Below are 56,026 nucleotides of genomic sequence, written 5' to 3' on the forward strand. Positions count from 1 at the left end.
GCGCGGCTTCGTCCGCGTGCGCCGTCGAGCAGGGCCGCACCACGCAGGCCGCGCAGCATCTCCTCCGCGCGCCCCGCGGACACCGGCAGCGGCGCCAGCGCGGAATCCTTCAGCACCTCGACGAAAATCCCGCCCAGCGCGACCGCCAGCATCGGACCCCACTGGGGATCGGCGACCACGCCGACCAGCAGCTCGAGAGCGTTCCCGCGCATCGGGGACACCAGCGCGCCCTCTACCCGGGCGCCAGGCACGGACTTCGCCGCGGACGTCACGGCCTCGTAGGCCTCACGAACCGCCGCCTCACCGGCCACCCCGAGGCGGACCCCGCCGATGTCGCTCTTGTGCAGGACTTCCGGCGAGACGAGCTTCACCGCCACCGGCTCGCCGAACTCCGCCGCCGCACGGGCTGCCTCGTCCGCCGAGCGCGCCAAGGCCGCGGGTACGACCGGGATCCCGGCGTCGCTCAGCAGCTTCCGCGCGGCGTCTTCCGACCAAGCTCCCTGGCGATCTCCGGCAGGCGGCACCGTGACCGGGGACGGTTCGGCGCCCGCACCCGTGGTGGCCTGCGACCACCAGGCCAGCTTGCTCAGCGCGGACACCGCCTGCCGCAAACCGGTGATGGCGAAAGGAATCCGGCCCTCGGCCAGGACCTCGCGGGTGTACTCGGTGATGGGCTGCATGACCTGGTTGACGTAGACGACCGGGACGGCGGCCTGCTCGATTCCCGCACCGATCGCGTTGACGTACGCCTGCGCCCGGTAAGGGCCTTCCTCACGCTCCCAGGGCAGACCGCTGACCGCCATGACCACCCCGATCGAGGGATCCGAGGACAAGGCCGCGATCGTCTTGGGCCACAGGCCCGGGTCGATGATGGCCGCGCCGGTGATGTCGAGCGGGTTCTGCACGGTCCCGTAGCTCGGCATCGCCTCCGCGACCGCGGTGCGCGTCCGCTCCGCCAGCTCGGGCAGCCGCATGGCGTGGTCTTCGGCGCGGTCGGCGATGATGTCGCAGGCGCCGCCGGAGATCGACACGACGCCGACCCCGGGCCTGGCCAGCCGGCCCAGCCGCGCCGCGGCGCCCGCGGTGATGAGCATGTCCTCGATCGAATCCACGCGGATGACCCCGAGATCCGCGAACACCGCGTCGATCGTGCGATCGTCACCGACCAGAGCGCCGGTGTGCGCGGCCGCTGTCCGCGCGGACAACTCGCTACTGCCGGCCTTGAGCACCACCACCGCCTTGCCCGCGGCAGCCGCGCGACGGGCGGCACGCCGGAACGTCCCCGGATCCCGGATCGTCTCCATGAAGATCGCGACCGCGCGGGTGGCCTCGTCGTCGACGAGATAGTCCAGCACGTGCCCGGCCGTGATCATCGCTTCGTTGCCGAGTGTGACCAAATAGGACAGTTCCGACCCGGACATCTTCGCGAAGTCCAGCATCGCCGCGCTGCTCGCCCCGCTCTGCGACAGCAACGCCACCGACCCCGCCCGCTGGGGCAGGCCCGGCACCGAAACGACCGGCTTCCGGTCGGCGAAGTTGGCGAAACCGAGGTGGTTCGGCCCCAGCAGGACCATGTCGAGCGCCTCGGCGTGCGCCACCAGTTCCGCCTCCGCGCGCCGCCCCACCTCACCGGCTTCGCCGTAGCCGGACGAAAGGATGACGGCGTTGCGGATCCCCGCGGCCGCCGCGTCGGACAGCGCGCCGAGCGTCCCCGCCTGTGGCACCATCAGGTAGGCCACGTCCACCGGCTGCCCGATGTCCCGGCACGAGGTGAAGGTCTGCCTGCCATGGGTTTCCGCACCACGGCGGTTGACGAGGTACGTCTGCTCCGCCATCCCGAACTCGACCAGATTGCGGTAGGCGATCTGGGAGAACATCGACTTGTTCGCCGCGCCCACCAGTGCGACGCTGCGCGGCCGGAACAACGAATCCAGTCGCTCCGGGGTGATCGTCCTCGGCACACCCGCTCCTTCCCGTTCCTGCTGGACTTCCTGATGCGGCCACTGCTTCAACGGGGCAGTCCGAGCGCACGCGCGACCAGGTTGCGCTGGATGTCGATGGTGCCCCCGCCGACGACGTGCATGATCGACAGCCGCAGGTTGTACTCGAACGCGCCGCGGCCCGGTACCCCGGGCACGGTCTCCCCCAGCGCGGCGGCCGGGCCGAAGATCCGCAGCGCGGCCTCGCCGAAGTCCTCGTAGAGCACACTCGCGATGATCTTCGCCATCGGCGCTTCCAGCCGGGCCCCGTCACCGGCCGAGGTGGCCCGGATGCCGGCGTTGACCAGGACCCTGGCGGCTTGCAGGCGCGCGGCCAGCTGCGTGATCAGCGCTCGTTTCGCCGAACCACGGGCGCCGACGGTACCGCCGGGGTCCTTGCGGATCTCGGCGAGCATGTCGTCGAGCAGGCGCAGGATCTCGGCTGCGATGTTGGCCATCAGGACACGTTCCTGCGCCAGCGCGGTCGTGATGACCTTCCAGCCCCCGTTGACCTCGCCGACCCGGTCGCTGTCCGGCACGCGGAAGTCGTCGAAGAACGTCGAGCACGACGTCTCCCCGGACAGCGCGCGATGCCGCTGCAACTCGAAACCCGGCCGATCGACCCGGGTGAGGAACACGGTGATCCCGGCATGGGGTGGGGTCGCGTCCGGATCGGTGCGCGCGGCCAGCCAGACCCATTCCGCGTTGTGCGCGTTCGTTCCCCACATCTTGCGGCCGTCGACCACCCACTCGTCGCCGTCGCGCACCGCCCGCGTGCGCAGCGCGGCCAGGTCGGACCCGGTCTCCGGCTCCGAATAGCCGAGGTAGAACGGGAAATCACCGCGGCCGATGAGCGGCAGCAGCCGCTCCTTCTGCTCCTCGGTGCCGTGGCGGAGGACCGCGGTGCCCAGCAGGTCGACGGCCGCCTTGCCGGACAACGGGAAACGGGCGTAGGAGAACTCCTCCCCGAGCACCGTCTGCTTCTCGACGGACGCCGCCATGCCGCCGGCCTCGAGCGGCCACGCCATCGTCAGATACCCGCGTTCCCTGACCGCGGCGGCTTCCTCCTCGGTGAGCCGGTCGTCGGCGTGCCGGACAGCGACATCGCGACCACGGCGGCCGAGGAACTCCCGCACCTCCCGGCGGAACTCTTCCGCTTCGGCGCCGAGCTGGAGAGCCGGCATTCGCACCGCCGTCTCGACGAGCACATCCGCGACTTCACCCGCGGCCAGCGGAATCTCGTCCAGGCTCGCGACGTCGGCGTTGACCCGCCGGAACAGCCAAGGCGCCTCGTGTTCCTCGAAATAGCCTTGCGCGGCAAGGGTGTGCTGCGCGTCGAACTGCACCCGCACCGCGGCGGGGCCGGCGAACGCCACCGCCAGTTCGGCGGCGAGATCCGAGTCGGCCCGGCCGGCGATGCGCGCGGAAACGGCTTCACTGATCAACTGCTGGGACGCCGCGATGGCAGTCGCCCCGTCGGCGGCCCGGTGCGACACGGCTTGGAAGCTGCCGATGGGCTTGCCGAACGCGACGCGATCCTTGGCGTGCGCGATGGACAATTCGAGAGTTCGCTCTGCCGCGCCGACAGCTCGCGCCACCAAGCCCAGCCGTAGCAACGCTTTGGCCCGTTCGATCGCCGCCGAGCCCGGAGAGACGTCCGCTGTCACCTCAGCCGCGGGCGTGACCTCGGACCAGTCCGGTTTGGCCAGTCCCGCGGTCACGGTTCGCTCGGCGATGGGCCGGAGCACGGCCCTGTCCGTCCCGAGCAGCAGCAGGTGGGTAGCGACCGAAGCGGCCTCGACATGGTGCACTACAAGGACATCCGCGTCGGCGACGGCCGCTACGGGCCGGATCGCCCCCGTGGTGATCTGCTCGGCCACGCTGTGGTCGTCCGAGAACAGTTCCCCGGCCACGAAGACGTCGACCAGCGGCACGGGGCAGGCGACCCGGCCCGCACGGCCTGCCGCGCCGACGACGGCATCGACAGCACCGTCTTCGGCCAGCCCGGTCCACCCTTGCGCGGCCGCGACCGACCACACCGGCGCCAGCGCGTTTTCCGGCGCTTCGCCGGCCGCCGTCGCCGATCCCCAGGCACGCTCCAACTCACCATCGACCGACTCGAGGAACGCCTCGAGTTCCACCCTCGTCAACGCGGACACCGCAGAACCTCCGGGAAAAGCAAGGCGCACGTCGCGTGCACCCCACCCAAGCTATTACGTACGCACACCGTACGCAAGTGTGCCGGGTGGCTCCCCGTATCGTGGTCGCCGTGGAGGACACCGAGATCGGAGCCGCCCCGGGCCGCCGCGGCCGCCCCCGCGATCCCGGGGTGGAGGACAAGGTCTACGACGCGGCCATCCGGCTGTACGCGCAAACGGGCTGGGCGGGTTTCACCTTCGAAGCGGTAGCCCGGGAAAGCGGGATCGGCAAGCCCTCGCTCTACCGGCGCTGGGGCTCACGGGGCGAGCTGCTCGCCCAGACTTTCCAGGCGCGCTGGTTCGATGTGGAACGGATCGACACCGGCAACCTCCGCGACGACCTGCTCGCGCTCGCGCACACGACGCTGGACCACCTGCTCAGTTCGCACGGCCGCGTGGTGCTCCGCATGCTCCTCGACACGCCGGACCACCCGGAGGTCGCGGCCTCGACCGCGTCCTACCGCGAAGGGGTGACCGCGGCGGCCCGCGGAATCGTGCGGGCAGGCATCCGCCGCGGCGAACTCCCGCCGGGCACGTCGCCGACGCTGGTCCTCGACATGGTCGTCGGTGCCGTCACGAACCGCGTCCACAGCACCCCGCCGGACCTCCTCGACCGGGTGGTGGCCGGCTCGGAGGAGTTCGTGGGCGCGCTGGTGGACGCGGTTCTGCGCGGGCTGAGCACCCCAGGCGCCGGGAAATGACGGCAGTCCGCCGTCACGCACCCAGCGAAGCGAGCCAGCCGAGCAGCAGCCGGTCGAACTCCTCGGGCCGCTCCTGGTGCAGGAAATGCCCGACACCGGCAGGACGTGCGCCTCATCCTGATCCCCCACCCGATAGGGAGCGTTCCACGGTGGATGTTCGCCCGGTGGCGTGAAACGCCGGCCGGACGCCATGGATCCGACGGGCGAGTCGAGGCAACCGGTCGCCGCCGAGCATTTCCTACGATTTCACCTGGGTGAAGCGAGCTTCGGCGCGGTCGATTTCCTTGAGCTGACTCACGATCTCGGCCGGCGAGGACTCACCGACCACCTTCTGCAGCAACGGGGTATGGTCCAGGATCAGATCCCGCAGATACCGCACTGGCCGCGGCGCGTGATGGAACAGCTGCCCGAGGAACCAGGCCTGCTGGGACTGGCGGGCTGTGTGTGGCTTACGCGGCGCCTCGAACTCCTCGAGGGCGCGCCGCACCGCGGCATAGTCGGACAGGTCCACACCGGCCAGCCTGCGGCCGAGGAAATAACCGTCCTCTGTGGCCATTCCGGCGCCATAGGCAGCGTAGGGGGACGTGGGGTGGGCGGCGTCGCCGACGATCGTGGCGCGGCCCTTCGACCATTGTCTGAGCGGTTTGCGGTCACGCAGCACCCAGCGCTGCACGTCCTCCGGCCGGGTCGCGGCGACCAGCCGTGGCAGCGGGGCGGCGAACCCGGCCGCCATCGCGGCCGCGGTGGCGTGCAGGTCGCCGCTGAAGTCGGTGCTCGCCTCGTGCGGGCCGAGTACCCACCATTGGAACCCGTCGCGGCCCTTGTGCCGGATCGCGGTCCAGCTGCCCTGGACGGTGCGGTCGTGGGAGAGCACGCACAAGCCCCGCTCCGCCCCGACGTCGTCGAAGGTGAATCCGCCGAAGATGTGCAAGTTGTGCTCCCGCTTCGGCGAATCACCCCACAACGTGCGCCGCACCAGCGAATCGATGCCGTCCGCTCCGACCACGACGTCGGCCTCGATCACCTCACCGTCCGTCATGGACAGACGAACACCGGTCTCGTCCTGCTCGACCTTCTCCACGCGACTGTTCACGCGCAGCACACCCGGTGGCAGCGTCGCGAGCAGCCGCTCGTACAACTCGGGCCGCAGCAAGCCGATGAACCCGCCCCGGTACTCGCGAACCACCTCCTCGGGCAGCTTGACCGAAACCCGGCGCCGCCCGGCGGCATTCCGGAACTCGCTGTGGCACGGCGCTCCCAGATCCTCGGTGTCCACACCCATCAGACCGAGCGCCTTGATCGGCGGGGGCCACAGATTCAGGATGTTGCCCGCCGGCCTCGCCTGCGGATACCGCTCCAGCAGCACCACGTCGTGACCTGCCTGCCCGACCGAGATCGCGGTCGCCATGCCGGCCGGACCCGCACCGATCACGGCCACGCGGCCTCGCTTCGTCGCGGACGCGTTCATCGATTTCTCCTCGTTGAGAATTCCCACGCCCACACGTCGAGTGGGCACCCCTTCGCCAAACCGTAGTGAATACTACGATTTGATCGAGGCGAACTGTAGTCCCCGTTACGGTCTTGTCAACCCTGGATGCGACAATCACGATCAGCCAGTCACGGAAGGGCGGGAACATGGGCACACCGGCAGCCGACATGGGCGGCGTCGCGGACCTCCCAGTCCGTCCCCCGCTGCAGCGCCGCACGCGCGAGGCCTGGCACCGCGTCCTCGACGCCGGTGTGACGCTGCTGGAACAAGGCGGCTACCAGGCGTTCACCATCGCCGCCGTCTGCGAACGCGCCAACGTCGCGCCCCGCGCCATCTACGACCGGGTCGACGACAAGGAATCGCTGTTCCTCGCGGTCTACGAACACGGCATCGCCCGGCTGCGCGCGGAATACGACGTACTCGACGACAAGCGCTGGCGCCACCAGCCCACCCACGAACTCGTCGCCGGCGCCGTGCGGGAGGTCGCCGGTTTCTTCACCCGTCACGCCGCGTTTCTGCGCGCCGTGGTCCTGATCTCCAGCGTTCACCCCGAGGTCTACCGCCGAGGGGCGCGCCACAGCCAGGACCTCGGTGACCTGTTCACCGGACTACTGCTCCGCGCCCGCGACGACATCGCTCACCCGGACGCCGAAATCGCGATCCGGCACACGTTCACCACGATCTTCTCGACACTCGTCCTGCGCACCGCCTACGGCCCGGCCTTCACCAGTGCCGCGACCGACGACGAGACCTTCCTCGAAATGCTCGTCGAGATGGCGCAGCGATACCTGCTGTAGGGAGAACCCGGCGGATCCGGACCACGCTGTCGGGCTGGATGAGCAGCTGGTCAGCCAGTTGGTGGACCGCGCGGGCGTCACCACCCGGGAACGCTTCCCGCCTTCGGGCTCGGTCACGGCCTACCGAGGAGGTCGAGGCAGGCGTCGACCCGGCTCCGGAGGAACCGGGCGGTCGCCGGAGCGTCGGACATCGCCGCTTCGGCCTGCAGCCGCACGACTTCGATGATGCCGCCCAGGACGAACTCGGCCAGTGTCTCGGTGGTGGCGGGGTCGGGCGGGGACGCGAGTTCCTCGACGAGGCGGACGCACGCGGGGTGCAGCAGCACCCGGTAGGCGTTGGCGGTCTGCTGCGACGCCGAACTCGGATAAAGGTTGCGGTAGAGCTCCGCGTGCTGGGCCGTGAAGTCGCACAGGCGGTGGATCACCGCGCGCGGGTCGTCCGCCCCGGTGTCCGCGGCGAGCTCGAGGAACGTAGCCGCCACAGCCTGGGCAACGGCGTCGTCCCGGTCGCGGAAGTGCTGGTAGAAGACCTGCCTGCTGACCCCGGCGCGCTGGGCGATGTCGCTGACCGAGATCCGCTCCACCCGGCGTTCCCCGATCAGCTCGAACGCGGCCTGCCGGAGCTGATCGCGCACCCGCGCGGCACGGGGGTCGGCACTGGCGGTGCGAGCGGGTGATCGCAGAGGCTCTTTTGTTGACACCTGTCCACGATAGCACTAGCGTGGGTTTCGACGACAGGTGTCAACGAAACTAGTGGAGGTGGTCGCCATGGCGCGTCCGGTCCGGATCGCGAACTTCTCCGGCGCGATGGGTGACAGGTTTTCCGCGTTCGAGGAAGCCGTGCAGGGCGACCCAGTCGATGTGGTGATCGGCGACTCGATGGCCGAGATCACCATGTCGATGGTCGTCGCCGGCTTCCACGACAACCCCGAGGGCCGTCGCCGGTTCTTCTCGGAGTTCTTCCTTCGCCAGCTGCGTCCCCAGCTACCCGCGATCGCCGAGAAGGGGATCAAGGTCGTGACCAACGCCGGGATCTACAACCCGGCAGGTCTCGCCGAGGCGATCCGCACCGAAATCGCGGCTCTCGGCCTGCCGCTCAAGGTCGCGTACGTGACCGGTGACGACCTCACCGACGCCGCGAAGGACCTGATCGCCGACGGCCAGCTCAAGAACATGGACACCGGCGCCACCCTGGACGTCGACCCCGCCGAGCTGCTGGCGGTCAACGCCTACCTCGGCGGCTGGGGCATCAAGACCGCCCTCGACGAAGGCGCCGACATCGTCGTGACCGGCCGCGTCGCCGACGCCTCCCTCGTCACTGGCCCCGCCGCGTGGTGGCACGGCTGGCAGCGAACCGACCTGGACCGCATCGCCGGTGCGACCGCCGCCGCGCACATCATCGAATGCGGGCCGCAGGCCACCGGCGGCAACTTCGCCGGGTTCACCGGCATCGACGACAACACCCTGCCCGGCTTCCCCATCGCCGAGGTCGCCGGGGACGGCAGCTTCGTGATCACCAAACGAGCCGGTGACGGTGGCGCGGTCACCGTCGACACCGTCACCGCGCAGCTGATGTACGAGGTCCAGGGCCCGCGCTACCTCAACCCGGACGTCACCTGGCACACCGACTCCATCGAGCTGGCCCAGGACGGCCCGGACCGGGTACGCGTCACCGGCGCCCGTGGCAGCGCCGCGTCCGAGACGACCAAGGCCGGCGTCAACTTCCAGCGCGGCTACCGCGGTGCGGTCTGGCTCTTCCCGACCGGCCTGGACATCGACGCCAAGATCGACGTGCTCAAGGCCCAGGCCGAGCGGGCGCGCCAGGACAACCCGGTCGACGAGCTGCGCTTCTTCGTCTGCGGGCAGCCGGTCCCCGACCCGAAGGACCAGTGGCAGGCTACCGTCGCGGTCCAGGTCGCCGTCGCGGCAGCGGAGCAGAAGACGGTGTCCGGGTTCCTGAACCAGTTGAACTCCTACGGCCTCGGCAGCATCCCCGGCTTCTACGTCGACATCACGCAGATCTACGCGGCCACCGGCCAGCCGCGGATCGACTACTGGCCCGGGCTCGTGCGCCAGGCCGACCTGCACCACCAGGTCCACCTGCCCGACGGCCGGGTCCTGGACATCGCTCCGCCACCGGAGCTGACCCACTTCACCGGCCAGCCCGAAACTCCTTCCAGCACGACGGATCCGGCCTCGTTCGGTCCCACCGAGACGGTGCCGTTCGGACGGATCGTCTACGCGCGCACCGGCGACAAGGGCGCCAACGCCAACCTCGGCGTGTGGTCCCGGAACGAAGCCGCGTGGCCGTGGCTCGCGGCGTTCCTCACCGCCGACCGGCTCCGCGAACTGCTCGGCTGCCCGGACGACGTGGTGATCGAACGCTACGAACAACCGAACCTGCACGGCATCTCGTTCGTGCTGCGCGGCTACTTCCCGCCCAGCGGCTCGGCCAACCTCGCCCTCGACCAGATCGGCAAGTCCCTCGGCGAGTTCCTCCGCGCCCGCCACGTCGACGTCCCGACCGCCCTGCTGTCCTGACCGGAGAGTCCACCATGGAAAGCACCAACCCGCAGGCTTTGCGCGACGCCATGCTCAAAGCCGTGTACAACCGCGCCACCGACGACGAGTTCGACCCGCACGCCGAACTCCGTGCCCTCCTCGCCCCGCTGGGCTTCACCCCCGAAGACAGCGGCGGAACGATCACCTTCCTCAAGCGCGACCCGCTGATGCCCAGCGCCCTGCGCATCGGCGGCGCAGCCGCGGTCGCGCTGGCCCAGCAGTCGGTGATCGCCGCGAAGCTGTGGCGGATGCGCACCGGCCTCGGCCAGGACATCACCGTCGATCTCGGCCAGGCCATCCGCCGCCTCGCCCCCGCGTCGGAGCAGAAGTGGGAAACCCTCAACGGCTACCCCGCTCCGATGACCGACCGCTCGGTCGGCGCCTACTTGAGCTTCTACCCCACCCGCGACGGCCGGCACGTCATCCCCGCGAACATCTACCCCGGCCTGAAGTCGAAGATGCTCGCCGTCCTCGACTGCGCCGACAACCCCGAGGCCCTCGGCCGCGCCATCGCCCGCCACAGCGCCGACGAGCTCGAAGCGCTCGGCGAGCAGCACGGCATCGTGTTCGCGAAGGTCCGCAGCGTCGAGGAGTTCGTCGAGGAGCCGGTGTTCGAGCACCTCGCGTCCCGGCCGCTGATCGAGATCGAAAAGGTCGCCGACACCCCGCCCGAGCCGCTGCCCGAGTGGGGCACCCACCCGCTGTCCGGCATCCGCGCGCTTGGGATGGGCCACGTCATCGCCGGCGCGGGCATCGGCCGCTCCCTGGCCTCGCTCGGCGCGGACGTACTCAACGTCTGGCGGGTCATGGAGTTCGAAGAGGACCCGCTGATCGCCACGGCCAACGTCGGTGTCCGCTCGACCCGCCTGGACGTGCGCAACCCGGACGGGCAGGCGACGCTGCGCGCGCTGCTGCGCGACGCCGACATCTTCTACGCCAACCGCCGCCCCGGCCTGCTCACCGAACTCGGCGTCGACGCCGAGCAGGCGTTCGCCGTCCGGCCGGGCCTGATCCACGTCACCGCCAGATGCTACGGCGAAACCGGCCCCTGGGCCCGCCGCGCCGGCTTCGACCAGGTCGCGGGCGCCGTCACCGGCATGGTGGCCGCCGAAGGCAGCCTCAAGGAACCGAAACTGCCCCCGACGTCGATCATCAACGACTACCTCGTCGCCTGGCTCGGCGCGACCGGCGCGATGGCCGCGCTCGTCCGCCGCGCGACCGAAGGCGGCAGCTACCGCGTCCACGTGTCGCTGACGCGCGCGGCGATGTGGGCGGTCACCCTCGGCTTCTTCGACTGGGACTACGTCCACCGGGCCGTCGGCAGCGGCGGCGAACACGAGCTGCTCGACCCGCAGCTGTTCACCTCGCTCACCCCGCTCGGGATCTACCAGGGCGTCACGGAAAACGTCACCTTGTCCCGGACCCCGCACCACTACCTCAACGTGCTGTCCCCGCGCGGCGCCGACCAGCCGGTGTGGCTGCCCCGCCCACGGCAGGTCCACGTGGCCGCGATCGCCCGGGCGCTCAGGCCCTGATCCGTCACCGCACGGGTGGCCCGGGGTTCCGCAACCCGCGATCACCTGTCCGTCGGTGATCGTCGGACACGGCGTAGGTCGCGGCTTGCGGACCGGCGTCCTCACGAAGAGTTCGTTGCCAGGGCACCGTCCGGCTGAGCCGTTCGCCGGAGTCGAAGACCCGGCCCATGCGCTTGCGTACCGACAGCACGAGGCTGCGGTCGATCACGTGCAGCATCGGGAGCCGTTGCTCGATGACCGCTTCGAACTGTTCCACCTCACCGAGTTCGCGCAGCCACAGGTTGATCATGACGTTCGCCGGCCCGGCGACGGAGAACACGGCCCGCACGGCGCGCAGCGCCCGCAGTCTGTCCCCCACTTCGCTCAGCCGCGCGCTGGGCACCTGCGCGAAGTACCACGCCGAGACCGGCCAGCCGGTGGCCCAGCGCGGCATGTCCAGCCGCAGGGCGAGCCGGCCCGAGGCCAGGGTGGCGGCCAGGGCCCGCCGCGCCACCCGCACGGGAACGCCCAGGTCGTCCGCGATCGGCTGGGCGGTGACGCGGCCGTCACGGGCGAGGACGCGGGCGACCTCCGGATCGACCTCGCCTCGCCCCCGGCAGGCCGCGCGGCGGCGGGCGAGGTCCTGCTCGCGTGCGGCGGCCACCTGGTCGGACTCCGTTTTGTCCAGCGCGTGCAGCCGCCACTGGTCGCCACCCGCGATCACCCGCACCACCGGGTTCGCCCGCACCGCACGGACTCCGGGCCGAGCCCCGATCCGTTCGGCCAGGTACCGGCTGAACGCGCCGGCCGAGGCGCAGCCGACGGTGAGCAACAGGTTCCGGGCACCCGACGTGACGTCGAGGGACAGGCACTCCGGGTCGTCACTCACCTGCTCCAGGAAGGCTTCGGTGGCTCCGGGGGCACAGTCCACTTCGATGAGCCCGCCGTGGGACTCCCGCAGGGCGGGCGGCTGCGCGGTGATCCACGCCAGCCCCCGCGCGCTGATCCGTTCCCAGCGCCGGGAGACGGTCACCGGGTCGGCCCCCAGCACACCGCCGAGGACGGACCAGGGCGCGCGCGGCCACACCTGCAAGGCGTCGAGAAGCCGAAATTCCTCGTCGGTGAGTGGCCGATCCTGCATGAGGTCCTCGAATTCGTGCCGCATCCTGCGCTGGGAATCCATCGCGTCCATTCTCTCCCGACACTCGACCGCGTCAACATCAACGGACCGCAGGAAAGGGCTGCGATGAGCGAGACGGTCCCGGCGGGCAAACTGCACGCCGCTGTCGAAAAAACGGTCGCCCAGTGGCGGGATCGCCTGGTCGCGGCCAGCCACGACCTGCACGACCATCCCGAAACGGCCTTCGCCGAGCACCGGTCCGCGGGCGTCGTCGCGGGCGTGCTCCGCGACGCCGGCTTCCGCACGGAGGTCGGCGTCTACGGGCTGGACACCGCGATCGAAGCCGTGCGGGGCGAGGGGTCGATGACGGTGGTGGTGTGCGCGGAGTACGACGCACTCCCGAACATCGGCCACGCCTGCGGCCACAACATCATCGCGACCGCCGGCGTCGGCGCCGCGATCGCGCTGGCCGAACTCGCCGGCGAGCTCGACCTGACCGTGAAGCTGCTCGGCACGCCCGCCGAGGAACGCGGCGGGGGCAAAGCACTCCTGCTCGAAGCCGGAGCCTGGGAGGACGCGACGATCTCGGTGATGGTGCATCCGGGCCCGGGCGGGGCGTTCCGCAGCCGGGGCCTCACCTCGCAGGGGCGGGACGGCTTCCGGATCGAATACACCGGCAAGGCGTCGCACGCCGCGGTCGCGCCGCACCTCGGGGTCAACGCCGGCAACGCCGCGACACTGCTGCACGTCGCACTCGGCCTGCTGCGCCAGCAGGTGCCCGACGGCGTGCGGATGGGCGCGGTCACCCTCAACGCCGGTGACGTCGCCAACGTCATTCCGGCCACCGCCGCACTCGAAGGCGAGGTCCGCTCGACCGACGCCGACGTCCTGCGCGACGTCAAGGACCGCTATCTCGCCTGCGTGCACGCCGCCGCGATGGCCACCGGCTGCGGCGTGCGGGTCACGCCCATCGATCCGGTTTACCAGCCGCTGGTGCAACACCCGTTCCTGGCCGATCGCTACGACGAAGCTCTCGAACGCCGCGGCCGCACCATCCTCGAGAGGCCAGGGGCCGTGGGCGGTTCGACCGACATGGGCAACGTCAGCCAGGTCGTGCCGTCGATCCACCCCGGGATCGGGATCCCCGGGTCGAAAGCCATGCCGCACACCACCGAGTTCGCCGCCGCGACCGCCACTCCCGCGGCCGACGACGCGATCGTCGACGCCGCGTACGCACTCGCCTGCGCCGTCGCCGACCTGGCGGCGGATGCCGACGCACGCGGCGAAGTCATCGCCGCCCAGCAAGCGCGCCCGGCCGGCGCCACTCGCGTGCCCGCCTACCCGCCGCAGAACACGCCCGAAGCCCCCTGACCTCTGGAGGTTCCCGATGAGTGCCCAGCCCGCGCGCGGCTCGTTCCGCATGGTGCTGTCCTCGCTGCTGGTCGTGGAGTTGTTCAGCGGCGTCCTGCAGGCGTACTTCGTCCCGCTCTACCCGGCCCTCGCCGAGCGTTTCGGTGTCAGCACCAGCAGCGTGTCCTGGGCGCTGATCATCTTCACCCTGTCCAATGCGGTCTTCACGCCGCTGTTCGCCAAGCTCGGCGACGTCCACGGCCACCACCGCGTCCTGCGCGTCCTCGTCGGGCTCGTCGCCGCCGGCTGCGTCCTGATCGCGGCGGCCCCCGACTTCGGGGTCCTGCTCGCCGGGCGTGCCCTGCAGGGCATGTTCCCCGCCTACCTGCCGCTGATGTTCGGCGTCCTCCGCGGCGGCTTCCCCGGTGACGCGACCCGTCGCGGAATCGCTTACCTGTCCGGAATTCTGCTGTTCGGCACACTCGCCGGAGTGATCGCGTCCGGGTTGCTGGTCCGTGCCACCGGCGGTCCGGCTCTGGCACTGTGGGTCCCCGCGATCGGGACACTGCTCGGGTTCGCGGTGCTCCTGCTCGTTCCCGCCCGCGGGTTCGACCGCCCCGCCGACGCCGGCGTGGACTGGCCCGGCGTCGCCCTGCTCGGCCTCGGACTCGCCTGCCTGTTGCTCGGCCTGAGCCAGGGTTCCACCTGGCACTGGACCAGCACCCGCACCCTCGTGCTGCTCGCCGCCGGGGTCGCCGTGCTCGCCGGGTGGGTCACAGTCGAACTGCGCACCGGCCGGCCGATGGTCGATCTCCGGTTCCTGTTCCGCGGCCGTCTGCTCCCGGTCTACGTCGTGGCCATCGGCGTCTACTCGGCGACCATCGGCACCCAGGTCGCCAACTCCACCTTCATGGCCCTGCCCAGCGGCCGATTCGGCTACGGCCTCGGCCTCAACGCGCTGCACATCGGCCTCGCCCTGCTCCCCGGCATCGCCTGCGCCGCACTCGCGGCGACGCTGACCGCCCGCATCGGCAGGATCCTCGGTTACCCGTGGACCATGGCGACCGGAGCCATCCTGGTCTGCGCCGGCTTCCTGGCGCTGGTCTTCCTCCACACCAGCCTCACCGAGTTCATCCTCTGCACCGCCCTCAGCTCGGCCGGGATGGGATTCATCGAAGGCTCCACCCGCACCATCGTCATCGACAACCTCCACCCCGAAGAAACCTCGACGGGCTCGGGCATCTACGAACTGTCCACCACCGTCGGCGACTCGGTCGGTGCCGCCGTGATCACCGCCGTGCTCACCCTGAACCTGACTCCACGACTCGGCGTCGTCACCGAGGCCGGCTTCCGGTGGGTCTGGGCAGTGGCCGCGTTGTTCGGGCTGATCGCCGCCACCGCCGCGATCGGTTTCGCCCTCCGCGCCGGGCGCCGCCACTACCCCGCGCCTGCGCCAACCGGGGCATCTCCGTTGACAGTCGTTCACGAGGATTCCTAACATCTGTTTGGTAACTTCCCGAACGATTGTTCACCAAGTTGGAGAGGAAGCCCATGACGGAGGTCGCTCCGGCCTTTCCCCTGCCGCGCAACGCCGGCTGCCCGTTCGACCCGCCGCCCGAGCTGGCCCGGCTCCAGCAGGAGGAGCCCGTTTCCAGGGTGCGCCTGTGGGACGGCAGCACACCCTGGCTGATCACCCGCTACGAGGACCTCCGGACGGTGCTGCACGGCAACCGCACGAGCTCGGACACCGGACTACCCGGCTACCCGCACCCCAGTCCGGGCATGGCCGCGCGGCGCAGCAGGTTCAAGCCGTTCATCAACATGGACGACCCGGACCACGCCGCACAGCGCCGGCTGCTCACCGGTGACTTCATGGTCAAGAAGATGCAGGCGTTGCGCCCGCGCATCCAGCAGATCGTGGACGAGCTGATCGACGACCTGCTGGCCGGCCCGAACCCGGCCGACCTCGTGGACGCGTTCGCGTTGCCGCTGCCCTCGCTCGTGATCTGCGAACTGCTCGGCGTGCCCTACGCCGACCGGGCCGTCTTCCACCGCATCAGCAAGACGATGACGTCCCGCCACGCGAGCGCGGAAGAGTCCCTCGCGGCGACCGAGGAACTGCTCTCCTACCTCGGCGGCCTGATCGACCGGAAGAACGAGGAACCGGGCGACGACCTGATCAGCAGGCTCACCGTCGGCCAGCTGCGGACTGGCGCGATGAGCCGCGAAGAGATCGCGGGTACCGTGCAGCTGCTGCTCGTGGCCGGGCACGAGACGACGGCGAACATGATCGCGCTCGGCACCGTGGCCCTGCTGCAGCATCCGGACCAGCTCGCGGAGATCCGGGACCGCGGCACGCCGGAACTGATCGCGAACACCGTCGAAGAACTGCTGCGCTACCTCACGATCACCCACTCCGGCCGCCGCCGTGTCGCGGCCGAGGACATCGAACTGCACGGCCACCACATCCGCGCCGGCGAGGGCATCATCGGCGCCAACGACATCGCCAACCGCGATCCGTCGGCGTTCCCGGACCCGGACCGGCTCGACATCCACCGCAAGGCGCGCCACCACCTCGCCTTCGGTTACGGCGTGCACCAGTGCCTCGGCCAGCCCTTGGCCCGCGTCGAGCTCCAGGTCGTGTACGGCACGCTCTACCGCCGCATTCCCACGCTGGCGCTGGCCGTGCCCGCGGAGAAGCTGCGGTTCAAGCACGACATGGTCGTCTACGGCGTGCACGAGCTCCCCGTGACCTGGTGAGGTGAGCCCGGCGCAGCGGCCATCCCCCAGGGATCGCCGCTGCGCCGAGGCATGACCAGCGCCGTCAGCCGCTTCCGTTGGTGGCGGCGGCCGCCCAGGGAGCGCCGTTCGCGACCAGGGCTCTCGCCTGGCGGGCGGGACGGATCCTGTTGACACCGACCGCCGCGCGCACGGCGCCGTTCTTGCCGTACAGGGCCAGCAGCGAACGGTCGCCGAGACTCCCCTCCGTGATCGCGAACCCGTCCGCCCCACGGGGAAGGCCGTGGATCTGGATCTTCAGGTCGTACTGGTCCGACCAGATGTAGGGGATCGGCGTGAACGGCTTGCGCTCGTCACCGGCGAGGATGTTGCGGGCCACGGCCATGCCCTGTTCCGCCGCGTTGGTCCGGTGTTCGATGCGCAGCCGTTCGCCGAAGCCGACGTGCTCCCAGGAAGCCACGTCCCCCGCGGCCCAGACCCCGGGCGCGGCCTGGCAGTACCGGTCGCACACCACGCCGTTCCCGGTTTCGACACCGCTGCCGGCCAGCCAGTCCACAGTGGGCACCGAGCCGATCGCCACCAGAACCGCGTCCGCGTGGACGCTCCTGCCGTCGGCCAGCCGCACCCCGCGGGCGCGGCCACCGTCCACGAGCACCTCCCGCACGCCCACGCCGGCCAGGATCCGCACCCCGTGCGCGGCGTGCACGTCCACGAGCATCCCGCCGACCTCCGGCCCGAGCACGTCGGCCAGCGGAGCCGGGATGTCCGACACCAGGCTCACTTCCGCTCCGCCGAGCGTGGCCACCGCCGCCACTTCGGCGCCGAGGAAACCCGCGCCGACGATGACCAGCCGGCGGGACACCTCCAGCTCGGCACGCAGAGCCAAGGCGTCATCCAGCGTGCGCAGGACGTGCACCCCGGCGACGCCCTCGGTCCCCGGCAGGCGCCGGGCACGGGCGCCGGTCGCGATCACGAGCTCGTCGTAGTCGACCGTGCTCCCGTCCGACAGCTCGACCCGGCGCGCCTGGTCGTCCAACCCGGTCGCACGCACGCCCAGGCGCAGGTCCAGGCCCAGTGCCTCGATCACGGCCCGCTCGCGCAGCCAGACCCGCTCCTGCGGCCACTTTCCCGACAGGATCTCCTTCGACAGCGGCGGACGGTCGTACGGCAGGTGCTCCTCTTCGCCGATCAGGGTGATCCGCCCCGAAAAGCCTCCGCGGCGCAACGTCTCCGCGACCGACAGCCCGGCGGCCGATGCGCCCGCGATCACGACGCTTTCCGGAGTCTTCACCGCTCGTGCACGGTGATCGCCGCCGCGGGGCACACCATGGCGGCTTCCCGCACCGCGTCCCACTGTTCCTCGGGCGGGTTCTCCTCGAGCAGCTCGACCACCCCGTCACTGTCGCGCTGGTCGAAGACCTCCGCCGCCGCGAACACGCACTGCCCCGCGCCGACGCACTTGTCCTGATCGACCTCGATCTTCATGGTTTTCCTTTCTCTACCAGGTGACGGGCAGTTCGTGGACGCCGTACACCGCCATGTCTCGTTTGAACCTCAGGTCTTCCACCGGTACGGCCAGCGCCAGCGTGGGAACGCGGCGGTAGAGCGTGCCGTACACGACCTGGAGCTCGACGCGGGCCAAGGGCTGCCCGAGGCACTGGTGCACGCCGTAACCGAACGCGAGGTGATGCCGCGCCTTGCGGCGCACGTCGAGCGCGTCGGGCCGGGGGAACGCGGCGCCGTCCCTGTTGGCGATGTCATTGGCCGCGATGATGCCCTCACCCTCGCGGATCACCTCCCCGCCGATCTCGATGTCCTCCAGGGCGACGCGACGCCGTCCGGAATGCGTGATCGTCAGGTACCGCAACAGCTCCTCGACGGCGTTCGCGATCAACTTCGGGTCGTCGCTCTCGCGCACCTGCGCCAGCTGGGCCGGGTTCTCCAGCAGCGCGACCGTGCCCAGCGCGATCATGTTCGCCGTCGTCTCGTGCCCGGCCGACAGCAGCAACCGCCCCATCGACGCGATCTGGTCCCTGGTCATGGCGCCGGTGCGCAACTGCTCGACGGCCAGCCTGCTGAGCAGGTCGTCGCCCGGCTCCTCGTTCTTCCGGTCCACCAGATCGCGCAGGTAGCCGAGCAGCTCGTCGACCGCGGCGAGGGAGTCCTCTTCCGTCGTGTCGTGGGCGATCAGCTTCTTGCTGACCCGCTGGAAGAAGTCGTGATCGGCGTACGGGACGCCGAGGAGCTTGCAGATGACCAGCGACGGCAGCGGGAGCGCCAGCGCTTCGACGAGGTCCGCGGGCTTCGGACCCGCCAGCATCCCGTCGATGAGCTCGTCGACGATCCGCTGGAGCCACGGCCGCAACGCCTCCATCTTCTTGACCATGAAGTCCTGTGTGAGCAGCCGGCGCTGGGCGGCGTGCTGGGGATCGTCCAGGTTGATGAACGACTTGGCGCGCCTGCGGCTGGCGGTCACCGCCGCGTTGATACTGGGGTAGCCGGGCCGTTCGTTGTCGGCGCTGACCCGTGGGCCGGCCAGCACTGTCCGGACGTCGTCGTAGCGGGTCACCAGCCACGGTGTGCTGCCGTCCCACAGTTTCACCCGTGACACCGGAGCTTCGGCCTGCAGGCGCCCGAGCTCGGGCGGTGGATCGAACGGACACCGTCCGCGGGTCATCGGGAAGCTGGGTGTTGTCGTCGCCATCCTGCACCCTTCACGGAAAGTCACTGAACGATTGTTCGGATACTTACCGAACAGATGTTAGGCAATCCGGTGGGAAGTTGTCCACTGTTCTGTGGGACAGCGCATGGCAGCGGCCGGGCCGACGGGGAAGCAAACGGAGATAACGGACTACGCGAGCACGAGTGAGACCAGCTCGTCGACGAACTCCGCGATCGCCTGGGGACTGTGCCGCGCGGTACTGCTGTGCAGCAGCGCCACTCGCCCGTGGACGCTCACCACCACGAGGACCGCGGCACGGTCGCTGGGCAGCCGCAACGCGCGCCCCGCCGCCTCGCACCGCACGAAGCCCTCCGCCACCATCGCGAGCACGTCCGACAGCAGTTCGGTCCGTTCGGTGCCGCTGTTGAGCATCAGGCGGTAGTGGCCCGGGTTCTCGATCGCGAAGGCGCAGTAGGCGCGAAGCTGGGCCCGCACCCGGCCCACGACCTCGCCCTCGCCCAGGCTTTCGTCCGCCTCGCGCATCGCCGTCCGCAACCGCGCGAACTCGAACCGCAGCAGGGCCCGCACGACCTCGGCGCGGTCGGCGAAATGCTGGTAGATGCTGGCCGGTGCGATCCCCGCCGCCCGAGCGATACCGCGGACCGTCAGGGCGTCCTCGCCCTCGATACTCGACAACAACCGGCTGGCAGCCTGCAGGATCTCCGTCCGCAACTGCTCGCCCTCACCCCACCGGTTGCGGACGCGCGCGGGCGTGGCGTTCACGTGATCCTTCACCGGCCCATCTTCGCTTACCGCGCAAACTACCCCGCCCCGGCGCCCGGCCGCCGCGCCCTACCCGACCGAGATCTCCGCGAGTGACCGGTCCTTCGTGCGCGGGCCCAGCGCGACCGACGTGGTCGCGACCACCATCGTCGCGATGATCGTCCACATCGCCCAGTGGGCACCGGCCTGGGAGAGCACCGGCAGGACCACGAACGGCGCCACCGCGCCACCGAGGTGTCCCACTCCGTCGCCGATCGCGGCGGCCGTGCCGCGGGCGTGGGTCGGGAAGATCTCGGCGGTGTAGGTGAACGCCGGGGGCACCATGATGCCGATGGCGAAGGTGAACAGCAGGTTCGCCACGACGAGCACGGCGGGCCCCGAACCGGCGACCAGCAGCAGGTAGCTCACCAGTGTCATGCCCGCGGAGAGCACGATGATCGTGCGCCGTTCGAAACGCTCGATGGCGCCGAAGAGCAGCAGGCAGGACAGGACCCCGGAGATCCGGCCGATGACGGTGAGCCAGATGGCCTCGGCCGGTCGCGCGCCGAGGCCCTCCAGCAGCAGCGGCTGGTAGGAGCTGAACCCGTAGAACCCGACGTAGAAGAAGAACCAGAAGCCGGTGATCAGCGCGACCCGGCCCAGCATCGGGCGGCGCAGCAGCTCGGCGAGCGGCGTGCGGGCGTCCTTGACGGGCTCCGCCACCGTGGCCGGACCCTCGGGTGGCAGCTGCGCGTGCCGGTAGGAGCGCGCGGCCAGCCGCTCGGTGATCCGCTCGGCCCGGTCGAGCTGACCGCGTGCCGCGAGCCAGCGGGGTGACTCCGGGATGACACGGTCGCCCAGCAGGAACAGCACGACCAGGACGAGAGCGCCGAACGCGATGAGGATGCGCCAGCCGGCCGGGCCGAGGTCGAGCACCGGCAGCGACCCGAACCCGATCAGCGTGAGCAGGACCGCCTGCATCAGGTAGATCGTGGTCAGGTACCGGCCACGGCGGTTCTTCGGCGCCAGCTCCCCGACGTAGGCCGAGGCGAGCGCCAGCACCGCGCCCATGCCGCACCCGCACAGGAACCGGAAGAGCGTGAACGACCACAGGTTCCACGACATCGCCGTCAGCAGGCCGCTGGCGCCGAGCACGGCCACCGTGCCCCGCAGGCCGGCCAGCCGTCCGCGCCGGTCGGCGAGGTGGCCCAGCAGGTACGCCCCGATCGCGTACCCGACCAGGTTGGCGGTGACCGGCCAGGACAGGTCGGTGACGTGCAGCCCGAGCGACCGGGAGATCGACGGGAACGTGATCGTGACGACGCTGATGTCGTAGTTGGCGAACAGGTAGGTCAGCAGGAGGCCGAACGTCGCCAGCGCGCTCAGCCCGACGCGGGGTGCGTCGTCGAGCAGCTGGTTGACCCGGGCTCCCCGCCGGAGATCCGCCTCCGGCACGTGGGTGGGAACGGTGGACACAGTGCGCTCCTTACGTCGTTGTAGGGGGTGCAGAAGGGATTAGTCGTTCCAGACGACCAGTGCGTCGAGCGCTTCGATGCCGTCCGCGGCAACGCGCAACGGGTTCACCTCCAGCGCGGCGAGATCCGGGCCGAGGCGCCGGGCGAGGTCGCCGATGCGCCAGACGACGTCCGCGAGCCGGTCGACGTCGATCGGTGCGCTGCCGCGGGCCCCCTGCAGCAGGGGCGCGGCCTTCAACTCCAGGATGGCGTCGCGGACGGTGTCCCGGTCGGCGGGCAGCGCGATCCTGCGCACGTCCCGCAGCGTCTCGGTCCACACCCCGCCCATGCCGACCGCCAGCACCGCACCCCAGTCCGGATCCCGCACCACACCGACGAGGAACTCCAGTCCGCCCTCGCGCATCGGGCTCACCAGCACGCCGTCCACCGACGCGCCGGGCACCGCGGCGGCGATGTGCGTCAGCAGGGCGTCGACGTGCGCGGGCACGTCCGCCGCCGCCACGCCGAGCACGACGCCACCGACGTCGGACTTGTGGGCGATGTCGGGCGAGACGATCTTCAGCGCGTACCGGTCCGCCGAGCCCGCGACCAGTCCCGCCGCGGTCGCGCCGTCGCGAACGACGGTCGCCGGGACCACCGGCACGCCCTCGCGTTCGAGCAGTGCGCGGCTGCGGGACTCCGACCAGGTACCGGTGGCGGGCCCGAGGCCGGTGACGTCGAGCGGCCCGGCGTCGGCCGTGGTGTCCAGCAGGTGCGCACGCGCGTGGCGGGCGAGCAGGGACAAGGCTGTCAGCACGCGGTCCAGTCCCCAGGCGACGGCGGGCATCGGGTGTTCCCGCCTGAGCCGGAGCGTCGTGTCGGAGTAGGTGCGCACCGTCGTGCTCACCAGCAGGGCCGGGACGGGCGAGTTCTCCGCAGCGCTCAGCAGGCCGGCGAGCATGCCGTCCTCGGGGGTGGCCGCCATGTGGTCGGCTTCGGTGATGGCGATGGACACGTCGATGTTCGGGTCGGCGGACATCAGGGCCAGCCCCTTGCCGAACAGCTCCCGGTCGGCGACCGCGGCGCCGGTGACGTCGAGCGGGTTCTGGGCGGTGCCGTAGGAAGGCAGCACCTCGGCGAGCCCGGCGGCCGTCTCGGGGGCGATCTGCGGCAGCTGGAGCCCGAGCGGCTCCGCCAGGTCGCCGGCGATGTCTCCGGCGCCACCCGAGATGGAGGTGACACCGACTCGGTTGCCCCGGATCGGGCCGACCCTCGTGAAGATGTCCGCCGTGGCGAGGAGATCCTCGAGCGTGTCGACGCGGACCACGCCCGCGGCGGTGAGCGCGGCTTCGATCACGGCGTCGTCACCGACGAGCGATCCGGTGTGCGCCATGGCGCTGCGCGCGGCCGCTTCGCTCCGGCCTGCCTTCAGCACCACGACGAGCTTGCCCGCCGCGTGCGCGCGCAGACAGGCCGCGCGGAAGTCGTCGGGACGGCGGATCGTCTCGAGGAACACGCCGATGGCGGTGGTCCCCGGATCGTCGACCAGGTAGTCGATCACGTCGCCCGCCGTGACGCCGACCTCGTTGCCCGTGCTGACCACGACGCTGACCCCGACGTCGAACTGACGGGCCAATGTGGACAGTTGACCGCCCAGGTTTCCGCTCTGCGACACGATTGCCACCGACCCCGGGCGCAGCGGAGCGTCCTGCCCCATCGGGGTGAGCCCGATTCCTGCCCGCACGTTGGCGAAACCGAGGTTGTTCGGCCCCAGCACGGCCATGCCGGTCCTGCTCGCGAGCTCGGCGATCGCGTTCTGCAGCACGAGCCCCTCCGGACCCACCTCGGCGAAACCGGAGCTGAGCACCTCGGCCGCCGGAACGCCCAGGACAGCGGCCTCCTCCAGCACGCCGTACACCCTGGCGGCGGGCACCATCACGTACACGAGATCGGGTACCCGGGGCAGGCTGGACAGGCTGGTGGCCAGCTCGTGCCCGTGGGCCGTGCCGCCGCGGGGGTTGACGTAGTAGACCTCGCCGTCGAAGCCGTAGGCGCGCAAAGCGTGCTCCACCAGACCCGACCACGCGTTCCGGTCGCTCGCCCCCACCAGCGCCACCGACCGCGGCTCGAACAGCGGGCTCAGCCGGTGCCGCCCACCCGGCCTGCCGCCGCTGTCCGCCGGTGCCTGGTCCATCGTCGTGGTCACGCGTTCGCTCCCTTGCGTTCGTGATGTGCGAGGAAAACGCTAGTCAGCGGGAGCCGGGGGAACCACGATCAGCTGGGTCGCGGAGCCGGACCGAAACGGTCCGGCTCGGCAGTCACGCGCTCGCGCACCGCGCGGACGATGTCGTCGAGATCGACGCGGTCACGCCGCCACACCAGGTGGGTGGCGGCGAGGATCGGACGCTCGGTCACGAGCCGCACGAGCGAGGCGCTCGTGGGCCACGGCGATCCCACGAGGTTCAGCATCACCCGCCGGCCGTGCTGCGCCAGCACCGCGAGCGCGTTGGTGTCCGCACGCGGCAGCACGCGGATGTCGGTGAGCCGCTGCTCGGCCAGGAAGCGGTCGAGATCGGCGCTGAAGTTCAACGGATACGAGGTGAGCAGTGTCCAGCCTTCGAGAGCGCCTTCGGTCAGCCGGTGCCCGGGAAGCCGTGCTGCGGCTTGCGCGCCGGCGAGCACCTCGATCTGCTCCACGCCGATCGGCACACGTCCCAGCCGCTCATCGGCCGCCACGACGCGCACGGTGGCGATGTCGAGCTGCTGATCGAGCACCTTCCGGTTTTGCACGGGCGAGCTGGCGGGCAGGAACTCCAGCTCGGCCCCGGGACGCAGCCGCCCGAGGACATCCTCCAAAACCTCGGTGACGGTGGCGCTGATCCCGGGCACGAGCCCCACCCGGAACGGCACTTCCCGGATTCCGATGCGGAGTGCTTCGACGCGGTCGAAGGCGCTCAGCACCTCCTCGGCGAGCGGCAGCAGCCGCCGTCCCGCCTCGGTGAGGTCGAGACGACGGCCGCCCCGCACGAACAGCGGCGCGCCCAGGTGCCGTTCCAGGTCGCGGATGCGCCGCGACAGCGGACTGGCCTCCATCGAGAGGCTGACGCTGGCCGCGGCGACGGTGCCCGCCCTGGCGACCTCGACGAAGTACCGCAGGTGCCGAATGTCCACAAGCGACTCCTCGGGCGGGGACCCGGCTACTCCACCTTGGCGAAGTACGGCACCGTCTCGTCGTGCTCGCCGTCGCCGGACTTCTCGAACCGCACCCGCACCCGCGCCCCGGCGAGGTCCTCGTCCGGGTCGAACCCGCGCAGCTCGGTCCACCACCACGGGCCTTCGGCGAGCTCTACGATGCCCACCACGGAACGACGGGTGCCGCCGTCGGGTGTCCTGGTGTGGGGCACCGACCAGGTCACGACGGTCCCTTCGCCCGAGGCCGGCACGTGCTCGAAACGGGCCCTGTCGAAGGCGGTGTCGGTGCGGGGGTCGAGGATCTCGCCGGTGGTGGTGTCGCGTAGCAGCAGGAACTCACCGCGCGCGGTGCCGTCGAAGAACTCTGCCGTCGCCGCGTCCCGGCGCACTGGGAAAAGTGCCATTCCACTCAGTCCTTTCTAGACAGTGCCCAGCACGAGGGTGGCGTGGTGGTCGAGGGTGCCGCCGTTGCCGGACACCAGCACCCGGTCGTGCTTGGCGACCTGCCGTTCCCCCGCCTGGCCCCGGGTCTGGATGACGGCCTCGGACAGCGGGGTCATCCCCCACAGGTAGTACGAGGACAGCTCACCGCCGCCGGTGTTCACCTTGAGCGTCCCGTCCGGGCCGAGCCTGCCCGGCTCCGCCAGGAAGGGCCCGCCTTCGCCCTTCTCGCAGAACCCGTAGTCCTCCAGCGTGATCAGCGCGGTGAAGGTGTAGCAGTCGTACACCTCGACCACGTCGATCTCGTCCAGCTTCGTGTCGGCCATCCGCAGCGCGGCCGGTCCCGAGCGCGCGGCGCCGCTGACGAGCCCGAAGTCCTCGTTGCGCACGCCGGTGCGGCCGGGGTGGGTCTGGGCCCAGCCGAGCACCTCGACGGGCGGCTGCTTGAGGGTACGGGCGCGGTCCAGCGACGTGATCACGAGCGCGATGCCGCCGTTGGAGACCAGGCAGCAGTCGAGCAGGTGGAACGGTTCGGAGATCCAGCGTGAGGCGTGGTAGTCCGCCAGCGTGATGGGTTTGCGTAGCTGTGCCAGCGGGTTCATCGTCGCCCACTGCCGCTGCGCCACCGCGATCGCGCCCAGGTGGTCGTTGGTGGTGCCGTACTTCCGCATGTGCCGCCGGGCGGCGAGCGCGTAGTAGGTGTTCGCGCTGGACAGCCCGCCCGCCGCCATCATCCCGCGCCAGCCGGTGGGCAGCGACGCCGCGCTCCGGTAGGCCGCGCCCGCGCCGAGGTTCTCCTTGAGCGGGTCGTCGGCCCACACGACGGCGATCGTGTTCGCCATTCCCGACTGGATGGCCATCGAGGCGTACTGCACCATCTGGGCCGCGGTGGACCCGTAGCCCTGCATGGACGTGAGCAGGTTCAGGTCCGTCAGGCCGAGCATGCCCTGCAGGCCCAGGTCGACCCCGCTGCCGAGGCCGCTCGAGACGATGAGGCCGTCGAGGTCGCCCAGTTCCAGCCCGGCGTCGGCGACGGCGTCGCGCACGGCGATCGAGGCGAACTCGCTCGCCGTGTAGCCGTAGACCTTGCCGATCTCGCTCATCCCGAGACCGGCGATCGCGGTCCGCACAGTCATGGTCACTTCCCTTCCCAGCGCGGTTGACGCTTCTCCGCGAAGGCGCGCATGCCTTCCCGGGCGTCCTGTGTCGTCATCAGATGCGCGCCCTCGGCCGCGCTGCGCGCCCAGTCGGCCTCCTCGGCGGCGACGGTCCCGTCGGTGATGCCCTTGGCGATCCGCTTGGTCACCTGGACCGCGACCGGTGCGTTCGCCAGGATCCGGTCGGCCAGCGCGAACGCCGCCGGCAGCAGGTCGTCCAGCGGCACGACCTGGTTGACCAGTCCGAGCTCCTGCGCGCGTCGCGCGGACAGCGGCTCACCGGTGAGCATGACCTCCATCGCGATCTTGTGCGGGATCTGCCGCGGCAGCCGGAAGGCGCCGCCCGCTCCCGCGAAGATGCCGCGCTTCACCTCGGGCAGGCCGAACGCCGCGCTGTCCGCCGCCACGGCGAGGTCGCTGGCGAGGGTGATCTCCGTGCCGCCACCGAGGGCGAACCCGTTCACCGCGGCGATCGTCGGCTTGGAGATGTGGTGCGTCACGTAGCCCGCGAACCCCCAGCGCCGCAGGCGTTCGTCCTCGCCCCCGAGGTCACCGGCCGCCGCGGCTTTCAGGTCCGCGCCCGCGCAGAACGCCCGGTCCCCCGCACCGGTGACGATCACGCACCACACGTCGGTGGTGTCCTCGGCGTAGTCCAGCGCCTCACCGACGCCGACGGTGACGGCCCGGTTGACGGCGTTGCGTGCTTCCGGCCGGTTCAACGTCACCAGCAGCACGTGTCCCCGCTTCTCGGCGAGCACGGCGCCGTCGCCCCCGACCGCGATGGGTTCGGGCTCAGTGTCGAAACTGCCCACAGTCGTTCACTTCCCTTTCTCACACACGGCCGAGCCAGTCGAGCATCAGCCGGTTGAACTCCTCGGGACGCTCCTGGTGCAGGAAGTGGCCCGCGCCTTCCCAGACGTGCAGCTCGTCCCGGTCACCGGCCGGCAGCGAACGCTCCAATGTGGACGCTTCCCCGTTCGCGTAGACCGCCAGCCGCGGCTGGGACCGCCGCCGGAGGTAGTCGGCGGCCACCACCCCACGGCCGATTCCCTCGTCGCCCTCGTAGAGCCCGAGCAGGCACCCCGACACGACGTGCTCCGGCACGCCCAGCAGGCGCCGGAGGTGCCAGGTCTTCAGGAACGGCGGTGTCGTCGCGGTGTAGAACCCCGCCGCGAACATCCCGGCGGCGGTTCCCACCGGGTCCGGACCACGCATCGCCGCGAGCACGGGGGCGAGGTGCTCGTCCGCGGTGTTGTACACGGGGTCGACCAGAACCAGCCCCTGGACCAGGCCGGGGTGGCGGACCGACAACGCCGACGCCACGACCGTGCCCATCGAGTGACCCGCCACCACGGCCTGCTCGACCTCCAGTGCGCGCAGCAGCGCCGCCGCGTCGTCGGCGAGGACCTGTGGGCGGTAGGAGCCTTCCGGGGCGGACGAGCGGCCGTGGCCCCGGTGATCCGGCGCGATCACCCGGTAGCCGGCGGCGAGCAGGGCGGGCACCTGCCACGACCAGTCGTGCGAGTCGCACGACCAGCCGTGCAGCAGCAGCACCGCGGGTCCGCTGCCCTCGTCGGTGTAGAACAGCTCCACGTCGTCCAGTGCGATCCGGGGCATCACCGCACCCCCTTCCGTTCGGCCGACACGGCCGGGTTCTCCTCGAGCGCGCCCGCGTCGAGCAGGCGCTGGATCTCGTCGTCGGGCAGGCCGAGGACGTCGCGCATGACCTGCCGGGTGTGCTCGGCGGCCAGCGGCGCGGGACCCAGCCGCGGCTCGCCCAGTGTCCGGGTCCGCGCCTCGCCCAGGTTCGTGACCAGCGGGTGGGACAGCTGCGGCTGGACCAGCTGGCCGAACACCTTCCGGGAACGCAGGTGCGCGTCCGCCCGCAGGTCGTCGACCCGCAGCATCGCTCCGGCCGGCACACCCAGCGCCTGCAGCTCGGCCGCGGCGTCGCGCGGGTCTCTGGCCCGGCTCCACTGCGCCAGCAGTTCCCGCAGCTCGTGCCTGCGCGCCCAGCGCTGGGCCGCCGTCGCGTACCCCTCGTCGCCGGTGAGGTCCGGCCTGCCGATGGCCTTCGCGACCGCGGCGAACCGCTCGTCCCCCTGGGCGTCGACGACGAGCCACTCGTCGTCACCGGCCGCGGGGAAGATGCCGCGGAACGCGTCGCCGCCCCGGTCGTTGCCCTCGCTGCGCGGCCCGGCCCCGGGTGCGAGCGACTCGGCGAGCAGCAGGTCCGCCATCGCCCCGAAGATCGCGTCGACCTGCGCGGTGCTCACCCGGCCCCCGGCCCCGGTGCGGTCGCGGCGGATCAGCAGCGCCACGATCGCCGCCGCGTTCAGCCGGGCGACCACGTGGTCCGGGAAGATCGTGATCGCGTCGCTGTAGCCGTCGTCCTCGTCCGGGTAGGACCACAGCTTCGACAGCCCCGCACTGGCCCGCACCAGCGGCCCGTAGCCCAGCCGCCTGCTCCACGAGCCGTGGTTCCCGAACGCGCTCGACTCCGACAGGATGATGCCGGGGTTCAGCGAGCGCAGGGTGTCCATGTCGAACCCGAGCGAGGCCAGCGTGCCCGGCTTGAAGTTGGTCAGCACCACGTCGGAGCGGCGGACCAGGTCGGCGAACACCCGCTTGCCGTCCTCGCTGCGCAGGTTGAGGCCCAGGCCGCGCTTGTTGCGCATGCCCCAGCTGGTGCCCTCGGAGATGAGCTCCCCGCCGGGGGTCTGCCGGGCCCCGTCGGGAAACGCCGACGACTCGATCTTGATCACGTCCGCGCCGTAGTCCGCGAACAGCCGCCCCAGCTCGGCGCCGACGACGATGACCCCGAGATCGAGCACGCGCAGGCCCTCGAACGGCAGCCGACCCGGACGCGCGTCCGGCAGCGCCGGAACCCCGGTGTGCGCGGACGGGCCGTCACCGGTCTGGGCCGGGAGCCGGGAGTCGTCGAGCTCGAACCAGCCCGAGTGCATCACGGCGGGCGCACCGTCCACGGTGGTCTCGACGAAGGAACCGTTCTCGCGGAACGCTTTCTCCGCGAGAACCTCCTGCGCACTGGCGAGCGCCGCGGTCGGCACCCCGTGCTGCTGCCCCTGTTCCACCGCCTCTTCCATGGTGAGCCCGGCGAACAGCTGCCCGATCAGCGGGTACAGCCGGGGCGCGGCACCGAACCGCGTCATCGTGTTGTCGTACTTCGGGTCGTCGAACTCCGCCGGCCTGCCGAGCCACTCGAACATCCCGCGCCACTGGCGCTTCGACAGGACGCAGATGCGCACCATCCCGTCCCGCGCGGCGAAGATCGGGTACAGGTGGCGCGCGTCGGGACGTCCCCGGGGCAGCTCGCTCAACGGCACCCCGGCGCGGGCGCTGCCGCCCACGCCGAACACCGGATCCAGGATCTGGATCAGCGCCTCCTGCACCGAGAAGTCCGCGATGTCCCCCTCGCCGGTGGCCCGCACGTGCGCCAGCTCCAGCAGCACGACCCACACCGCCTGGACCGCCGCAGACTCGTACAGCAGGAACTCCGGTGGCAGCAGCGGCTCGGTGACGTCTGGCAGTCCGGACCGGGCCAGCACGGTGCTCAGTGCCGCGTGCACGTCCGGCGTCGCGACCCAGCCCGCGCGTTCACCGGAGGTGCCGAAGTCGGTCATCTCGACCACGACCAGCCGGGAGTTGCGCTCGCGGAGCCGTTCCGCGGCCAGGTCACCGGTCCGCGGCTCGTCCCGCAGGACGACGTCCGCCGAGGCCGCCAGCTCGGCGAACTCCGCACGTCCCTCGGCGGTGTCCAGGTCCAGGGTGACGTAGTGCTTGCCGGCGTTGCGCATCAGGAACGTCAGGCTCTGTCCGTTGTGGACCACTCCGGAGCGGCGAGCGGGTGAGCCGCCCGGTGGTTCGACCCGCAGGACCTCGGCACCGAGGTCGGCCAGGACGCGGCCGACCGTCTGCAGCGGTCCGTCCACCGCGTCCACGACGCGGACGCCGCTCAGCGGCCGGCCGGTCATGACGTCGTTGTCCCGAGACATGGTTCACTCCTTCGTGTGCCGCTGTCACCGCTGGTTCCCGCCAGCGTTCACCTTCCACTGTGGTCACGTGTTCCCGCCCTGCACAGCGCAAAGATGGCCGCGCGGACGCTGCGCGCGACGACGGGGACACCGGCCAATTTCCGCAATGTGCTCCGGACGCGATCGGCGCGGGCCGACGGGTGCCCAGCCGCCTAGAGTGGCACCGTGGAGCTGTCACAGCTGAGGGCCTTCGTCACGGTTTCGCGCACCGGCACCATCGCCGCGGCGGCCGAGTGCCTGAACGTCACCTCCTCCCCACTAAGCCGTACCATTCGCGAGCTGGAACGGCATCTGGGCCGAGAGCTGTTTCTCCGCAGGTATCACCGGTTCGAGCGCACCCCGTTCGCCGAGGAGTTCCTGCCGCTGGCGGTGGAAATCCTCGCCCAGGCGGACGAAGCCGAACGGGTCGCGGCGGGTGAGGAAGCGCCGCTGCGGATCGGTGCCACACCGTGGACGTCGAAAAGGCTCACCCGCCAGCTCATGGAGTCCGCGGCGGAGCGGTCGGCGGCCACCCCCGAGTTCAGTTCGGACGTCTCGTCGGTGCTCATCGAGTCCCTGCGGCACGGCGAGCTGGACCTGGCGCTCGTGCACCTCCCGGTCACCGTCCCCGGCGTCGCCACGGCGGCCCTGGCCCGCTACCGCTACTCGGTCGCCGCCGTGGGCGATCCGAATCTGCCCACGGGCCGTCCCCTCCGGCTGCCGGACCTGCGCGGCCGCAAGCTGCTGTCGTTCCCGCTGGCGATGCAACCCGCGCCGATGAAGGCCATGCTCGACGCCCTGACCGGGGCCGGCGTCGAGTCCATCGTGGAGATCGACCTGCGCGACGTCATCGGTCTCGAAGGACGGATGGCGCGCACGGGTGAGCTGATGCTCGCCACGCTCAGCGACGACCTCCCGGCGGCCCGGTTCCTCGACCTGGACCGGCTGCGCACCTATCCGGTCGCGGACGGCGAGATCCGGTTCGAGATCGGCATCGCCTGGCGCGCCCGCGACTGCGTGCACCACGCCGCCATCGACGCGGTCGTCGCCGCACTGAGCCCGGGCGGCGACGACCTGCCGTTGCTCGGCTGACCCGGACGTCAGCCCTCGTCCGCGCGCCGGGGCAGCCGCACGACCATCGCGCCGGGTCCCACCGTCACACCGTCGTCGTCCTCGCACGCCATGCGGACGGTGACCTCCCCGGTGGCCGGGTCGGCCCCGGTCACCGTGCCGGTGACCCGCGTGGTCGTCCCCACGAGGTTGAACCGGCCCATGCGGAACCCCTTCAGCGCCAGGATGCGCGCCCGCGGCCCGGCCCAGTCACGCAGGCAGCGTTCCCACATCCCCATCAGGAACAGGGTGTTCGCGTAGGCGTCCGGCGCGCCCGTGGCCCGGGCGTAGTCGCGGTTGTGGTGGATGGAGTTGAAGTCCCGGTTGGCGCCGGACTCCATGACGAGGCGGTAGAGCGGGAGCGGGAACGTGACCTGGGGCAGCTCCTCCCCCACCCGCACGTCCTCGGCGTACCGGGTGTCCGGATCCGACGGTGTGGTCACGACTGCTCCTTCCCCGCCGGGTGCGGGTCGTAGGCGTAGGTGCCGGTGCGCATCCGTGCCACCACGTCACCGGCGTCGGACACGATCTCCGACTCGAACGTGCTGAACGCGCCCCGCCCGACCCGGGTCTCCTTGGGCACGCACGACAGCAGCCGCCGGCCCCGGGTGCCGAGGCGCTCACCGACCAGTACCGGCCGGAGGAAGTCGATTTCGATGTCCGTGGCGAAGAAGCCCGTGGTGCGTGGCGCGGGTCCCGGGTCGTCGTTGTTGATCGGCGAGCGGGCGGGCTGTGCGTCCGGTTCCGCCGAGTCGAACAGCGTCGGGCTGCCCGGCGACCACATCGCCGGGATCGTGTACATCAGGGCGGCGCTGCTCGGCGCGATCACCCCGTCGTACCCGGCGGCGCGCGCCGCCTCCTCGTCGTAGTGAATCGGGCTGCCCAGCTCGATGGGTTCGCAGTAGCGGCGGATCGTCCCGGGCTCGACGGCGTCGGCTCCCCAGGTGATGCTGCCGTCGGACAGGTCGGTCCCGACCAGGGCGACCATGCCGTCCCAGGCGGCGACCCAGCCGGGCCGCTCGTCGTCGGCGCTCATTTCATGACTCCTTGTTCCACGAGTGCCTTGATCCTTTCGTCGTCGTAGCCGAGCAGCTCTCCGAGCACCTTCTCGTTGTCCTGTCCGAAGGTCGGGGCGGCGCGCCGCACCACACCGGGTGTGTCGGACAACAGGTAGCGCGGCCCTTCCACGGTCGTCTCGCCGTGCAGCGGATGGGGCAGCCGCACGAGGTGACCGCGGTGTGCCAGCTGGGGATCGGAGCAGAAGTCCGCGCTGGACGCGGACACGTGGGCGGGTACGCCTGCCGCCTGCAGGGCCGCTTCGACGTCGGCGGCGTGCCGCGTGCTCGTCCACTCGGCGACCGCCTCTTCCAGTTCCCCGGCGCGGGCGAGCCGCCCGGCGGCGGAACCGAGCGCGGGATCGCCGAGGAGGTCCTGCCTGCCGATCGCCGCGGCGAGTGCCCGCCACTGCGCGTCGGTCGTCACCGCGATCGCCACGTACCGGCGTCCCTGGTAGGCGTGCTCGTCGGGCAGGACCGGGAACACCCCGTGCGGCGCGTGCTCCCGGTCGGCGTTCCCCATCCGGGTCACGACGGTGCCGTTGTCGGCGTTGTCCGCGATCTCCGGGGCCTGGAACCACACCCCGGCCTCGACCTGGGACACGTCGAGGTAGCAGCCTTCTCCGGTGGCGTCCCGGCGGCGCAGGGCCGCGAGCAGGGCGGCGAGGGAGAACCGCGGGCCGACGTAGTCGGTGTAGGGGCCGTAGGGCCCGAACGCGGGCCGGTCGGGCCACCCCACGATCGACTGGTACCCCGACAGCGAAGCGCCGATGTTGCCGTAACCCGCCAGCGCCGACCACGGTCCGGTCTGCCCGTTTATCGAGGTGCTGAGCACGATCAGGCCCGGCTGCTCCGCACGCAGGGTTTCGTGGTCCAGCCCCCAGCGGCGCATCAGGCCGGGCGAGAAGGACTCGATCACCACGTCGGCCCAGCGGGCCAGGTCGCGGGCGACCGCACGCCCGGCGTCCGACCGCAGATCCAGGGTCACCCCGAGCTTCCCGGCGTTCCAGGTGCCGTAGAGGGCCGAGCTCTCGGGCCCGAAGACGCCGCCGTGGAAGGGCGGCATCAGCCGGGCGGTCTCGATCCTGGTCGAGGACTCGACGCGGACGACGGTGGCCCCGAAGTCGGCCAGTGCGCGGCCGATGACGGGACCGGCGACCACCCAGCTGAAATCGAGGACCTTGAGCCCCTCCAGGGGAAGACGCCGGGTCTCTGCGACGGCCCTGAGCGCCGGGCACGGCGGCGCGGACAGCCACTCGTCCAGGACTTCGCGCGTGTGCTCCCCCAGCAACGGAGCCGGGCGCGTCAGCGTGTAGCCGTCGGCGTCGATGCGGGCGAACGGACCCGGCAGCGTGCGGGCGCGCTCCCCCTCGCCGACGGTGCGGAAGAACTCGCGCGCCGCCAGCTGCGGACTGGTGCGCACGTCCGTCGCGTCGAAGATCGGGACGCACAACAGCTTGTACGCCATGGCCGCCTCGATGATCTCGGCCTTCGTCTTCGTGGCCAGGTGCTTCGCCACGGCCGCGCGCAACTCCGCCGTGTCGGCCTCGGTGAACTCGCCGGACTCGATGAGCCCGGGCACCGTCCGGAAGTCCAGCTTCGCGAAGCGTTCCACCGGTGCGCCTTCGGCGACCATCCAGCGCAGGAAGTTGTTCGTGAACCCACCCGAGGCCGGGCCGACCCCGATGTGGAACTCGACCAGACCGTCCCGGCACTCCCACTTCTTCAACGCGGCTTCGGTGCCGCTGCCGCTGCCCGACTGGTCGACGCGGGGCGCACCGAGCGCCTGCCCGGCCGCCATGTCCTTGTTGACGTCACCCACCGCGTCGGCGAGGACGCGGCCGAGCGTCGCCGCGCCGAGCGACGCCTGCGCGGACACGTCGACGAGCTGCCCGGCGCCGCTGGTGTCCCGCTCCCGGAGGGCGAGCAGGATCCCCGCCGCCGCGTCGGCCGCGGCGTGCAGGAACGCCTGCGGCAGCGAGATCCGCACGGGCGGCCGGTCACCGTCGCGGTGTTCGTCCAGCGGGCCGCCGGCCGCCCAGACCACGAGGTCGGCGGCGTGGTAACCGGCTTTCGGCCCGGTGCGCCCGAACGCCGTCACCGACGCGTAGACCAGCCCCGGGTTGAGCGCACGCAGCTCGTCCGCGTCGAGACCGCGCGGGCCCTGCACGGCGGGGCCGTCGGTCTCGATCACCACGTCCGCGACCGCGGCGAGCCCGCGGATCAGCTCCTGCCCGTCCCGGGTGTCGGGGTCGGCCACGATGCCCCGCTTGTTCGCGGCGTACGCCTCCCACAGGTAGGAGGCGTCGGGGCGCGGCGAACCGTCCGGAGCCCGCAGGTGCGGCGCCCGCAGCCGGGCACTGCTGCCCGACGGCGGTTCGACCTGGACCACGTCCGCGCCGAGGTCGGCGAGGATCCGGCCCGCGAGCAAACCTCGTTCGTCGCTGAGATCGAGCACGCGCACGCCGTCCACGAAAGCCATGGCCTCTCCTGGGGTACCCCGACCATTACTGAACGAAAATGGTCGGTATTGTGCGCCCGAGGCTATACCGACGAAGTTCGTTCAGCAATAGCCCGGGCGCTCAGCCGGCGGTCACGCCGCCGAGGACGAAGTCGACCAGCTGGACCGCGTAGTCGGTCAGCCCCTCCCCGACCCGCCCGCGCAGATCGTCCGGGGTCGCGAGCGCGTGGTTGAGGCAGCCGCCCACGATGGCGTCGAGCAGCAGGGTGACGCTCGTGCCGGGTTTCAGCTCACCGCGGGCGATCGCGCGGCGCACGATCGCGCGGGCGGCGAGGACCTGCGACTGCCGGAGTTCCTTCACCCGTTCGGCTACTTCGGGGATGCGATCGGCTTCCATCAGGAGCCTGGTGGTAGCCCGGCCCGAGGCACCGAAGAACGAGGTCAGCATCTGCCCGGCGAGCTGGACGAGGTCCTCGCGCACGGAGCCGGTGTCGATGTCGGCGACCGGGGTGACGCGGGCCTCCAGGCAGCTGGCCAGCAGTTCCTTCTTGTTCGGCCACCGCAGGTAGATCGATGCCTTGCCCACGCCCGCACGCCGTGCCACGGCGTCGACGGTGAACCTGCCCCAGCCGTCCTCGCCGAACACCTCCGCCGCCGCGCGCAGGACGCGGCGGTCGACCTCGGGATCCCGCGGCCGCCCGGCCACGGAATTCACCTCACCCGGGCCGTGAGGGGGGTCATTGGTGAACGACATCCGGTCAGCATATAGTCGTTCTATTGCTGGACGTAACCTGTTCAGTATCTTCGGAAGGGGACGCCATGCCGGCCGACCAGGCCATCGAAGTCCTCGGTGTGGAGCAGCAGGCAGCCTGGCGAGCCAAGCGGCTGCCCCCGGCCGAGAAGCTGCCGGGCGGGCTGTGGTCGGTTCCGGTGCCCATCCCGGACAACCCGCTGCGCTACACGCTGTCCTATCTTGTGCCCACCGACGACGAGCTGGTGGTCGTCGACCCGGGCTGGGACACCGATGAGGGCTGGCGGGCGCTGCTCGACGGTCTCGCCACGGCCGGTGCCTCCCCCGCCGACGTGACCGGGATCGTGGCCACCCACGTGCACCCCGACCACCACGGGCTGTCCGGCCGCCTGCGGGCCGAATCGGGCGCGTGGATCGGCATGCACCCGGCCGAACGGGACACGCTGCCCCACCGGCACCGCGGTGAGCACGGCGACCCGCGGGCCGAGATCACGGCGTGGCTGCGCACCTGCGGTGCGGTGGAGGCGGACGTCACGGGCCTGTTCGGTGCCCTCGCGGCCGCCCCGCGTCCGGCCGAAGACATGGCCGAACCCGACGTGCTGCTGCACGACGGCGACCTCGTTCCGCTGCGCGGCAGGCGGTTGCGCGCGATCTGGACCCCCGGGCACACCCCCGGGCACCTGTGCCTGCAGGAGCCGGACGCCCGGGTGCTGCTCACCGGTGACCACGTCCTCCCGCGGATCACCCCGGCCATCGGCACCCGCCTCGACGCCGCCGAACCACCACTCGGGCAGTTCCTCGGCTCCCTGGAACGGACCGCGACGTTCGACGATCACGACGCGCTTCCCGCGCACGAGTACCGCTTTCGCGGGCTCGCGCGGCGCAGCGAGCAGCTGCGTGCGCACCACGACCAGCGGTGCCGCGAGATCCTCGCGGTCGTCGCGGAACTCGGGCGGCCCACCGTGTGGGAGGTGGCCACCCACCTGACGTGGTCGCGGCCGTGGCCGGAGATCGGCTTCATGCGGGTGAGCGCCGTGGCTGAGACCGCCGCGCACCTCGAACACCTAGCGGGTCAGGACCGCATCCACTGGCACAAACCCGAATCGGGCACGGCCGGCGCACTACGGGTCAGTACGAACAGGAGCATCCTTTGAGCGACAACGACATCGACCCGCGTACCCCGGTCGTGGTGGGCGTCGGGCAGTTCGCCGAACGCCTGGAAGACCCCGGGTACCAGCGGCTGTCCGCAGTGGACCTCGCGGCCAACGCCGCCCGCGCGGCGCTGGCGGACACCGGCGCCGACCCCGCGGCCGTCGCGGCGGCCATCGACACTGTCGGCGGCATCCGCCAGTTCGAGATCTCCACCCCCGGGGCGCCCGCACCGCTGGGCAAGTCGGACAACTACCCCCGATCGGTGGCGAACCGGGTCGGCGCGGCGCCGGCCCGCGCGATCCTGGACGTCGCGGGCGGACAGGGCCCGCAGCACCTCGTCACCGAGTTCGCGGCGACCATCGCCGCCGGGGACTCGCAGGTCGCGCTCGCCTTCGGGTCCGAAGCGATCTCCACCGTGCAGCACCTGGCCAAGGCCGAGGACAAACCCGACTTCACCGAGCACGCCGAAGGCAGCCTCGAAGACCGCGGCTTCGGCCTGAAGGGCCTGATGTCCCGGCACCAGGCGATGCACGGGCTCACCGACGCGCCGAGCCAGTACGCCCTGTTCGACAACGCCCGGCGCGCCCGCCTCAAGCTGTCGCGAGAGGACTACGCCACGGCGATGGGCGAGCTGTTCGCGCCGTTCACCAAGGTCGCCGCCGCCAACCCCTACGCCGCCGCTCCGGTGGAGCGCAGCGCCGAGGAACTTGTCACGCCCACCGAGACCAACCGGATGATCGCCGATCCGTATCCGCGCTACATCGTGGCCCGGGACAAGGTCAACCAGGGCGCGGCGGTGCTGGTCATGTCCATCGCGGCCGCCGAACGGCTCGGCGTGCCCCGCGAGAAGTGGGTCTTCCTGCACGGGCACGCCGACCTGCGTGAGCGCACGCTGATGGAGCGCGCGGACCTGAGCGCGAGCCCGGCGTCCGTCATGGCGTCCCGCCACGCCCTCGAACTGGCCGGCATCGACGCGGCCGAACTGTCCACACTGGATCTCTACAGCTGCTTTCCCGCGCCGGTCTTCAACATCTGCGACGGGCTCGGCCTGAAGGCCGACGATTCGCGCGGACTGACCCTCACCGGCGGGCTGCCCTTCTTCGGTGGTGCGGGGAACAACTACTCCATGCACGCCATCGCCGAGACCGTCCAGCGGATGCGCGCCGAGCCGGGCACCTTCGGGTTCGTCGGTGCCAACGGCGGGCTGATGAGCAAGTACTCCGTCGGCGTCTACTCGACCACCCCGGCCGAATGGCGCGCGGACGACAGCGCCGCGCTGCAACGGGAGATCGACTCCTGGCCGGCGCCGGAAGAAGCACTGCAGGCCGACGGCTGGGCCGCCATCGAGACCTACACGGTCAAACACAGCCGCGGCGGCAAGCGCACCGGCGTCGTCATCGGCAGGCTCGAAGCCGACGACCGCCGCTTCGTCGCCATGACCCAGGACGGCGACGAGGAGATCCTCGCGCACCTGTCCACCGGTGAACCGATCGGCACCCGCGTGTTCGTGCGTTCCTTCGGGTTCGGCAACCGGGTCACCACCAGCGAAGCCCGGATGGACGAACTGTTCCCGCCGCGGCCGAAGGTGCTGCGCGAGAACTACGAGCACGTCCTGGTGCGCCGCGACGGGCACCTGCTGGAGATCACGATCAACCGTCCCGACGTCCGCAACAGCCTGCACCCGCAGGCCAACGAGGAGCTCGACGAGATCTTCGACGCCTACTTCGCCGACCCCGGGCTGTGGGTCGCGATCCTCACCGGCGCCGGGGACAAGGCCTTCTCCGCGGGCAACGACCTCGGCTACTCCGCCTCGGGCAAACCCGTGTGGGTGCCCAAGAACGGGTTCGCGGGCCTGACCAGCCGCCGGGACCTGCCCAAGCCGGTCATCGCCGCGGTCAACGGGTTCGCCATGGGCGGCGGCTGCGAGATCGCACTGGCCTGCCACCTCGTGGTCGCGGACGCGACGGCGAAGTTCGCCCTGTCCGAGGTCAAGGTCGGACTCGTCGCGGGGGCAGGCGGGCTGGTCCGGCTGCCGCGCACGGTCCCGGCCAAGGTGGCCACCGACATGATCCTCACCGGACGGCGCCTGGGCGCCGAGGAGGCCCAGTCCTACGGTCTGGTCAACCGGGTGACCGAGGCGGGCAAGGCACTCGAAGGCGCCCGGGCACTGGCGGCCGAGATCCTCGACGGCTCCCCCACGTCGGTCCGCGTGTCGCTGCAGGTCATGGCGGAGACTCAGGGCATCGCCGACACCGTCGACGCGGTCACCCATCCCTCCTCCGCCCTCGAGGACCTCATGCTCAGCGAGGACATGGTGGAGGGCATCACCGCCTTCGCCCAGAAGCGGCGCCCGGTGTGGCACAACCGCTGACCCCGCGAGGTCAGTGTTCCGGGGCGGGGATGCCGAGCAGTCCGGTAATCTCGCTGGCCAAGCCTGGATCACCAGCAGTTCACACACGCCCAGATGATCCTCAAGGACACCCACCTCCGCCTCGCTGAAACAGCAATACCGCCGCGTATGCGACGTTATACACACCTGAGTCCTGCTTACCTTGGCGGTCTGAACGACCGAGAGCGGACGGCGTGCTGGAAGTGCGGGGTGAACCCGCCCAGGACGTCGAGTTCGGAGAGCAATCGGGTGCCGTGCTGGCCGAGACAGGCGCCACCGTGAACGCCCCATGCGCACAGCGCTGCGGAGGACCTGCGGCCGTAAAGTACGGCGGCCACCGCCAGGGCTGCCGCATCCACACCATCCACGCCTCGCCCTACCTTCAGCGGCCTCGGCGGCCCTACCGGTCGTGCTCTTGAGCGACGAGGCGACACGCAGCGCAGCGCGACTGACATAGGTTGCGAGGACGGGGCAGGGGTGATCAATGACCGCGTGCCCGCACTCCGGTCCGGCGAAAAACCGACCGGGGGCCAGCAGCATTCGGGGCAGGGTCGTTCACCATCGGTGCTCGCTGGCAGCCCCAGTAGGAGACGAGGGCCATCTTGATCACCGTTTGGCCCCCTCACGCAGCACCTCTACCGGTCCTGGGCGAAGGTCCCTGCCTCGTCGACGAACCGGGCTCGAGCGCCAACCCTCGTTCGCCCGGCGCCGCAAGCGGAAACCATCGTGCCGGTCGCGCGGGTGTTGAGGCTGCCGCGGGCGGTGTAGGTGTAGCTGGTGTTGCCCTTGGTCTGGAGTTGGTTGCGTTCGTTGAAGGTGGCGGTGCCGGGGCCGTCGCGGGTGAGGTTGCCGGCGCCGTCCCAGCCGTAGTCGGTGGTGGTGCCACCGACCGTCCAGGGGCCCGTCGTAGCGCGGGTCAGACCCGAACACCGGGCAGCACCAGATCATCCTCACAGTCGTAGCGAGCAGTCACGGAGCACCGTATCCGCGCCAACGCGGATGCTCGTCATCCTGCTAGGTACACGCAATCGTTTACAAGACGTCCGATGCCTACTACAGTCGCCAAAGTAAACGTTCACGTATACTTGAGGAGAGCTGTGACAGCAGGCACGAACGAACTCCCCGCGACGGCGGAGGGGCTCATCCGGGGGCGGCGAGCGACCAGAGCATTCCTCCCCGACCCCGTCCCCGACGACACGATCATGGCGATCTTCGACTTGGCTCGCTCGGCGCCGTCGAATTCCAACACGCAACCCTGGCAGGTCGAGGTGGCGAGCGGACCCGCGCGGGTCAAGCTCGCCCAAGCGATTCTGGCCGCCGACAGGGCCGGCGAGCGGACCGTCGATTTCCCACCGAGCGAGAACAACTACACACCTGTGCACGCCAGCCGCCGCAAGGCCTGGGGGGCTTCCTTCTACGCCGCCCTGGGCATCGGCCCCGATGACCAGGATTTGCTCGCCGAATACAACGCCAAGAGCCTCAACTTCTACGGCGCACCCCGCGTCGCTCTCCTATACGCACCTGATTCCGGCGACCCCCGGCTAACCGCGGACGTCGGCATGTACGCACAGACCCTCTTGTTGGCCATGAGCGCCTACGGGGTGTCCAGCTGCCCCCAGGGGATACTCAGCTTCTACGCCGACACCATCCGGCGAACACTTGGGGTGACCGGCGGGAAACTCTTGGTCGGGATTTCCTTCGGCTACGCCGACCCTACCGCGGCCATCAACAGGATCGACGTTGGTCGAGAGCCGCTCACGGAGACGACACGTTTCCACTACTGAGTGAAATTCCTAGAAAAATCAAAACAGCGGAAGGCGCCCCATGGCCCTGCGTAAAATCGGCCACTTTAACATCGACATCGCAAATATCGACGAGAGCAAGAAATTCTACTGCGACATCCTGGGCCTGGTCGACGGAAAAAGGTCGCCACCGCCGTTCCCCGGCGCGTGGCTTTACGGTGAGGACGGCTCGCCGATGGTTCACCTGTCGGATGTATTGCCGACGGACCAGCGCCACTCCGCCCCCACCGGACTGCTCAACCCCGCTTCGGAAACTCGCCAGTCGGACCGCGATGCTCTGGCGGCAAAACTCGACGTCGTCGGTTGACTGCCTCGTCGCGGCAGACGATCGATCTTCCCGGAAGGCAGCAATGAGGACGGACAGCACCGTATTCATCGTGGGGGCCGGGCCAATCGGAATGAGCTTGGCTTTACTTCTCGACCGGCTCGGGATCGATTCGATCGTCGTCGAGCGCAGTCCCGGCATCACGACTCATCCCAAGGCTCGTGATCTCAACGCGCGAACCATGGAGTTGTTCCGGATGTGGGGCCTCGAGGAACCGATTCGAGCCTGAAGCTTTTCACGGAGGGCACCTGTCATCCGCTGGTGCGAAAAGCTTTCCGGGCCGTTCGTCGCGGATAAATGTTAACTATTGGCGAATGAGCGCCCAGGTGACGGAAAGGTTCCGCAGCGGTAACGTCTTCCTGGCGGGTGACGCGGCACACCGGTTCCCTCCGACCGGTGGTATGGGCCTCAACTCAGGAGTGCAGGACGTCCACAACCTGGCTTGGAATATGGCGTTCGTGGTTTCCGGAGCCGCCTCTCCTCGCCTACTTGATACCTATGAGTGGAGCGGCGCCCAGTCGCCGAATCCAACACCGCGTGGTCGACGGACAACTTCCGCCGCATGAACGACATCCGTGACGCCCACCTGAGACGCACGGAAGATCCGCTCGCCTGGCAGGAAGCCATGATCGACATGGACAACCAGCTGCATGCGGACGGTCAAGCGGCTGATTACACCTACGAACAGGGCGCACTGATCAGAGGCGACGAGCTGTCGCGCTGGGTCTCCGGCCGAATTTGACGGTGCCGACGGGTGCCGACTGGCAGTTCACCGTCCTCGAGCCTCGTTGAGTAAGGGCCATCGTTTACCTAAGGGTGACCAGTAGAGCCTGTCAACAGGTAAACGCTGCCGTACACTTCGAGCATGAGCGACAGGACGGCACGCCGGGCCGGCAGAGGCGCGCGGGAACGCGTCATCACTGCCGCCATCACCCTGTTCGCCACGCGCGGCATCGCCGCAACCTCGATGGAGGACATCGCGACTCAGGCTCCGGTCTCCAAACGCACCCTGTACGCGCACTTCCCGACCAAGGAAGACCTGGTCCTCGCCCAGCTGGACTTCCTGCTGCGCGCCGGGTTCTCGCTGCTCGCAGTCCTGAGCCGCACCGACGTTCCGCCACGGGAACGGCTGCTCGCGATGTTCTCCGCGCAGCCATGGCCGGATGGGATCGCCCGGGGGTGCCCGTTCATCCAAGCCGCGACCGAGTACCCGGACCCCGCCAACCAGGTCCACGCCTTCGCCCGCCAACAGAAACTGCTCATGTTCGAGCTGGTGACCAAGCTCGTGGCAGAGCTCGGGATCGCCGATCCGGCGCCGCTCGCGGAACAGCTCGTGACCCTCGCCGACGGCGCCGCAAGCCGCGCGGCAGTGCTCGACGAATCCGACTACGGCCGCCACGCCCGCGCCGCGGCCGAAACACTACTCGACCTCGCGACCACCGCTTCCGCCGGACGCTAGGCGTGCGCTGATCGTCCGTCGATCGCTGCGAAGAGGCCCGAAAGCCCGGTCCAGCGCCGGCGGTTGCAGGTCCTACTCCGCCCCGCGGTGCGTGGTGGCCGTATCGATCACCACGACATCCCGTGGTCCTGATGTACAACTGGTTCAGGTGATGCAGCACCTCATCGTCGGCGTGGCCCGGCCGTGCACGGATGGGCGCACCCGGAGGCGCCGGAGCGGGGCCTTGCAAGTCGTCGGTCCAGGCACACCGGCGCGATAATGATCGAAGTGAAACTCTTGCCCGTCACTGCATCCGGGGCACATGCCGCCCACCTCGACGTCGGCGCCGCCGACGGAACCACGAGTGTCTACATCGGCGGCCTTGGGCTGGCGAGCACGGTCTCGTTTGCACCGGTCATTGGCCATCCCGCCATAGCGGGCCGGGGGCGGCACGTGCTGGTTGACCTGGTCGGTAGTGGCTGGAGCGACCACGACGACTCGTTCGCTTACCCCATCGAGGAGCACGCTGCCGTGGTCGCCACGGTGATCGATGCACTCGAGATCCGTTGGTCACGCTCGTCGGGCACTCACTCGGTGGATCAATCGTGATCAGTCTGGCGACACAGCAGCCCGATCTTGTCGATGAGCTGGTCGTGGCAGAACCGAATTTCGATCCCGGCGTCGGAACAAACTTCGGCGCGGATCGCTGGCTCTGACGAAAACGCCTTTGTCACTCGCGGGATGCAGAGCATCGTCGACGCGGAGGACTCGGCGGTGGGTTTACGGACGCTGCGTCGGTGGTCGCCGCGCGGATTGCACCGCACTGCTGTGTCCTTGCTGGCCGAGCGGGCAACCAGCTTCCGGGCGCAGTTGGCCGGGCTGCCCGTACCGAAGCGGTACGCCTCGGGCGAGTTGAGCGGCGAGGACCTCGGCGGTTTGCGCGCTACCGGGTGTGATGTGCGCGTTGCCGTCCGGATTTGAGGGGTGCAAGATGACGACACACCCGCACGGCGGCGGCCAACGACGCGGCGACGAGTTGCGCCGTCACGTCCTCGTCGCAGCCAAGGACGTGTTCCTGGCGGTCGGCTTCGCCCGAGCCTCGATGGACACCGTCGCGACGCAGGCGGGGACATCAAAACAGTCGCTCTACGCCCACTTCGAAACCAAAGACAAGCTGTTCGACGCGGTGCTGGATCTGGTGCGCGAGTTGTACCTGAGCCACCTAGGAACTCCGGAGACTTACGTCGACGACCCCGCCGACACCGCCGAGGCGGTCAGCCGGTTCTGCGGGCCTTTCCTCCAGCTGATGACTTGGCATGCCCAGGTGCCGACCTGTCGGCTCAGCATCGCGGAGGCCGAACGGCTGCCGCGCAGCTCACGGGCGTACTTCGACGCCGTGTTCGCCACGACCTAGGAGCGGCTGCCCCTTATCTCGCCGAGCAATGCGGTCCACTTGGAACGGACCTCGCCGCCAGCGCCGCACTAGCGCGAGACCTGCTCGACCGCACGATGCTCACGCCCCTGATGCGCGCGCTGCTCGGCTCGGAGTAACAGTACGGTCGGGAGTCGCCGTGTTTGCCCTCTGCTTTGGCCTGTTTGCCAAGCACTGTGCTCACCGGATGAGCTGCTCGAGGGTGCTAAACGGCGACGGTCTTACCGTTCTCGTTGTTCGCTGTGCTCGGGGCACCGTCTGGCTGGTGTTCCTAGCCTATCCCCCACCGGACGGTACAGCGAAGGGAGGTGTCGGTGAGCCACGCTCGCGTTCCTACACAGCTTCCGGCTAAGGGCCAAGAGTAGGATCCCCGCAAGGTGAACCGTCACGGGTTGGGGACCAGCTTCGGTGTCAGACCAGCGCCGGTCGGCGTGGCTGGCGTTGAGCGTAGTAGGCGGACTCGTACTCGGCTGGGGTGAGGTAATCCAGGCGGGAGTGCAGGCGGGCGTTGTTGTACCAGTCGACCCATTCCATCACCGCGTACTCGACCTCTGACAGACCCGCAAACGCGCAGTGTCGGTTGACGGCCTCGGTCTTGAACAACCCGATGATGGACTCCGCCGGCGCGTTGTCGTAGGCGTCACCGACCGATCCGATGGAAGCGGATAGTTCTTGCAGTGCAAGGGAATCGGTGAAGGCTACCGACGTGTACTGACCCGGCATCGCTGTGGTGGATCAATCCTGGCTCGACCGGGTGCCCGTGGTGATCCCGCCGCCACAGCGCCATGTTCAGCGCCTTGGACACCAGCGGTCGTCTTCGCACTCGCCGCGGTCCAGCCCACGATCGCGCGAGAGTGGACATCGAACACGAACGCCACGTAGGCCCATCCGGTCTGCGTCGACATGTAGGTGAAATCAGCCACCCACGCCAGGTTCGGGACGCGGGTGGTGAAGTCCCGGTTGAGCCGGTCACCGGCGCGTACTCCGTCTTGGGCGCCGATCGTGGTCCGCGGAGCGCGGCCCCGGGGTCACGCCGGACAGGCCAGCTCGCGCATGATCCGGTCGACGGTGCATAACGCGACCTCGTGGCCCTGGCGGCGCAGCCAGCGGGTCATCTTCCGCCGCCCGTACACAGCTTCGGGCGCATCCTGGGCATCCAGCAACGCGTTGGTCAGGTACGCGTCGGTGATGTCACGCTCGGACGGTGGCCGGCGGCGGGCCTTGCGGTAGGTCCTCGGCGCGATCTGGATCCCGTGCTCGCAGAGCGCGCGGCAGATCGAACCGACACCGCGGACCTGGCGGTATTCGTCGATGAACCCGACGATCAACGGTGTCGCGGGTCGAGTTCCCGCGCGAAAAAGCCGACGCCAACTTCAGGATGTCGTTGGCCTGCTTGCGTTCCCGGTTCTCCTTGCGCAACCGGTCCAGCTCGGCGCGCTCGGTCACGGCCAGCTCACCACTGGCCGCCGCCGCCACGCGCGGGGCGTCCTGTTGGAGGGCCTTGACGATCCACACGCGCAATGTCTCGGGTGCACGTCGACCATCGGGCCGACCGCGTGCGCGGCGGCGTAGGCAAATCCGTAGTCGTCGAGGCGGTCCAGGGCCAGACGGACGGCCTTCTCACGGACCTCGGGCGGGTAACGCTTGGGCATGGTGACCATCATCCTCAAGAAAGGAAGCGGTCCCCGACCCGTGACGGTTCAACCTGCTCGACCAACGCTATCGAGAGCGTCAACGCCCGCATCCGCCGCGCCGTCCCGAGTTACACCGCTCGTTTGGCTCTGGCGCACTTTCGGTGGTGGGATTACCCGAGGAGGATGCGGTGGCGAAGGAGGGCAAAGCCTGCTCGTCCGTACATTTGCCGCTTGATTAGCTTCGTTTTGGTGTTCATCCCTTCGGTGCGCCCGTTGTGGTGCTCGAGGGTGATCGCGGCGGTGACGGCGTCGATGTCCTGGTCGATGCCTCGCGCGAAGGAGTGCACGTGGGGTAGATCCGCCTTGCGTGCGGCGGTGGTCCATGCCGCCGACCGGGCCGGATTGTCTCTGTGAGGCACGAGAAGGGCGGTGAAGGACCGCACAACCTTGGCCAGCGCGGTCATCTCGGGGGCAGGCCGCGGTCAGGGCTTCGAGTCGTTCGCGTTGCGATTCCGTGAGATTCTCGGGCCGGGTCAGCAGCAGCCGGGCGGCCCTGCGTGGCGAGAGGTGTGGATGCTCGTCGAGGTGCCGGCCCTGGTTCAGGTACCGCACGAGGAGGTTGTGGCTGCCGTTGTAGCCCAGAGCCCCGATTTCGCCGAGCAGCGCGGTGGCTCCGACGCCCGGGTCCTGTTCACGGCGGGTGCGTAGGTGGTCCCGGTACGGGTCGACCATGCAGGCCCGGTACTGGGGGACTCGCTGGATGCGCTCCGGTGTGGCCGCGCGGGCGTAGCGCTTGACTGTGTTCAGTGCCAGGCCGAGGCGGCGTGAGCAGTCCAGCAGCCCGACTCCGGCCTCGAGCAGGGCATGGATCTGTTGCCACCGCTGGAGTGTGGTTTCGGCCAGCGTTCCCTCGCGCAGTCTCGTCGCCGAGGCCCAGCACCCACTGTGGGCGGCGACCTCCCTGCCCGCGGCGTCGCACAGGCCGTGCCAGAGATGCCATCGGTCGGCGACCTGGATCGCGTGCGGCAGCGCATCCCGCACGGCTTGCGCAGAGGCTGCAGAACCGTCCCGGCACACGACTTCGACTCCTGGATGGGCCCGCAGCCAACCGGCCACCACCTCGGCGCCGCGCCCGGGCAGTACGTCGATCCGGGCGCCGGTGTCGGCGTCGATCAATACGGTGGCGTAGTCATGAGACCTGCGCAGGGCGAAATCATCGATCCCCAGCACCCGCGGCACGACCTGATCCCGCAAGGGGATGGCCAGCAAGACCCGAACCGCGGTGTCCCGTCCGAGGGCGATCCCGATCGCCGGGAGCAACCGGGCAGAGGCCCTGCCGGCCAGCTCGCGCACGACAGCACGGACCTGCTCACCGAGCCGGACGGTGCGCCGCTGATATCGCTCGATCAAGCCCGGTACTTGCTCCCGGAAGGTCTGGCGCGCGCACTCGGCCACAGGGCACCGCATCCGGCGAATCCGCAACCTCACCAGCACCCGCCGTCCATCAACCGGCACATCCGCGGGAACCCGCTCAGGGAAGGCATGAACTCGGCCCGTCGGCGTCCCACAGCCGGGGCACGCCACCGCATCGTCCCTGGTTGAAGCCCGGACCACGATCACATCGCCGACATCCTCGACACCCTCGATCGACAGCGCCGAAAGCCCCGAGAACATCGCACCGACCAGCTTCGCCATCTCAGCCACAAACGATCATGACAACCTCGCAAATCCGCCCGGCCAGGGACCCACTGCACCACCACCGAAAGTGCGCCGGAGCCGATCACGGGATAGACCCCCACAAGGGTTCTGACCAGTGCTAATAGAGAAACTAGTGCTCAGGATTGGTGCGTTCAGGTCGGTTGGGGTGTGCTTGGTGCACCAGCGGGATGTACGCCGCTCCAGTTTCGCTCCGGCTCCTCCGTGATAGACGTGAGCGGGGCTGGTTCGCCGGAGTTATCCGGCGAACCAGCCCCGCTCATCCGGGGGTTTAGTAGTAGAAGACCTGGGTGGTGTTGTTGGTGCTGGCCCAGGTGATGTAGCCGTGTTGGAAGTCGCTGCGGCGGCCGCCGGTGATGCTGTATTCGTCGCTGGTGGGATAGCCGAGCCGGCCGGCTTCCCAGCCGAGTGAGGCCCATCTGTCGCGGATGGTGCCGGCGACGGAGTGGACTCCGCTGCTGGGGGACCAGTAGATGCTGGTGCTGTTGGTGAAGTGGTTGTAGCGGCCGATGGTGTCGGGGGTGATGGACTCATCGGTGGTGGGGTAGCCGGGTCCGGTTTCCCAGCCCATGGCCGCCCATTTGGTGCGGATGGCGCCTTGGATTTCGTGGGCGCCGGTGGAGGGGGTCCAGTAGACGGAGGCGCCGTCGGGGTGGTTGAAGTGGTTGTAGCGGCCGATTCCATCCGGTGTTATGGATTCGTCGGTGCTGGGGAAGTTGAGTTTGGGGGCGCCGCCGAGCGCGAGCCATTTCTTGCGGATGTCGCCTCGGATTTCGTGCGCGCCGGAGTTGGTGGACCAGTAGATGGAGGCGGTGTCGGCGAGGCTGAAGTCGTTGTAGCGTCCGGCGCTGCCGTCGATCCCGGTGACGGCGGTTTCGTCGGTGGTGGGGTAGCCGAGGCCGGTTTCCCAGCCGAGGGCGGCCCATTTCCCGCGGATGGCACCGTTGATTTCGTGGGCCCCGGTGGTGGGCGTCCAGTAGATGGATGCGTCGCCGGCTGGGTCGGTGAAGCCGAAATGGTTGTAGCGGCCAATGCCGTCAGGGGTCGTGTTCTGATCTGTGACGGGGAAACCGATGGCAGCCGGTCCACCGATCGCCAGGTACTTGGCGAGAATCTGGTCTTGAACTATGTGCGCGCCGGTGGCGGCGGAGTAGTAGATCGCACCGTGTTCGTAGTTCTGGCCTGTGCCGCCCGCAGCGGCGAACTCGCTGCCGATCGCGTTGCCGAGGAACGACGATGGGCCGCCGAGGTCCAGATAGCGCGCCAGGATGGGGCTAGTGGTTTGCTGGGTCAGTGCGTCGTGTAGATCATCGGTTCTGCTTTCGACAGCCCCAGTGCGAGTTTCGGTCTCTCCGAGGCAGCCTCCCTGCCACGAGGCGTGGTTCACGGCGACGAGTTCGCGCTCACCGTCTTCGGTGCGCACGGCGGGACCGCCCGCGTCGCCCTTGCACGTAGTCGGGCCGCTCGTGCTGCTGACAGTGAAGGTGGTCGCTGAGGTCGAATCCACGGTCGCGGTGGCGACGTGCGCTTGGTTCGGTACCCATTCGGTCGCGCTTCGCCCGTACCCCACCACCTGGACGCTGTCACCGGACTGCGGTGCGGTGTCCCCGAGTGGAACGACCGAGACGTTGTCCACCTTAGACGCGAGTCGGGCTAGCACGATGGGACGGTCGCCCTGGGGCACAAGCCAGGCGACAGCGACCTCATGGCCGTCGATCGCGTCGAGCTGTGTCCGGCCGACGATGGCAGTCGTGGCCTGAGGGGGCGCGGTCACCGACGTGACGCTGGGGAAACATGTGGCGGAGGTGAGCACCCACTGGGGAGCGATCAGGGCGCCGCTGCAGGAGCCGGTTGCGTTGCTGAGCTTGACGACGAACGGGTATGCAGTGCCGGATACGGCGCTGCCCCCGGTTACTGCGGTAGCCGACGGAACGCTGAGCACGAAAGTGGCGAATGCCGCGGCGGCCAGTGCAACGAAGGATCGGAGGCGTCTATGGCTTGGTGTGCAGGTGCGCACGAGGATGACTCCCAGACTAGTTCAATGTGGACGGTGGGATCAGCTTTTCGCGTCGAGTTGCAGCAATGTGGCCGGATCCGGTCCGGAGCCGAGACCGATCCCAGTCCAGGTGTTGGTGGCGACAGCCACGGTGCTCGTCGTGTTGGCGACGGTGACCGTGGCCGTGACCGCGTGGTTGTCGCCCTTGACCTGGTAGGCGTTGGGGATCGTGAGGGTCAGGGTTCCCGTGCTGCCGGTGACCTTGAAGCAGTAGTGACCCGGGTCGGGGTCCTTGTCGGCAGTGTTGCCGCTGCTGCGCACCTCGATCAGCCCGGACGCGCCGCAGGACACGAGCATGATGTGCCCGTCGCCACTGATGAGCGTGATGCCGCGTTGGGCGAGAACCTGCGTGGCGCCCGGGTAGCTGAAGTCCTCCATGATGGATGGCGGTTCGGCAGCGGGGTCGTCCTGTTGTGTGGCAAGCGCCAAACCGGTCCCGGAGGCCAGTAGCGCTCCGATCACGGCGGCAGTGAAGACACGGATTGATGCGCGCATGGTTGTTCGGGGCTCCTATTGCTGTCAGTGAGTTCCCAACATGACTTTCGAGAATTTCCACAGTTCTGAGGAAATGAACGTTCTTGGGCTTCGGCGTTCGTCCGGCCGAGCCGTACGACCATAAACCGGCCTCGGGTGGGCGCCTACCGCCGTGTCGGGTATGTCGGGTTACTCCGACTGGCGCAGCATTGCGTCGTAAAGGTGAACTTGCTCCGATGTCCTTGCGATGCCGGGATAACAGCTGATAATTCTTGATCTTGCCGCGTGCTGCATCGCGAGGGAAAGGCGGGGTGCACACTGGGGAGCGCGCGGATAAATGGCTTCTTTTGTTTCACGGGTTTTCTCGGCGTGTGGGTTAACGCACGCGTATCCCGTCCTGTCGAGGAGTGTTCGCTGTGACTGTGCCGAGACGATGGTTCCGAAGACCGCGTGCTGTACTGGTCGTGACGATGGTGGTGGCGTTGCTGTCCGCTGTCACCGGTCCGGCGGAAGCGGACAGCCAACCGGAGACGTCCATTCCGAACCGGAGCGCAGTGTTCGAATTCCTGCGCTCTGGGGGCCCGGCGGTTGCCGATGCGGCCGAAACGGCGTTGACGGGCAGCGATGACGATGTGCAGGCGTTCTTGGACTCTGGATTCGCGACCGCCCAGGAAACCGACGACCGGATCACGGTACAGCGGATGCTCGGCACGGGCGGTCCCGCGACGCAGCAAGCAGCGAACGTCGCGCTGAGCGGATCGATTGACGACGTCCGGTCCTTTTTGAATTCCGGGTGGCAGCAGCCGTGGCAGGACGACATCCGGATCCAGGTCACCCGACTGTTATCCGCGGCAACCGGTCCGGTGGTCCGGGCCGATGCGAACACCGCGCTCGATGGCTTGCTCGATGACCAGCTCGCGTTCCTTGCGACGGGTTGGCAGCGTGCACAGGACGATGACGATCGCATTGCCGTCCAGAGGCTGCTCAACGCGGGCGGTCCGGAGGTGAAACGGACCGCGAATCTCGCGCTTGACGGCACGATTGAGGATGTTCGCGAATATTTGCGACTGGGGTATCCCGTTGCATTGCAGCGGGACGAAGAGGTGTTGGCGGTCTCCCAGCTGGCCAGCCTTGCCCAGGACGCCCTCGCCCAGTCTGCCGAGCGCACGCAGGCAGCCAAGGACGCTTCTGCCCAAGCCGTTACGGCCGCCGCGGCGGCACGCGCAGCCGCGCAGCGGGCCGCAGCGGAAACACAGCAGGCCCAGGATTCGACAGCCCGTGCTGCGGCGGCTGCGGGGCGGGCCGCGGAAGCCGCGACTCAGGCGGCTTCGGCGGCTCAGACGGCGATCAACGCGGCTGCCGCCGCGGTGTCGGCGGCTCGTGCTGCTGCCAACGCGGCGAGTCAGGCCGCGTGGGCTGCGTCGATGGCCAGCAACGCCGCCGCGAAGGCGCGCAATGCCGCGGCTGCGGCGGCGACGGATCGGGGAAAGGCCGGTGCGGCAAGGGATGCGGCTGTCACTGCGCGGGATGCCGCGCGCGGCGCGCGGGACGCGGCGACTGCGGTCGCCCAGGCCGCCGAAGCGGCCCGACAGGTGGCGGCGGCAGCTTCAGCTGCGGCGGCGGCCGCTGCGGACGCGGACGGTGCCGGTTCCGCGGCTGATGAAGCCGGACAGTGGGCAAGCCGGGCCGGGGCGAGCGCGGACCAAGCGCGCGCGGCTGCGGAGCGGGCACGTCGCAACGCGACCGAAGCCACGCGCGCTGCTGCGGTCGCCCAGTCACTGGCCAACGAAGCCACAGCTCAGGCGGATCAAGCTCGACAGGCGGCCACAGACGCGGCGACCCATGCCGACAATGCCGCCGCGGCCGCGGACGAAGCCGCGCAGCACGCCGGTGAAGCCGAACAAGCAGCCCAACGATCGCAAACCGCTGCCGACGAAGCGAAGATCGCTGCCGACGCGGCTCAATCGGCGTCCGATCAGGCGCAGCAGACCGCAGATACGGGCAAGAAGGCCGATGCCGAACGACTCCAGGAACAGCAGAGCCAGGGCATGCGTGACGCTCAGGATGCGCTGCAGACCCAGACCGATGCCACGCTCAGCGCGCAGTGGCAGGCCGGGCAGGAAGCGCAGCTCGACGCGGAGACACAGCGACTGCTGACCGAGGCCCGCGATCCGTCTACCCCGGGCGCCGCAGTCGTCGCTGACGGCCGGAAGGTCGCAGCGCGAATGTGGCACGCGGGAGGCCCGAACGTGAAACTCGCCGCGGCCACGGCCCTGTCCGGCGACGACGCCACGGTGGTCGCCTTTGTGAGTGACGCGCTGGAGGTCGCAACAGAACAGGACGACCGCTACAGCGTGCAGGTCATCGGCGGCGCGAGCGTCGTGTCCGCGCAGCGGACGGCAGCGCAGGCGGCGCTGGCCGGGTCCTACGACCAGGTCAAGGAGTTCATTCGGACCCGCGACTACCCCGGCAAGGCCGACGACGATCGGATCGCGGTCCAGCGGATCCTGGACAATGGAGGGCCGGCCACTAAACAAGCTGCGAACGCAGCCTTGTCTGGAACGATCGACGATGTCCGGGCGTTCCTGGCAACTGGACAATATAAAGCGGCCGAAGACGATGACCGCATCGCGGCCCAAACCGTCATCGCGGCCGGAGGCCCAGAAGTGAAGGCTGCGGGCAACGCGGCCCTTTCCGGCCCGTGGTCCTATGTCAAGCAATTCCTCCACGTCGAACAGTACCGGGCGGCCGCGCGGGACGCGGAATCCACGTTGTACAACGCTCAGATCGACGGATACCTGGCCGATATTGCCCAGACTGCCGCGCAGGCACGGCAGAACGCTGCCGAAGCCGCGGAAGCGGCCGCCACAGCCAGAGGCGCCGCGGACGAGGCCCGGCAATGGGCTGACCAGGCCCAGGCCTCAGCCGCGCAGGCACGGCAGTACTCCGACCAGGCCCGGCAATGGGCTGACCAGGCCGCAACCTCGGCGGCGGCAGCTTCTCAATCGGCAGAGCAGGCGCGGAAAGCGGCCGCCACCGCGCAGGCCAACGCCGCTGCGGCGCAACGTTCGGCCGCGGAAGCGGGCTATTACGCCGCGCAGGCTGCCAGCGCTGCTGCCAGTGCCAGAGCCGCGGCAGCCCAGGCGCGGGCCGACGCGATCGCTGCCGGCAAATCAGCGCAAGAAGCCGCGACAGCCGCACTGGAAGCCCAGAATGCCGCGGTGGCCAAACAACAGGAAGAACAAGCAAGGCAGGCGGTCACGGGCACCCGCGACTCGGTGAGCAGACTACGGGACGCCATCGCCAGTGCACTGCAAGAAAGTGGGATTTCCGACGAGGTTCGCGGGCAGCTGCAGGACTTCCTGGACCTGGCTACCCAATTGCTGTCCCTGATTGACCAAATGGCCGCCGGCACACTTGACTTTGTCCGCGACCACGCCGGTGAATTGATCGCGTTATTCACGCACTTGATGGAGGTCGGCGGCGGCCTCGGTGCCGCGCTAGCCGGCGCCTCTGCGATTGGGAGTGGCGTGACCACCTGCGCCGAGGAAATCGGTGGCGGAGCGGTGATCGGAGCCGGAGTCGGTGCTCTCCCGGGCGCTGCTATCGGCGGGCTCGGCGGTTTGCTGGCTTGTGTGTTCACCGGGGGGCCGCAGATCGTGGCTGGCGCCGCCGGCCTGCTCGGCGGACTCGCCATGGCTATGGACGGTATCGACAAAGCCGCTCAGGATATCAAAAATTTAGCAGAAAATAAGGGACCCGCCCGAGAACTGAGCACATCTGAGCAGGCCACGCTCGACCGCCTCAATGCCGACCCGAATCTCTCCGGCCGGAACTTCCGCGTGTCCGCAAGGGAAGAGGACGGTGAGTACGTCGACAGTGCTGGGCGCACCTACGACCAGCTGGGTGATCCGAAGGCGTCCCAGTACTGGAACGAAACCAGCTTCCTGCAGTCGATCCGAAACCACCTCAACAAGTCGATGGACTACACCGTGATTGACCTGACCGGTTTTTCCGCAGACCAGGTCGGTGCCGTGAACCGCTACCTTGCCACGCTCACGCCCCAGGAACTGGCCCGGATCCTTCGGGTAGGGTTCTGACGTGGCTGTTGTAGTCGTGCCAGGGCACGAACCCCAAGGACTTCGTAACCAGACCCTGCGAGAGATCTGCGCTCGTGCCAGGGAAGAGTTGGCGGACGAGCGCGACCGGTACCTGGTGGAGGAGGCAAGCGCCATGCACAGCCTCGACTTCAACCTGATCGAACCCGGGCGCCGAGCGCGCATTGCTCGTGCAGTAGCCGGGGCGATCGAAGAATACCGATCCGAGTTGCTCGAAGTCGCCGAGCCGGACGAATTGACCACCAGCCGGATTCCGGTCCTTGCAAGGCTATTGGACTACCTGAGGATCTTTCTGTCGAGCGATTGATACCTCACGCGGTCGATCTATTGATAACAGCAAGCGGCAGTCCAGACCCAACGGCCTGACAGCCTGCTCCGGCGCGCCCGCCAGCCGTCTTGGCCGTTCGTCACACTGGTTGCGCGCCTGGCCGCGCAGATCCATGCGACCAGCCGTGGCGGTTCACGACCTCACCGAGAGCCAGGCTGCAAGTCGGCCTGCATCACACACCACCCAGCGTCACCACCGAATCCGGGCCAGAGCCGCTCGTTTGACAGACCCGATCTCAACGCGGTAATCGCAGATTCTTAGCGGGACCTCGGCCTTCTCGTTCGGTAAGTGACACTGAAGGATCCAGTGCTGAACGAACTCGGCGAACTGACCTGAAATCTATGGCTATGGTATCCCGACAGTGATTGAGTCGGACAACGCGGCGACGCGGTCCAGCCCTGTTCCGGTCGCCGCGATCCGGAACAGGGCCCGGGTTGGGAGGCTTTCGCGGTTTGCGCGCGGGCCTGTCATCGTGATCCGATGACGCCCGTTCGCCGATCTTCCGCGTGGACTTCGACGGCGGCTGCGGCTCGCTCGGCCTGGCTCGGCCTGTCCGGTCGGCCCGGCTTACCCGACCCCGTCCGAACTCGGTCCAACCCGATCGGCCGGCCCGTCCGGTCGGTTCGCCCGTCTGAACTCCGTCCAACCAGGCTCCGACCGTCAGGCCGGACACGTCCCGCTGACTCGGGCGCGCTGGACTGATCGGCCTGTCGCGCGCGCCCGGTGTGCGCCGGCACGAAGCCGCGCTCCCGTTCAGCTGATGGCGAGTGTGAGCTTCCCGCCGGGGTGACCGTCCTCGCTCTCGGTCTGCGCGGCGGCCGCGTCCTCGAGCGGGTAGCTCTTGCCTTGCGCGATCCGGACCCCGCGGTCGGTGACCCAGCCGACGATCGCGGTCAGCACCTCCCGCGACTGCTCGGGACCCGAGTACGGGATCCCCAGCTCGTAGGCGGCTTCATCGGCGATGGTGACGATCCGGTCCTTCGTGCCCCGCAGCTTGATCGACCCGGGCAGCACCCCGTGCCCGGCCGCGTCGAGCACGGCGTCCACCGATCCGGACGTGACCTCGCGGACCCGCTCCTCCCAGCCGTCGCCGTAGCGGACCGGCACGACCCCCAGCGACTTCAGGTCGTCGAGGTTCCGGGTGCCGGCGGTGCCGATGACGGTGGCGCCCTGCGCGATGGCCACCTGCGCGGCGAAGCGCCCGGCCGTGCCGCTGGCGCCGTGCACGAGCAGCGTCTCGCCTTCGCGGACCTCAAGCAGCCTGAGGACGCGAAGCGCGGTTTCGCCGGCGACCGGCAGCGCGGCCGCGTCTGCCCACGAGATGCCGACGGGCTTGGTCGCGAGCGTCTTCGCCAGCGCGTACTCGGCGTAGCCACCGGTGTCGGGCAAGCCGAACACCTCGTCGCCGACGGCGAAGTCCGCGCCCTCGCCGACGGCGTCGACGACGCCGGCGACTTCGAAACCGGGGGTGTGCGGGAAGGAGATCGGGAAGCTCTGCTGCTTGGTACCGTTGCGGATCTTCCAGTCGAGAGGGTTGATCCCGGCGGCCCGGACGGCCACCCGCACCTGCCCCGGGCCGGGTTCCGGCACCGGGACCTCGGACAGCTGCAGGACTTCCGGCCCGCCGTAGGCGG

The 56,026-nt window shown here is 69.7% G+C and carries 48 protein-coding genes, 1 pseudogene and 1 other annotated feature; of the genes and pseudogenes, 21 read left to right on the top strand and 28 right to left on the bottom strand.

Annotated features, from left to right (window positions below; genetic code table 11):
* The coding region (locus FHX82_RS35730; RefSeq protein ID WP_183177046.1) for an acetate--CoA ligase family protein at positions 1-1,961 on the bottom strand (1,961 nt) is incomplete at its 3' end.
* Between the two features lie 47 nt (positions 1,962-2,008).
* Entirely contained in the window at positions 2,009-4,120 is a 2,112-nt protein-coding gene (locus tag FHX82_RS35735; RefSeq protein ID WP_229880382.1) for an acyl-CoA dehydrogenase family protein, read from the bottom strand.
* Positions 4,121-4,248: 128 nt separating this feature from the next.
* Here FHX82_RS35735 and FHX82_RS35740 point away from each other — a divergent pair, with 128 nt between their 5' ends.
* Positions 4,249-4,878: a TetR/AcrR family transcriptional regulator gene (locus FHX82_RS35740; protein WP_183177047.1), complete on the top strand. Its 630-nt coding sequence runs from the start codon at positions 4,249-4,251 to the stop codon at positions 4,876-4,878.
* Between the two features lie 238 nt (positions 4,879-5,116).
* Here FHX82_RS35740 and FHX82_RS35745 read toward each other — a convergent pair whose 3' ends face one another.
* A complete protein-coding gene (locus tag FHX82_RS35745; protein ID WP_145936341.1) occupies positions 5,117-6,346 on the bottom strand; it encodes an FAD-dependent oxidoreductase in 1,230 nt (409 codons plus the stop codon).
* A 167-nt stretch (positions 6,347-6,513) separates the two neighbouring features.
* Between FHX82_RS35745 and FHX82_RS35750 the strand changes: the two genes are divergently transcribed.
* Positions 6,514-7,164, top strand: coding sequence for a TetR/AcrR family transcriptional regulator (locus FHX82_RS35750; RefSeq protein WP_229880281.1), 651 nt, complete (start codon positions 6,514-6,516; stop codon positions 7,162-7,164).
* Between the two features lie 113 nt (positions 7,165-7,277).
* Here the strand turns inward: FHX82_RS35750 and FHX82_RS35755 are convergent, their stop codons facing one another.
* Complete coding sequence (locus tag FHX82_RS35755; RefSeq protein WP_145936342.1) at positions 7,278-7,799, bottom strand: TetR/AcrR family transcriptional regulator; 522 nt, start codon at positions 7,797-7,799, stop codon at positions 7,278-7,280.
* A 133-nt stretch (positions 7,800-7,932) separates the two neighbouring features.
* Here FHX82_RS35755 and FHX82_RS35760 point away from each other — a divergent pair, with 133 nt between their 5' ends.
* Entirely contained in the window at positions 7,933-9,705 is a 1,773-nt protein-coding gene (locus FHX82_RS35760) for an acyclic terpene utilization AtuA family protein (protein ID WP_183177048.1), read from the top strand.
* 14 nt (positions 9,706-9,719) lie between these two features.
* Positions 9,720-11,261, top strand: coding sequence for a CoA transferase (locus tag FHX82_RS35765; RefSeq protein WP_145936344.1), 1,542 nt, complete (start codon positions 9,720-9,722; stop codon positions 11,259-11,261).
* 4 nt (positions 11,262-11,265) lie between these two features.
* On the opposite strand, the gene FHX82_RS35770 is transcribed toward FHX82_RS35765, so the two are convergent.
* The gene (locus tag FHX82_RS35770; protein ID WP_183177049.1) at positions 11,266-12,423 is read right to left on the bottom strand and encodes an Lrp/AsnC family transcriptional regulator; all 1,158 of its coding nucleotides are present in this window, start codon (positions 12,421-12,423) and stop codon (positions 11,266-11,268) included.
* A gap of 63 nt (positions 12,424-12,486) precedes the next feature.
* On the opposite strand from FHX82_RS35770, the gene FHX82_RS35775 reads away from it, so the two are divergent.
* Genes FHX82_RS35775 through FHX82_RS35785 form a run of 3 tightly spaced genes read left to right on the top strand, consistent with a single transcriptional unit; the run spans position 12,487 to position 16,470 of the window.
* Positions 12,487-13,731, top strand: coding sequence for a M20 family metallopeptidase (locus FHX82_RS35775; protein WP_145936346.1), 1,245 nt, complete (start codon positions 12,487-12,489; stop codon positions 13,729-13,731).
* A 16-nt stretch (positions 13,732-13,747) separates the two neighbouring features.
* Positions 13,748-15,208, top strand: coding sequence for an MFS transporter (locus FHX82_RS35780; protein ID WP_183177050.1), 1,461 nt, complete (start codon positions 13,748-13,750; stop codon positions 15,206-15,208).
* 53 nt (positions 15,209-15,261) lie between these two features.
* The gene (locus tag FHX82_RS35785) at positions 15,262-16,470 is read left to right on the top strand and encodes a cytochrome P450 (protein ID WP_145936348.1); all 1,209 of its coding nucleotides are present in this window, start codon (positions 15,262-15,264) and stop codon (positions 16,468-16,470) included.
* A 64-nt stretch (positions 16,471-16,534) separates the two neighbouring features.
* On the opposite strand, the gene FHX82_RS35790 is transcribed toward FHX82_RS35785, so the two are convergent.
* From FHX82_RS35790 to FHX82_RS35845, 12 genes are all read right to left on the bottom strand, one after another.
* Positions 16,535-17,740 (bottom strand): NAD(P)/FAD-dependent oxidoreductase, encoded by a 1,206-nt coding sequence (locus tag FHX82_RS35790; protein ID WP_145936349.1) that lies wholly within the window; start codon positions 17,738-17,740, stop codon positions 16,535-16,537.
* Positions 17,737-17,934, bottom strand: coding sequence for a ferredoxin (locus FHX82_RS35795; protein ID WP_145936350.1), 198 nt, complete (start codon positions 17,932-17,934; stop codon positions 17,737-17,739). Before FHX82_RS35795 ends, FHX82_RS35790 begins: the two co-directional genes overlap by 4 nt.
* Positions 17,935-17,947: 13 nt before the next feature.
* Positions 17,948-19,153, bottom strand: coding sequence for a cytochrome P450 (locus FHX82_RS35800; protein ID WP_145936351.1), 1,206 nt, complete (start codon positions 19,151-19,153; stop codon positions 17,948-17,950).
* 147 nt (positions 19,154-19,300) lie between these two features.
* Entirely contained in the window at positions 19,301-19,906 is a 606-nt protein-coding gene (locus FHX82_RS35805) for a TetR/AcrR family transcriptional regulator (protein WP_229880283.1), read from the bottom strand.
* Between the two features lie 57 nt (positions 19,907-19,963).
* Positions 19,964-21,349, bottom strand: a complete 1,386-nt coding sequence (locus tag FHX82_RS35810) for an MFS transporter (RefSeq protein ID WP_183177051.1) — start codon at positions 21,347-21,349, stop codon at positions 19,964-19,966.
* 39 nt (positions 21,350-21,388) lie between these two features.
* Positions 21,389-23,533 (bottom strand): acetate--CoA ligase family protein, encoded by a 2,145-nt coding sequence (locus FHX82_RS35815; protein ID WP_145936353.1) that lies wholly within the window; start codon positions 23,531-23,533, stop codon positions 21,389-21,391.
* 68 nt (positions 23,534-23,601) lie between these two features.
* On the bottom strand, positions 23,602-24,498 hold the full coding sequence (locus FHX82_RS35820; RefSeq protein WP_145936354.1) for a LysR family transcriptional regulator: 897 nt from the start codon (positions 24,496-24,498) through the stop codon (positions 23,602-23,604).
* Positions 24,499-24,524: 26 nt separating this feature from the next.
* Positions 24,525-24,923 (bottom strand): Zn-ribbon domain-containing OB-fold protein, encoded by a 399-nt coding sequence (locus FHX82_RS35825; protein ID WP_145936355.1) that lies wholly within the window; start codon positions 24,921-24,923, stop codon positions 24,525-24,527.
* Between the two features lie 15 nt (positions 24,924-24,938).
* Positions 24,939-26,096: a thiolase family protein gene (locus FHX82_RS35830; protein WP_145936356.1), complete on the bottom strand. Its 1,158-nt coding sequence runs from the start codon at positions 26,094-26,096 to the stop codon at positions 24,939-24,941.
* A 2-nt stretch (positions 26,097-26,098) separates the two neighbouring features.
* Positions 26,099-26,929 carry a crotonase/enoyl-CoA hydratase family protein gene (locus FHX82_RS35835; RefSeq protein ID WP_229880285.1) on the bottom strand — a complete coding sequence of 277 codons (831 nt, stop codon included), beginning with the start codon at positions 26,927-26,929 and terminating at the stop codon, positions 26,099-26,101.
* A gap of 19 nt (positions 26,930-26,948) precedes the next feature.
* Positions 26,949-27,734: an alpha/beta fold hydrolase gene (locus FHX82_RS35840; protein WP_145936357.1), complete on the bottom strand. Its 786-nt coding sequence runs from the start codon at positions 27,732-27,734 to the stop codon at positions 26,949-26,951.
* Positions 27,734-30,133: a CaiB/BaiF CoA-transferase family protein gene (locus FHX82_RS35845; RefSeq protein ID WP_145936358.1), complete on the bottom strand. Its 2,400-nt coding sequence runs from the start codon at positions 30,131-30,133 to the stop codon at positions 27,734-27,736. The genes FHX82_RS35840 and FHX82_RS35845 overlap by 1 nt, the downstream gene beginning before the upstream one ends.
* A gap of 204 nt (positions 30,134-30,337) precedes the next feature.
* Between FHX82_RS35845 and FHX82_RS35850 the strand changes: the two genes are divergently transcribed.
* Positions 30,338-31,243: a LysR family transcriptional regulator gene (locus tag FHX82_RS35850; protein ID WP_145936359.1), complete on the top strand. Its 906-nt coding sequence runs from the start codon at positions 30,338-30,340 to the stop codon at positions 31,241-31,243.
* 8 nt (positions 31,244-31,251) lie between these two features.
* Here the strand turns inward: FHX82_RS35850 and FHX82_RS35855 are convergent, their stop codons facing one another.
* From FHX82_RS35855 to FHX82_RS35870, 4 genes are all read right to left on the bottom strand, one after another.
* Entirely contained in the window at positions 31,252-31,704 is a 453-nt protein-coding gene (locus FHX82_RS35855; RefSeq protein ID WP_145936360.1) for a hotdog family protein, read from the bottom strand.
* Entirely contained in the window at positions 31,701-32,297 is a 597-nt protein-coding gene (locus tag FHX82_RS35860; protein ID WP_145936361.1) for an FAS1-like dehydratase domain-containing protein, read from the bottom strand. Before FHX82_RS35860 ends, FHX82_RS35855 begins: the two co-directional genes overlap by 4 nt.
* On the bottom strand, positions 32,294-34,798 hold the full coding sequence (locus FHX82_RS35865) for a CaiB/BaiF CoA-transferase family protein (protein WP_145936362.1): 2,505 nt from the start codon (positions 34,796-34,798) through the stop codon (positions 32,294-32,296). Before FHX82_RS35865 ends, FHX82_RS35860 begins: the two co-directional genes overlap by 4 nt.
* 100 nt (positions 34,799-34,898) lie before the next feature.
* Positions 34,899-35,483 carry a TetR/AcrR family transcriptional regulator gene (locus FHX82_RS35870; protein WP_229880286.1) on the bottom strand — a complete coding sequence of 195 codons (585 nt, stop codon included), beginning with the start codon at positions 35,481-35,483 and terminating at the stop codon, positions 34,899-34,901.
* Between the two features lie 113 nt (positions 35,484-35,596).
* On the opposite strand from FHX82_RS35870, the gene FHX82_RS35875 reads away from it, so the two are divergent.
* From FHX82_RS35875 to FHX82_RS35920, 11 genes are all read left to right on the top strand, one after another.
* Positions 35,597-36,682, top strand: a complete 1,086-nt coding sequence (locus tag FHX82_RS35875) for an MBL fold metallo-hydrolase (protein WP_145936364.1) — start codon at positions 35,597-35,599, stop codon at positions 36,680-36,682.
* Entirely contained in the window at positions 36,679-39,051 is a 2,373-nt protein-coding gene (locus FHX82_RS35880; RefSeq protein WP_145936365.1) for an acetyl-CoA acetyltransferase, read from the top strand. The genes FHX82_RS35875 and FHX82_RS35880 overlap by 4 nt, the downstream gene beginning before the upstream one ends.
* A gap of 1,115 nt (positions 39,052-40,166) precedes the next feature.
* On the top strand, positions 40,167-40,853 hold the full coding sequence (locus FHX82_RS35885) for a nitroreductase (protein ID WP_229880287.1): 687 nt from the start codon (positions 40,167-40,169) through the stop codon (positions 40,851-40,853).
* Positions 40,854-40,893: 40 nt separating this feature from the next.
* Positions 40,894-41,178 carry a VOC family protein gene (locus tag FHX82_RS35890; protein WP_183177052.1) on the top strand — a complete coding sequence of 95 codons (285 nt, stop codon included), beginning with the start codon at positions 40,894-40,896 and terminating at the stop codon, positions 41,176-41,178.
* Positions 41,179-41,221: 43 nt separating this feature from the next.
* The gene (locus tag FHX82_RS38140) at positions 41,222-41,425 is read left to right on the top strand and encodes an FAD-dependent monooxygenase (protein WP_183177053.1); all 204 of its coding nucleotides are present in this window, start codon (positions 41,222-41,224) and stop codon (positions 41,423-41,425) included.
* A complete protein-coding gene (locus tag FHX82_RS36700) occupies positions 41,358-41,762 on the top strand; it encodes an FAD-dependent monooxygenase (RefSeq protein ID WP_308431541.1) in 405 nt (134 codons plus the stop codon). Before FHX82_RS38140 ends, FHX82_RS36700 begins: the two co-directional genes overlap by 68 nt.
* Positions 41,759-41,938, top strand: a complete 180-nt coding sequence (locus tag FHX82_RS36705; RefSeq protein WP_221216969.1) for a hypothetical protein — start codon at positions 41,759-41,761, stop codon at positions 41,936-41,938. The genes FHX82_RS36700 and FHX82_RS36705 overlap by 4 nt, the downstream gene beginning before the upstream one ends.
* A 123-nt stretch (positions 41,939-42,061) precedes the next feature.
* Positions 42,062-42,655, top strand: coding sequence for a TetR/AcrR family transcriptional regulator (locus FHX82_RS35905; protein ID WP_145936368.1), 594 nt, complete (start codon positions 42,062-42,064; stop codon positions 42,653-42,655).
* A 258-nt stretch (positions 42,656-42,913) separates the two neighbouring features.
* Positions 42,914-43,243 carry an alpha/beta fold hydrolase gene (locus FHX82_RS35910; RefSeq protein ID WP_145936369.1) on the top strand — a complete coding sequence of 110 codons (330 nt, stop codon included), beginning with the start codon at positions 42,914-42,916 and terminating at the stop codon, positions 43,241-43,243.
* A 132-nt stretch (positions 43,244-43,375) separates the two neighbouring features.
* Positions 43,376-43,615, top strand: coding sequence for a hypothetical protein (locus tag FHX82_RS35915; protein ID WP_145936370.1), 240 nt, complete (start codon positions 43,376-43,378; stop codon positions 43,613-43,615).
* Positions 43,616-43,625: 10 nt separating this feature from the next.
* Positions 43,626-44,048 carry a TetR/AcrR family transcriptional regulator gene (locus tag FHX82_RS35920; RefSeq protein ID WP_221216970.1) on the top strand — a complete coding sequence of 141 codons (423 nt, stop codon included), beginning with the start codon at positions 43,626-43,628 and terminating at the stop codon, positions 44,046-44,048.
* A gap of 429 nt (positions 44,049-44,477) precedes the next feature.
* Here the strand turns inward: FHX82_RS35920 and FHX82_RS38145 are convergent, their stop codons facing one another.
* The 6 genes and pseudogenes from FHX82_RS38145 to FHX82_RS35940 form a co-directional block, all read right to left on the bottom strand.
* Positions 44,478-44,789, bottom strand: a complete 312-nt coding sequence (locus tag FHX82_RS38145; protein WP_373308545.1) for an integrase core domain-containing protein — start codon at positions 44,787-44,789, stop codon at positions 44,478-44,480.
* On the bottom strand, positions 44,765-44,971 hold the full coding sequence (locus FHX82_RS38150; protein ID WP_373308572.1) for a hypothetical protein: 207 nt from the start codon (positions 44,969-44,971) through the stop codon (positions 44,765-44,767). Before FHX82_RS38150 ends, FHX82_RS38145 begins: the two co-directional genes overlap by 25 nt.
* 123 nt (positions 44,972-45,094) lie before the next feature.
* Positions 45,095-45,394: an IS3 family transposase gene (locus FHX82_RS38155; protein WP_373308547.1), complete on the bottom strand. Its 300-nt coding sequence runs from the start codon at positions 45,392-45,394 to the stop codon at positions 45,095-45,097.
* Positions 45,302-45,430, bottom strand: a sequence feature (AL1L pseudoknot). Its footprint overlaps the gene before it by 93 nt.
* A gap of 440 nt (positions 45,431-45,870) precedes the next feature.
* Positions 45,871-47,404 (bottom strand): annotated as a pseudogene (locus FHX82_RS35930) (ISL3 family transposase).
* Positions 47,405-47,687: 283 nt separating this feature from the next.
* Positions 47,688-49,433, bottom strand: coding sequence for a trypsin-like serine protease (locus FHX82_RS35935; RefSeq protein WP_308431542.1), 1,746 nt, complete (start codon positions 49,431-49,433; stop codon positions 47,688-47,690).
* 39 nt (positions 49,434-49,472) lie between these two features.
* Positions 49,473-49,967, bottom strand: a complete 495-nt coding sequence (locus FHX82_RS35940) for a hypothetical protein (RefSeq protein ID WP_145939038.1) — start codon at positions 49,965-49,967, stop codon at positions 49,473-49,475.
* A gap of 449 nt (positions 49,968-50,416) precedes the next feature.
* Between FHX82_RS35940 and FHX82_RS35945 the strand changes: the two genes are divergently transcribed.
* Positions 50,417-54,046 (top strand): chemotaxis protein, encoded by a 3,630-nt coding sequence (locus tag FHX82_RS35945; protein WP_229880383.1) that lies wholly within the window; start codon positions 50,417-50,419, stop codon positions 54,044-54,046.
* A 1-nt stretch (position 54,047) separates the two neighbouring features.
* Entirely contained in the window at positions 54,048-54,371 is a 324-nt protein-coding gene (locus FHX82_RS35950) for a hypothetical protein (RefSeq protein WP_145939040.1), read from the top strand.
* A gap of 774 nt (positions 54,372-55,145) precedes the next feature.
* Here FHX82_RS35950 and FHX82_RS35955 read toward each other — a convergent pair.
* A partial coding sequence (locus FHX82_RS35955) for an NADP-dependent oxidoreductase (RefSeq protein WP_183177054.1) occupies positions 55,146-56,026 on the bottom strand: 881 nt, incomplete at its 5' end.

Origin of the sequence: Amycolatopsis bartoniae (genome assembly GCF_014191255.1) — a bacterium.
In the GTDB taxonomy this organism is placed as follows: Bacteria; Actinomycetota; Actinomycetes; order Mycobacteriales; family Pseudonocardiaceae; genus Amycolatopsis_E; species Amycolatopsis_E bartoniae.

Coding starts and splice junctions, on each gene's coding strand:
- FHX82_RS35745 (WP_145936341.1), bottom strand. CDS start 6,346: ATGAACGCGTCCGCGACGAAGCGAGGCCGCGTGGCCGTGATCGGTGCG.
- FHX82_RS35750 (WP_229880281.1), top strand. CDS start 6,514: ATGGGCACACCGGCAGCCGACATGGGCGGCGTCGCGGACCTCCCAGTC.
- FHX82_RS35760 (WP_183177048.1), top strand. CDS start 7,933: ATGGCGCGTCCGGTCCGGATCGCGAACTTCTCCGGCGCGATGGGTGAC.
- FHX82_RS35765 (WP_145936344.1), top strand. CDS start 9,720: ATGGAAAGCACCAACCCGCAGGCTTTGCGCGACGCCATGCTCAAAGCC.
- FHX82_RS35770 (WP_183177049.1), bottom strand. CDS start 12,423: ATGGATTCCCAGCGCAGGATGCGGCACGAATTCGAGGACCTCATGCAG.
- FHX82_RS35775 (WP_145936346.1), top strand. CDS start 12,487: ATGAGCGAGACGGTCCCGGCGGGCAAACTGCACGCCGCTGTCGAAAAA.
- FHX82_RS35780 (WP_183177050.1), top strand. CDS start 13,748: ATGAGTGCCCAGCCCGCGCGCGGCTCGTTCCGCATGGTGCTGTCCTCG.
- FHX82_RS35785 (WP_145936348.1), top strand. CDS start 15,262: ATGACGGAGGTCGCTCCGGCCTTTCCCCTGCCGCGCAACGCCGGCTGC.
- FHX82_RS35795 (WP_145936350.1), bottom strand. CDS start 17,934: ATGAAGATCGAGGTCGATCAGGACAAGTGCGTCGGCGCGGGGCAGTGC.
- FHX82_RS35800 (WP_145936351.1), bottom strand. CDS start 19,153: ATGGCGACGACAACACCCAGCTTCCCGATGACCCGCGGACGGTGTCCG.
- FHX82_RS35825 (WP_145936355.1), bottom strand. CDS start 24,923: ATGGCACTTTTCCCAGTGCGCCGGGACGCGGCGACGGCAGAGTTCTTC.
- FHX82_RS35830 (WP_145936356.1), bottom strand. CDS start 26,096: ATGACTGTGCGGACCGCGATCGCCGGTCTCGGGATGAGCGAGATCGGC.
- FHX82_RS35840 (WP_145936357.1), bottom strand. CDS start 27,734: ATGCCCCGGATCGCACTGGACGACGTGGAGCTGTTCTACACCGACGAG.
- FHX82_RS35845 (WP_145936358.1), bottom strand. CDS start 30,133: ATGTCTCGGGACAACGACGTCATGACCGGCCGGCCGCTGAGCGGCGTC.
- FHX82_RS35860 (WP_145936361.1), bottom strand. CDS start 32,297: ATGAGCGCCGACGACGAGCGGCCCGGCTGGGTCGCCGCCTGGGACGGC.
- FHX82_RS35865 (WP_145936362.1), bottom strand. CDS start 34,798: ATGGCTTTCGTGGACGGCGTGCGCGTGCTCGATCTCAGCGACGAACGA.
- FHX82_RS35875 (WP_145936364.1), top strand. CDS start 35,597: ATGCCGGCCGACCAGGCCATCGAAGTCCTCGGTGTGGAGCAGCAGGCA.
- FHX82_RS35890 (WP_183177052.1), top strand. CDS start 40,894: ATGGCCCTGCGTAAAATCGGCCACTTTAACATCGACATCGCAAATATC.
- FHX82_RS38140 (WP_183177053.1), top strand. CDS start 41,222: ATGAGGACGGACAGCACCGTATTCATCGTGGGGGCCGGGCCAATCGGA.
- FHX82_RS36705 (WP_221216969.1), top strand. CDS start 41,759: ATGAACGACATCCGTGACGCCCACCTGAGACGCACGGAAGATCCGCTC.
- FHX82_RS35905 (WP_145936368.1), top strand. CDS start 42,062: ATGAGCGACAGGACGGCACGCCGGGCCGGCAGAGGCGCGCGGGAACGC.
- FHX82_RS35910 (WP_145936369.1), top strand. CDS start 42,914: ATGATCGAAGTGAAACTCTTGCCCGTCACTGCATCCGGGGCACATGCC.
- FHX82_RS35915 (WP_145936370.1), top strand. CDS start 43,376: ATGCAGAGCATCGTCGACGCGGAGGACTCGGCGGTGGGTTTACGGACG.
- FHX82_RS35920 (WP_221216970.1), top strand. CDS start 43,626: ATGACGACACACCCGCACGGCGGCGGCCAACGACGCGGCGACGAGTTG.
- FHX82_RS38145 (WP_373308545.1), bottom strand. CDS start 44,789: ATGCCGGGTCAGTACACGTCGGTAGCCTTCACCGATTCCCTTGCACTG.
- FHX82_RS38150 (WP_373308572.1), bottom strand. CDS start 44,971: ATGTCGACGCAGACCGGATGGGCCTACGTGGCGTTCGTGTTCGATGTC.
- FHX82_RS35940 (WP_145939038.1), bottom strand. CDS start 49,967: ATGCGCGCATCAATCCGTGTCTTCACTGCCGCCGTGATCGGAGCGCTA.
- FHX82_RS35945 (WP_229880383.1), top strand. CDS start 50,417: ATGGTGGTGGCGTTGCTGTCCGCTGTCACCGGTCCGGCGGAAGCGGAC.